The organism is Pedobacter sandarakinus (assembly GCF_026240095.1).
Taxonomy (GTDB): Bacteria; Bacteroidota; Bacteroidia; order Sphingobacteriales; family Sphingobacteriaceae; genus Pedobacter; species Pedobacter sandarakinus.
The window spans coordinates 230,687-288,357 of the sequence record NZ_JAPIVG010000005.1; the positions used below are offsets into that span (position 1 = coordinate 230,687).

The following is a 57,671-nucleotide window of genomic DNA, read 5'->3' on the forward strand; positions in this document are numbered from 1 at the left end:
AAGCTTTTAAACAGACCCTCAATTAAGGCAGGTTGGTTTTCGATCCAATGGAAAGTGGCATTGCTAAAAATGGCATCGAATATTTCATTGTATTGGAGCTCTGTAGCATCTTCTACTTTAAAATTAATCCCTGGGTAATTGGCCTTTGCAGTTGCAATCATATCAACAGAAGCATCGGTTCCGGAAACGTTAGCACCACTTTCTGCAATCTGCGCAGCTAGTTGACCAGTTCCACAACCCACGTCTAAAATATCTTCACCAGGTTTGGGAGCAAGCCATTGCAAAACATCCGCACCATAATCAGATACAAATTGATGTTGTCTATCATATAATTTACTATCCCAAACTATTTCTGGCATATTACCTCCTGACCCTCTGAAGAGGGAATAAAAACGTGAATATTGCAGTTATTTTTTTCATTTATTGTTTCTCTTAAACACTAATCCTTCTGTCTTCCAGCTTTAATAATAATGTTCAACTATCGGAAAAGGTTCATAAAAGTGATGTAATAACTTTTTCCAATCTTGGTATTCTTCAGACCCTCTGAAACCTTCTGTGTGTGCTTCTAAAGTTTCCCAGTTTACAAGTAGAATATATTTATCAATCTCTTCGATAGATTTTTTCAACTGATGTGAAATGTAACCATCCATCGAAGAGATAAGTTTTTGCGCATCGCTAAAAGCCTTTTCAAAATCAGCCGATAAACCTGTCTTAATATTCAATATGGCAACTTCTAAAATCATTTCTATGTGCTATCTCAATAAGCTTGGTGCCCCGCAATAACAAGCGGTTAAGTTTTTTGTAAAACTTTCTACCTTCCGCCTTTTAACCTTCTACCTTTTCAAGCATTTCCCTAACATCCGTTATCACGCCAGTTACTGCAGCAGCGGCGGCAGTTAACGGACTTGCCAAAAGTGTTCTGGCATTTTGTCCCTGTCTGCCTTCAAAGTTTCTATTCGATGTAGATACACAATATTTACCTGCCGGGATTTTATCCTCATTCATTCCCAAACAAGCGCTACATCCTGGTTCACGTAATTGGAAACCAGCAGCTGCAAAAATTTGATCTAAACCCTCGTTTTTTGCCTGCTGCTCTACTTGTTTCGACCCTGGAACAATCCAAACCGTAACATTATCCGCCTTGCGCTTACCTTTTACAAAGGCGGCTACTTCGCGTAAGTCTTCGATACGAGAATTGGTACAGCTGCCAATAAACACGTAATCTATCGGTCTGCCAATTAATGAAGCATCGTCATCAAAACCCATGTAATCCAAAGCTTTCTGATAAGAAAGTTTTTCTTTTTCCGGTTGTGCCTGCGTTGCTGGAATATTTTCCTGAATGCCCATTCCCATACCAGGGTTGGTACCATAGGTAATCATTGGCGCAATGTCTCCAGCATCGAATGTTAGCACGCTATCAAATCTCGCATCAGCATCGCTGTATAAGGTTTTCCAATAAGACAAAGCTTTATCCCATTCTTCGCCTTTTGGTGCAAATTCCCTGCCTTCAATGTAATCGAAAGTGGTTTGGTCTGGCGCAATTAAGCCGCCTCTAGCACCCATTTCTATACTCATGTTGCAAATGGTCATCCGGGCTTCCATGCTTAAACTCTCTATTGCTGAACCTGCATACTCAATAAAATATCCCGTGCCCCCGGCAGCCGAGATCTGAGAGATGATATAAAGGATAATGTCTTTTGCACCAACGCCTTTGCTCAATGTCCCATTCACTTCAATTTTCATGGTTTTGGGTTTCGATTGCAATAAACATTGCGTGGCGAAAACCTGCTCTACCTGCGAGGTGCCAATACCAAAGGCAATAGCGCCAAAAGCACCGTGCGTAGAGGTATGACTATCTCCACAAACCATCGTTTTTCCTGGTAGGGTAATGCCCAATTCCGGACCAATTACATGTACAATCCCTTGGAAAGGATGGCCTAAGCCATAAAGCTCAATTCCGAATTCAGCACAGTTCTTCGTAAGCATATCAACCTGGTAGCGAGAAAGCTCCTCCTTAATTGGCTGTAATTGGTTTAATGTTGGTACGTTATGGTCGGCAGTCGCTACCGTTTGCTGCGGACGTAAAACAGGTAAACCTCTCTTACGTAAACCATCAAAAGCCTGCGGGGAAGTTACCTCGTGTATTAAGTGTGTATCGATGTATAGAATATCAGGAAATCCTTTTTCGCTTTTTACAACGTGTGCATCCCAAATTTTTTCTACTAATGTTAAACCCATCTTATTATTTTTAGCCCACTCCAACCTTCCCGCAAAGGGGAGGGAGTAGTGAGTGTGTTATTATTGTGCAGAAAATTAATTCTGCGGTTTTGTCTTTTGCTTCAATTCAAAAATCTCCTCTCTTTTGAGGAGTTTCGGTGGGGCTTTAAGCAGTTTTTATTGCCTTCATAGCGGTCATCGCTTTGCGTAGCGTTGCACCAATTTGTTCAACCTCATGCGTACGGATGGCCTCATTTACCTCAATTAGTTTCCTATTATCTACGGCACCATCTTTGCCTTCATTAAAGTTTTTACCCACTAAATCGGTATCAACTTTTTTCATAAAATCAGCTAACAAAGGTTTGCAAGCCTGGTCAAATAAATAGCAGCCGTATTCTGCAGTATCAGAAATTACACGGTTCATTTCGAATAATTTCTTACGGGCAATGGTATTGGCAATAAGCGGCGTTTCGTGTAAACTTTCGTAGTAAGCACTTTCTGGTTTAATGCCCGCTTGCACCATGGTTTCGAAAGCCAGTTCAACCCCCGCACGTACAAATGCTACCATCAAAGTATAATTGTCGAAATATTCCTGTTCGCCAATTTTTACGTCGCCGGCAGGTGTTTTTTCAAAAGCAGTTTCGCCAGTTTCGGCCCTCCATTTTAGTAAGTTTTTATCACCATTTGCCCAGTCTTCCATCATGGTGCTGCTAAACTCGCCACTCATAATATCATCCTGGTGTTTTTGGAATAGCGGACGCATAATATCCTTCAATTCTTCAGAAATTTCGAAAGCTTTAATTTTGGCTACGTTGCTTAAACGATCCATCATCGCTGTAATACCACCTTGCTTTAAAGCCTCGGTAATTACTTCAACACCGTACTGCACCAATTTCGAAGCATATCCCGCATCAATGCCTTTTTCTACCATTTTATCAAACGATAGGATAGAACCTGTTTGCAACAAACCACAAAGAATAGTCTGCTCGCCCATTAAATCAGATTTTACTTCTGCAACGAAAGATGATTTTAATACACCCGCTCTATGCCCGCCAGTACCCACGCAGTACGCTTTTGCCTGTGCCAAACCTTTACCTTGAGGATCGTTTTCTGGGTGTACTGCAATTAAAGTTGGTACGCCGAAACCACGCACATATTCTGCTCTAACCTCGCTACCTGGGCATTTAGGTGCCACCATAATTACAGTTAAATCTTTGCGAATTTGCATACCTTCTTCTACGATGTTAAAGCCATGCGAATACAATAAAGTAGCTCCGTCTTTCATTAAAGGCATAATGGCGTTAACCACGGCAGTGTGTTGTTTATCTGGCGTAAGGTTAATTACCACATCAGCACCAGGTATTAATTCTTCGTAAGTGCCAACATTAAAGTTATTCTCTGTGGCATTTTTCCAACTATCTCTTTTGCCTTCAATAGCTTCCTTGCGCAAAGTGTAGCTAACATCTAAACCACTATCCCTTAAGTTTAAACCTTGGTTTAGGCCTTGTGCGCCGCAACCTACAATTACTAGTTTTTTGCCTTTTAGGGAACTAACGCCATCTAAAAATTCAGCGCTGTCCATGAAATCGCAAACACCTAATTGGTTCAATTTTTCTCTTAGAGGTAGTGTATTAAAATAATTTGACATCGTTTTATCGGTTAATTTCTATTTATTTTTTGGTTTATGTTTATTGTATTCCTCGCTATTTTATCAATTTTCTTACCCTTGAAAAGCAATTTATCTGCTCATCGGTTATTTCAGTCCCGCTTTTCGCTGCAATCTTTTTGTCTGCTTCAGTTACCCTTTTTGAGGTTGCTGGGGTGGCAAAAATGTATTCATTAATTGCATTTCAGCCGCTAAAAGTATTTTCGCTACAATCGGGTTTATCTACCTTGGCCTGCCTTCCAAACCGCCGTAGAACTACGTTACTGTTGCAAAGCCTTTCTTAACGCTAGGGCATATCCAAAATGAAGGTTATCGTGCCCAATTGTTGTAATTAAAACTTTTTCGATACTGGTTAACTCCTCACCATAAGTAGCGGTCGAGTATGGCGTAATCGAACTGAATTTTCCATTTGAATAATCTTCTTCAATTTTTCTAACACTATCCAAAGCAATATATTTCAGTTCAGCAACTTCCTCTATCGAAACGGTGTAAGTTGGCCTGGTATCCTTCTTATAACTATCCACAAATTTTACGGAGTTTGCATCTGCTAACAATCCCGTTCTTACATAACAAAGCGTTTGCGTACTCACCACTACATGACCGAAATTCCAAATCACGTTATTGTTAAATCCAGCTGGAATTTCATTCAGTTGTTCAATTGATAGGCTATCAATTAATTGAATAAAAGCCTTCCTAGCGTTTATAATAAATTCAAATACTTCGTTCATTCGTTCGTCTTTCGTATAAGTTTAGGGTAAGAAGTTTAGCTAAAGGTTTGCTACGTTATTTTAAATACAGTTTCAAAAACTTCAGCCTTTAGCTATCGGCAAATCATCTTAATTCTACATCGTAAAAATTTTCTCGCCCTTATCTAAAAACTCGTTTTCTACCAGTTCTTCTCCTGGCTCAATGGCCTCAAATTCTTTCAGCTTTTCGTGGAAGCCGGCGCTATCTTTAATAATGGCTACTCTTGCCGATCGCACAAATTCAATCAGCTCATAAGGTTCTAAAGCTTTCACTAATGCATCGGTTTCTTCTCTATGTCCCGTTACCGCAAAAACAGTATAATCTTTACGGATTACCACAGCACTGGCGCCATATTGCCTTAGCAAGCGTTCTACGGTAACTCGTTCAGTAATTTCATCCGTAGAAACTTTATACAAAGCCAGTTCTTGCCAAATAATTTCATCGTTGGTGTTGAAATAAACTTTTAAAACCTCAATTTGCTTTTCAATCTGTCGGGCCAATTTTCTAACTACCTCGTAGCTTTCCGTAATAACAATGTTAAAGCGATGAATGCCATCAATCTCAGATGCAGAACTGTTTAAACTCTCGATATTGATTTTTCTTTTCGAAAAAATAATTGCAATTCTATTTAATAAACCAATCCTGTTTTCAGCATACACCGTAATGGTATATTCTTGCTTACCATCGAAATCAGCTTTGCTAACTTTGTGTTCTATTGTATTTTCAGTACTCATTTTTTAAAACTTTAACTTTAAACCGTCGGCCCTCAATCGTCAATCCTTAAACTTACTTCAACCTAATTTCGCTTACGCTCATGCCTTGCGGCACCATCGGGAACACGTTATTTTCTCTACCTACCATTACTTCTAGCAGGTATGAGCCCTCATGGTTGATCATTGTTTCCAATGCTTTTCTCAAACTGGCACGTTCTTCCACCTTATCTGCTTCGATGTAGTAAGCCTTAGCAAGCGCTACAAAATCCGGACTGGTGATGTTAACAGAAGAATAGCGTTTGTCGTTGAATAGCTCTTGCCACTGCCTAACCATACCTAGAAAACGGTTGTTCAGGATTAGGATTTTTACTGCAGCGCCAAACTGCATAATAGTGCCCAATTCCTGCGGCGTCATCTGGAAACCACCATCTCCAATAATGGCGATAACTGTTTTATCTGGAGCGCCGTATTTGGCACCTATTGCTGCAGGCAAACCAAATCCCATAGTGCCTAAACCGCCAGATGTTATGTTGCTGCGGGTATTGTTAAATTGAGCATAACGGCACGCCACCATTTGGTGCTGACCAACATCGGTCACAATTACCGCATCTCCGCCACAAATCTCATTAATGTTGCGTAATACCTCGCCCATAGTCATTTCATCGCCGGCAGGGTAAAGTTCTGGCGTAATAACTTGGTCTATCTCTTGTTGGTTGTAAGTTTTAAATTTAGCTAACCAATCCTCATGTTTATTTTCAAGGATTAAGTTGGTAAGTAGGGGTAATGTCTCCTTACAATCGCCCCAAATGCCTACTTCTGCTTTTACGTTTTTATCAATTTCTGCAGGATCTATATCTAAATGGATCACCTTAGCCTGTTTAGCATATTTGTCTAAACGGCCTGTAACGCGATCATCGAAACGCATACCAATAGCGATTAATACATCACATTCGTTTGTTAAAACGTTAGGCCCGTAATTGCCATGCATCCCCAACATGCCTACATTTAAAGGATGGTCGGTAGGGATTGCACCATCGCCCATGATTGTCCATGCCGCAGGAATACCACTTTTTTCGATAAAAGCTTTGAACTCTTGCTCTGCCGTACCTAAAATTACCCCTTGTCCGAATAATACAAATGGTTTTTTAGCTTGATTAATTAATGCTGCAGCTTGCTCTATATATTCTATCCTAACTTTAGGTTTTGGACGGTAAGAGCGGATATGATTGCATCTTACATATTCTGGAAACTCTTCAATCTGTATTTGTGCATTTTTAGTAATGTCAATTAAAACCGGCCCCGGGCGGCCGCTTTTAGCAATGTAAAATGCTTTAGCCAACACCTCCGGAATCTCTTTGGCATCAGTAACCTGATAATTCCATTTCGTAACTGGCGTAGTGATGTTAATCACATCGGTTTCTTGGAAAGCATCGGTTCCTAAAAGATGTGCAAAAACCTGCCCTGTGATACAAACTAGGGGCGTGCTATCGATTTGCGCATCAGCTAAGCCCGTAACTAAATTGGTGGCACCTGGTCCGCTGGTGGCGAAACAAACACCTACTTTGCCGCTCGCTCTTGCAAAACCTTGTGCGGCATGGATCCCGCCTTGTTCATGGCGTACTAAGATATGTTCAAGTTTGTCAGTATAATCATAAAGAGCATCGTAAATTGGCATAATAGCCCCACCTGGATATCCGAAAATGGTGGTTACACCTTCTTCAATTAGTCCGTTTAAAAGAACTTGCGAACCTGTTCCTTTAAAGGTTTTAGATGAGGTTTCTGCTTTAGCCTCCATCGCTTGTAATGTGTCTTGCACAGTTTCCATAATTATGTTTTTGTGGTTCTGTTATTCTTTTATTTTAAATCCAATTCGCTCTCTATCTTTCCATTTCAATTGAGCAATTTTTTCATCAAGCATGTTATCCATTGCATCGTAAAGCTCATTTAGTTGTACATCGTGCTCACCAAGTCTTTCTTTAATTTCGAGTAACTGTTCGTTTAAGTTATTTTGTTTCAATAAGATTTTTCTTACATCTACAAAAGCTCTCATAATGGCAATATTCATGTTGATTGCCCTTTCACTTCTCAAAACTCCACTTAACATGGCTACACCTTGCTCAGTAAATGCGTAAGGCAAAGCAGAATTTGGTCTTTTGGAAGAATATGTCATCACAATTTGTGATGACATGTCTACATTGTTGATTTCAATCCTTAAATTTTCAAATTCTTGTTTAGTAAGCTGAAACATAAAATCTTCAGGGAAACGCTTATTATTTCGTTTTACTGCTTGATTTAAAACTCTAGTTTCAACTTCATAAAGCAATGCTAAATCGAAATCTAACATTACTCTTTCACCCCGAATTTCATAAATTCTACTTTGAATACTTTTGATAACTTGCATAGTAATTCATTTTAATATTTAGTCAATAGTCGGGATGACTAATTTTTTCCAGTCCTTTATTTTTCCGTGCAGGAATTAAAGGTTAATATTCATCAGTTACACAACCACTTGCTGCGTCTGATACCGTTTTAGCATATTTATATAAAACGCCTTTGTTTACTTTCAATGCTGGTTGAGCATAGTTTTTTCTTCGCTCTGCAATAATTTCATCGCTCACTTTTAAGTTGATGGTGTTATTTATAGCATCAATCTCGATCAAGTCATCATCTTGCACTAAACCAATTAAACCGCCTTTATAAGCTTCTGGGGTAATGTGTCCAACCACGAAACCGTGTGTTCCGCCAGAGAAACGTCCGTCGGTAATTAAGGCGATTGATTTGCCTAAGCCAGCACCAATAATTAGAGAAGTAGGTTTTAACATTTCTGGCATACCTGGCGCACCAACCGGACCTTCATTTTTAATTACCACCACATCGCCGGGCTTAATTCTTCCAGAAGAAATTCCAGCAACTAAATCCTTTTCACCATCAAATACACGAGCAGGACCTTCGAATTTCTCACCTTCCTTACCCGAGATTTTTGCAACCGAACCTTTTTCAGCTAAGTTTCCATAAAGGATTTGTAAGTGACCAGTTGCTTTTATCGGCTCGCTCAATTTTTGAACGATTTTCTGGTCATAATCCATAATTGATTTTACATCAGCTAAGTTTTCTGCCATTGTTTTTCCCGTTACAGTTAAGCAGTCGCCGTGTAATAATCCTTCATTTAACATATACTTTAATACCGCTGGTATACCGCCGAACTGATGTAAATCCTGCATCAGGTATTTGCCACTTGGTTTAAAATCGGCCAATACTGGTGTGATATCACTCATTTTCTGGAAGTCATCTTGTGTAATTTCTACACCGATGGCTTTGCCCATTGCAATAAAGTGTAACACTGCATTTGTACTTCCGCCTAATATAATAATTGAACGAATGGCATTTTCAAATGCTTTTCTCGTCATAATATCAGATGGTTTAATATCTTTCTCTAATAAAACTTTGATGTATTGACCAGCATCTAAACACTCTTGTTTTTTCTCCGCACTGATTGCAGGATTTGAGGAGGAGTAAGGTAAACTCATGCCCAGGGCTTCAATTGCAGATGCCATGGTGTTAGCGGTATACATGCCTCCACAGGCACCGGCACCCGGACAAGTATGTTTAATGATCCCCTGATAATCTTCATCTGATAAGTTGCCACAGATTTTTTGACCTAATGCTTCGAAAGCAGAAACGATGTTCAGTTCTTCGCCTTTATAATGACCAGGAGCAATTGTTCCACCATAAACCATAATTGATGGGCGGTTTAAACGGGCCATAGCCATAATGGCACCTGGCATATTTTTATCACAACCAGGGATAGAAATAATACCGTCATAATATTGACCACCACAAATGGTTTCGATGCTATCGGCAATCACATCTCTACTTACAAGTGAATAACGCATACCATCGGTACCGTTGCTCATTCCATCGCTAACCCCAATCGTATTAAAAACCAGTCCCACTAAATCATTTTTCCAAACGCCTGCTTTAACGTCTTTTGCAAGGTCGTTAAGGTGCATGTTGCAGGTGTTACCGTCGTAGCCCATACTGGCAATGCCCACCTGTGCTTTTGCCATATCAGCATCTGTTAAGCCAATTCCATAAAGCATGGCTTGGGCTGCAGGTTGTGTTGGGTCTTGTGTAAATGTTTTACTGTATTTATTAATTTCGTTCATTGGTTGGTTCATCAAATCAATAGTTTATTGGTCTTGCTACATGATACTTTCTACTTGATACTATCTTCTCAAATCCCAAGTCTACCATCTCACATCTAACTTCTAAGATCTTTTAAATAATCACTTCGTAATTCACTTTTTCTAACACCAAATTTTTATAGGCTCTTTGGATGGTGTAGCCAATAGATTCTCGCCATAAGCTGCGGAAAACAATGTCGTCTATTGAAGCAATTCCAGCAACCTCAGTGGCTGTGCCACATAAAAAAGCACTATCGGCTGATCTTAAATCCGCTACAGTTATTTTTTTCTCGATACATTCGATATCTAAAACGGTGCATAACTCCTTAACTGTTGCTCTGGTAATGCCAGGTAAAATATTTCCTAATGAAGGCGTGTAGAGCTTGCCATCTTTTTCAACAAAAATGTTTGCACCCGAGGCTTCTGCTACAAAACCGTGCATATCTAAAAGCAATGCTTCATCATAACCTTTAATGTTGGCTGCGGTTGTAGCTAATATTGAATTCACATAGTTTCCGCTCAATTTCGCCTCCATCGGAGTGGATTTTGGGTTCGGTCTTTCGTAATCTGAGATGGTTAATTTTAATAACTTATTTCCCGAATAGGCGTCCCAGTCCCATGCACAAATTAAAATTGACACACCAGTTGGTCCGTTCAATTTCATGTTCGGGTGACAAAAAACAAGTGGACGGATGTATGCGTCTTTCAACTTATTTAAGGTAAGCAACTTATAGGTTTCGCTAATTAATTCATTTTTATCCCAAGGAAATGGAATATTAGCCAGTTGGCAAGAACGTTCTAACCTATCGAAGTGCGCAGCAGCCTTAAAAATGCGATTTCCATTGTGCGTTTTGTATGCCCTGATGCCTTCGAAAGCTGCATATCCATAATGTAAAGATTGCCCATAAAGGTCGGTGCTGCTATCTACGGCTTTTTCAAACCGCCCGTCAAGGTAAATAATCGTATTAGAATTATAGTATTTCATAATACCGGGTTTTTTATTTAAAAAAAGCGTCCTGTTTTTACCAGGACGCTTTAAGTATATTTAGTTTTTGTATGCTATTTATTCTGCGTCCGCTTGTTGCCCCATAAAATATTTAGGAGTAGCAGGTTGACAATAATGACAGGTAATAATATAGTTCTACCTGCTGCAATTGCAGTAGCCTGGTTAGAAATATAGTTAATTTGATAATTCATCTTTCCCTGATTATTTATAAATACCAATTTAGTTTTTGGTTCAGTAATATGCAAGAGAAAATTAATAAAATTAAAATCAGAATTTAATTCGTTATAAAAAATTTAAAACAGAATATAATTCTTAATCCACGCTAGATTAGTGATTTAATGTCGGTGACTGTAGACTGAATATCGAAACGGTATATGGTATGTTTATTATGCAAGCATTACATTTTAGAATAGTTTCTGCCTAAAATCAAGCTCAGCTCTGGAAAACTCAATTTTAAGAACTATTTTATTTAATTTTTATGATAGTCGCGGCATATGCAATTGGTGGTTTTGGAATTGAAAGAATTAAGGAGTATACTAAAGCTATTTATACAAGGTTTATTTAATGGCGGTGCAAATTTGTGGAATAGCAGTAGTTGCCTGAATGTTTAAACCCAATTGCAGCGGTATCCTTTTTACCACCCTGGGCTTCAGTTTGGGGATAATGGTAAAAAGATTAAGCGGAAAGTGGGATTAGCCTAAATTGGAACACAGGTTTTGCTTTTCGAAAAGGAGAATAATGATATTATATGATAACCTGGCGATGTTGTTTTAATGCCCAATTAAGATCAGCCTTCTGGTGATAACGCATGCCGTTTTTCGCTTTACCGAACCGTTTCTACGGGGAGCTTTTTTAAAAAAAAGCCTTTCCGAAATCATCGAAAAGGCTTTTGGGAATATATTGACCGAGTTACTATGGCCTTCAGTAACCGTTTTAAGCAATACCTTCGGCAAGTACGACAATTTTGTTGTGAATAACCTCTACAACGCCGCCTTTTATAAAGAAACGTTGCTCGTCTGTTTTGTTAGCTTTAATAATTACCTCTCCATCTTCTAAAGTTGAGATGATTGGCGCATGGTCTTTTAAAATCTGAAACGAGCCTAAAGTGCCAGGAACCGTAACCGCAGTTATTTCACCTTCGAAAACTTTTTTATCTGGAGTTAATATTTCTAAGTTCATTTTGAATAGATTTGAGATTTGAGACATGAGATTTGAGACAAAGTCCCTCTCACATCTCATATCTAGTGTCTCACGTCTCTCTTAGTTCGCTTCTGCCAATAATTTTTTACCTTTTTCAATAGCATCTTCAATGCTACCAACTAAGTTAAATGCAGCTTCTGGATATTCGTCAACTTCGCCATCCATGATCATGTTAAAACCTTTGATGGTGTCTTTAATATCAACCAACACGCCTTTTAAGCCTGTAAATTGCTCAGCAACGTGGAAAGGTTGAGATAAGAAACGTTGAACACGACGAGCTCTAGATACTACCAATTTATCTTCCTCAGATAATTCGTCCATACCTAAAATTGCGATGATATCTTGTAATTCTTTATAACGTTGAAGAGTTTCTTTTACGCGTTGAGCAGTGTTGTAATGCTCATCACCCAAAACAGCAGGAGAAAGGATACGTGAAGTAGAATCTAATGGATCTACCGCAGGGTAGATACCTAACTCGGCAATTTTACGAGAAAGTACGGTTGTAGCATCTAAGTGGGCAAAAGTTGTTGCCGGTGCAGGGTCAGTTAAATCATCTGCAGGTACGTATACCGCTTGTACAGAAGTAATTGAACCGCGTTTGGTTGAAGTAATACGCTCTTGCATTAAACCCATTTCAGTTGCCAATGTTGGTTGGTAACCTACAGCAGATGGCATACGACCTAACAGTGCCGATACCTCAGAACCTGCCTGAGTGAAACGGAAGATGTTATCTACGAAGAAAAGGATATCTTTTCCAGCACCTTCGCCATCACCATCACGGAAATATTCTGCAACTGTTAAACCTGATAAGGCCACACGAGCACGTGCACCAGGAGGCTCGTTCATTTGACCGAAAACCAATGTTGCTTTAGACTCTTTTAATTTTTCAGTATCAACAGCTTTTAAATCCCATCCACCTTTTTCCATTGAGTGGAGGAAATCATCACCATAGTTGATTACGCCTGATTCGATAAACTCACGAAGTAAATCGTTACCTTCACGAGTACGCTCACCCACGCCAGCAAATACAGATAAACCTGCATAAGCCTTTGCGATGTTGTTTACCAACTCCATGATAAGTACTGTTTTACCTACACCAGCACCACCGAACAAACCGATTTTACCACCTTTTGCATAAGGCTCTAACAAATCGATTACTTTAATACCTGTAAAAAGTACTTCAGTTTCAGTAGATAAATCTTCGAACTTAGGAGGAGTAGCGTGAATAGGACGACCATCAGTTTTATCAACTGTGTTGATACCATCAATCGCTTCACCAACTACATTAAATAAACGACCTTTAATTTGGTCGCCAACTGGCATTTTAATTGCAGCACCTGTGTCAACTACGTCCATTCCACGAACTAAACCGTCTGTAGAGTCCATCGAGATTGCACGAACGCGATCTTCACCTAAGTGTTGTTGAACCTCTAAAACAATTTTTTGTCCATTTTCTTTCGTTATCTCTAACGCATCAAAAATTTTAGGTAGATGGGCATCATTAGCAAAGCTAACGTCAACCACAGGGCCGATAATTTGTGCTATTTTTCCTAAGTTAGGCATATCTGTTGTGAGTAAATTTATTACAGTCAATGAATTAAAGCCGTTTGTAGGGGCTCCAATTCGGTTGGCAAAGTTAAGTTATTATTAGTAAATTTTAAATATATATTATAAATTTTTTAACGATGTTTAAAAACAATTAGTTCCAACAAAAAAACGCCTTAAAAATTTAAATTTCAAGGCGTTTTTAGATTTAATGATGATTAAAAAAGTATGGGCTACAATAATTACTGTTACATTATTTGAATAATATTCTGCCGGATAAAAAGATGTTATCTGTTTTTTGTGTTGGCGTTCCTAACAAGGGAGCCAAGTTTAAGAAACGCATACTTTTATCCCAGTTTATATTTATATACTCAATATCAAATCCTATGGCTAACTTATCGGTTAAGCTAAATGTTGCGCCAATGAATGGGTGAATCTTTAATAAAAAATTGGATTTGGAAGTAAATGTACCTAATTGCTTGCTGTATACCTGACTATTATTGACGCTATTTTCATAATAATTAACTTTTGAAAATAATTTACCAAAGTTTACGGAACTGCCAAATCTTAAAAAATCAGTTTCACTTAAATCAATTTTATAAAATGCGCTTAATTGGAGAAAAAATGCTTGATTTTTTCCGATGACTTCATTGTAATTGTTATTTGTTAAATTGTATCTTTCATAAATTGGATTGGAAGCAAAAGTCTGTAAGCCTGTTTCTAAACCTAAGTTATTTGGAAATAACTTTCCATAACCAAAACTGAATATTGCGCCATCGGTTTTATAGTTCTCATCAGTATTCTTATCTGTAATAAATTTGATATAATCTGCTACAGCAACTTTAACCGAGCCGTAGAAATAATGTTCTTGGCTAAATCTTCTCACCCATGGAGTTAATGAAATACCTACTAGAATTATGAAGATTTTTTTTCCCATATCAAATATAAAAACGGGACGCAATCCCCCCGTTGTCAATAAATTTTCGCGGTAATGTTAATTAGAACTATTCGTGAGGAGAATACCTCAAATTTTGTTGTATAGCTTTAGTTTGCTAAATCACATTAAACAAAACAGAATGGAGAAAGCCAACATCGAATTTTACTTTTACAATTCTTGCAGTGAGTTTCTAATGTCTTATACCATATTACCCAATTGAATAATTTCAACGGATTGATAAGGATGATTCTGACAAATATATTATAATTTCGTAATTGACAACCAAAAGAAGTATGAATTTCCTTACGGTTTTAACAACAGGCAGTAATGGCCTTTTAGGACAAAAATTAACGGAGAAAATTTTAGCAGAACAAAGGGTTAGTTTAGTAGCCACATCAAAAGGTGCCAATCGCTACCCCATTTCAACGGGTTATATTTATGCAGAAATGGATATCCTTAATCCCGCTCAGGTAAGATCGATAATTGAAAAATTTAAGCCTAATGCCATTGTTCATACTGCAGCCATGACCAATGTAGATACCAGCGAAGCTAATAAAGAATTGTGCCATCAATTAAATGTATGGGCTACTCAAAATTTGGTATCGCTTTGCGAAGAATTTAATATTCACTTGATACATTTGAGTACCGATTTTATTTTTGACGGAGCCAGTGGACCATATCAAGAAGAGGATACACCAAATCCTTTGAGTCATTATGGTAAAACAAAACTATTAGCTGAATTGGCGGTCAAAGAATCGAAAGCCAACTGGGCAATTTTACGTACCATTTTAGTTTATGGTATTACAAATGATATGAGCAGAAGTAACATTGTATTGTGGGCTAAAAGTGCACTCGAAAAAGGCTTACCTATCAATGTAGTAAACGACCAGTATCGAATGCCAACTTTGGCAGAGGATTTAGCCGAAGCCTGCTTACTAGCAGTGGAGCATAATGCCAAGGGTGTTTATCATGTTTCGGGTAATGATTATATGAGTGTTTCGGATTTGGTGAGAAAGGTGGCTAACTATTGGAATCTCGATCAATCTATCATAAAAGAAGTTAGTTCGTCTGCACTGAACGAGCTAGCGAAACGCCCGCTTAGAACTGGTTTTATTTTAGACAAATCAATGACTGATTTAAACTTTCATCCACATAGCTTTGAGGAAGGATTGGCGATAGTTGATGAGCAGATGAAGTTATTGAGGAGAATAAATTAATTTGGTAAGTCTTCGTTCCCACCTAACTAAATTAAAGTTTGAAGATTCGATAATTTATAGATCAAGCTGGTTCACAACTAAAAACTAATTAAGTTTATTTATACAGTTTCAATAATTAAATACTAATATACCATGAGTTTACAAGTAGGCGATAAGGCCCCAGATTTTAAACTATACAGTTCAGAGTTAACTGAAATTTCTTTATCTGCTTTTCAGGGCAAAAAGGTGGTTATCCATTTTTTTCCGATGGCTTTTACTGGAACATGTACCGAGCAATTATGTGCAATGCGTGATAATTTTAGTTACTACGAAGGTGTAAATGCTCAGATCTTAGGAATTTCTGTCGATTCCCCATTTACCTTAGCAAAGTTTAAGGAAGTACAGGGTTATCAGTTTCCCCTCCTGTCTGACTTCAATAAAGAAGTTTCTGCTGCATATGGTGCTTTTTATGATGAATTTGTTTTCGGACTAAAAGGTGTTTCAAAAAGAGCTGCCTTTGTAATAGATGAAGAAGGAGAAATCATTTATGCGGAGGTTTTGGAGAATGCAGGCGATTTACCTGATTTCAAAGCGATTAACGATAAGCTGGCTGAATAGGAATGAGTTCCAACCTAAAAAATTAATACTTTTTGCAAATTTAATTGGATTTTAAAAACTCAATTTATACCTTTGCAGTCCGTTAACGAACGGAAATGCATTTGTAGCTCAATTGGATAGAGCATCTCACTACGGATGAGAAGGTTTGGGGTTCGAATCCCTACAAGTGCACGTTAAGAAGAGGAGCTGGTAAAACAACTCCTCTTTTTTGTTTAAAAGCTTTTTAAAAGACGTGGAGTAATTTATCCACGCTATTATTAAACCTTTCCTTCGAAAATTAAATCAGTTTTATCGCAAAATTTGATTTAAATTCTGAAAATTTTCCAGGATCTCACTATTTCTTATCCAAGCATGCGATTAGCCAACTCATATCAAATTATTTAGCAATTTTAACAGCTTGTAAATTAATAATTATATATTTGCAGCCTTGAAAGGCAATAGTCGGAGAAACTTGCTATAGTAAAAAAGCCTATGCATAAGGCTTAATTTTTTAAAGATAACCTAAACCACGTTAATGCTTAATTTAGTTCTCTTTGGCCCTCCAGGGGCGGGTAAAGGCACCCAATCTGCAAAGCTGATTGACAAATATCAGTTAGTACATGTTTCAACAGGCGATCTTTTTAGAGCTCACGTAAAAGGCGAAACAGAATTAGGAAAAAAAGTTAGTCAATTATTAGCGGATGGAGAATTGGTTCCGGATGCCATAACAATTGCGATGCTGGAGGAAGAAGTAGATAAAAATCCTGATGCAAAAGGTTTTGTTTTTGATGGGTTTCCGCGTACGGTTCCGCAGGCAAAAGAGCTTGATTTATTTTTAGAGCGTAAAGGCAATAAAATTGCTGGTGTTATTGCTTTGGATGTTGATCAGGAGGAACTAACTAAGCGCATAGCTGAGCGCCATAAAATAAGTGGAAGGCCAGATGATGACGCTGAAAAATTGAAAAAACGCATCTCAGAATACTTCGAAAAAACTATTCACGTATTACCTTATTATGAGGAGCAAGGAAAGTTGCAAAAGGTAAATGGAATTGGAGAAATAGAAACAGTTTATCAGGACCTTTGTTCGGTTATTGATAAATTCTAATACTTAATATTTAAATTTTAACATCCGCAGAAAAGCATTTGTTGTTTTTTGCGGATGTTGTTTTTTAACGATTTTTGTAATCTAAAATCGTCAATCTAAAATTGTAAATCAATATGTCGCAGGGTTCAAATTTCGTAGATTATGTAAAAATTTGTTGCCGTTCTGGTAAGGGCGGGGCAGGTTCAGCACATTTACATCGTGATATTTTAACATCAATGGGCGGCCCTGATGGTGGCGATGGCGGCAGAGGTGGCCACATCATCGTTAAAGGGAGCGTACATATCTGGACATTGTTACACCTGAAATACCGTAAACACATTATTGCGCAAGATGGCGGTGCCGGCGGAAGTTCGCATAAGTTTGGTAAACAGGGACAGGATGAAATTTTGGAAGTTCCGTTAGGTACCATTGCCAAAGATGCTGAAACCGGCGAGGTATTATTTGAGATTACCAAAGATGGTGAAACGAAGATTTTAACCGCTGGCGGTCGTGGTGGTTTAGGCAATGCGCACTTCAAAAATGCTGTGCAGCAAACACCCCGTTTTGCCCAACCCGGTGAACCTGGTAAAGAGGTTTGGAATATCTTAGAACTTAAGGTTTTGGCTGATGTTGGCTTAGTGGGTTTCCCTAACGCCGGTAAATCTACGCTGCTTTCTGTAGTTTCTGCAGCTAAGCCTGAAATTGCTGATTACCCCTTCACCACTATCGTTCCAAATTTAGGTATTGTAAGTTATAGGGGTGGAAAATCTTTCGTGATGGCTGATATTCCAGGAATTATAGAAGGTGCATCGAAGGGAAAAGGTTTGGGCTATCGTTTCCTACGCCATATAGAACGTAACTCTGTTTTATTATTTATGGTTCCAGCCGATACCAGTAGAACCATTCGAGAGGAATATGAAATCTTGAAACGGGAGCTAGAATCTTACAATCCTGAACTGATGCAGAAACCACATGTTTTGGCAATTACTAAATCGGATATGTTGGATGAGGAATTAACGAATGAAATGAAACAGGATTTGCCCAACATTCCTTCAATATTCATCTCATCGGTAGCACAGAAAAATATTGTGGAATTAAAAGATTTGCTTTGGAAAGCGATAGCGGAATAATATTCATTATTAATTTCTAATACGGTCGACCAGATAACCTACCCACTCTTTAAGCAGTAGCTCCCAGGCGCTCAGTGCAGCAGCATTTGGTAAGATAAAATCTGCCAACTCGTAATCTGTTTTTCCAGAAAAATTTGTTGGGTAGTAGTCGATGCTCGATTTCGCAAATCGATCAAAGATGAGTCTTGCTCTTGGAACATGCCAGGCGCTTGTAATTACCAGCACCTTGGCATCTGGTTTCCATCGTTTTATTATTGCAAGGCTGTTTTTTGCATTTTCGAGCGTATTTCTACTCATGTTCTCAACCATGATAGCAGAATCTGCAAGACCAATTTCGTGGAGGAAATCTACGGTGAGGTCAGCTTCTTTTATGGTGGTGTCCAAGAGGTTTGCACTTCCGCTACTCAGCAAGATCTTGTCAATCTTTCCCTCCTTATAGAGGCTTATGGCTTGAAAAAGTCGGTCGCTAGCCCAACTAAAAGCAATTTTTTTTGTTTTTTTATTGTAAGCTGAATATCCGCCAAGTACTATACCTACATCATATTTGGCATTGGGTGGGTAGGAGGCTTCATACCAATTGGTTATAACGCCCACAATAAAGCTATTAGAAAAGAAAAAGAAAAGAAAACAGGCAACAATTGCAAATTTTTTTCGATGCTTTTTTAATCCCGCTGCAAGCAAAATGATTATAGCAATCCAAACAATTGGTTTAAGGAAAAAAATTAGAATTTTCGATAGTATGAAGCTCATGCCTACAAGTTTAAACACAAAACTAACAAATAGATTAGCTTTTGTGTGTGTTGTGGCAAACTTCTAAAAGGGTGTTATATCAAGCTAAAAATACAGTTGGAAGTCATCACAACTTCCAACTGTATTTTTTATCCCTGCCCTTCTTTTTCCTGATCATTATCTCGTTCGTGATCATTCTCATGCGCATGATCGAGAATTTCTTTTATATCAGACTTGGGTTTTTTGGCAACCGTACGCTTAAAATGTGGCACTTCATGTTCCACTATATCTTCTTCAATTGCTTCTACGCCGAAAACTTTTTCCTTTAGGATGTTATATTTATCTTGAAAACCATAACGCAAGTTTTTTGCTCCTCCAGCTATTCTACCTCTGGTTGCACGGCCGCTATCTGGCGCAAATAAAACACTCACTACGGCACCTGCTGCCAATCCTGCTACTAATGCCAACGCAACCTGCACAGTCTTATCAGACTTTTGGGTAAAACATTTTTCAATTAACTTTTTGTATTTCATCTGTATCTAATTTTATGGTGAACATGGTTTGCGCATTATTGTGAGGCAATAGGTTGATGTTAATTTACTTATAATCATCACCATGTGTTATCAATTGGAACAATTCCTATTGCATAAATGTTTCGATAAATCTAAATCAAATCGATATAGGAACATATTTACTAAGTTTAATCACAATAAAAAATAAAAGATATGGTAAAGGCAACAATAGATAAAGCGCACTATGCATGTTCAGTTTCAAACGGATCTCACGATATTATCGTAGATGAACCTATCGAACTCGGTGGTACCAACAAAGGCTTTGCACCAAAGGGATTATTAATGGCTTCGTTGGCGTCCTGCGTAGCAATTACCCTACGCATGTACGTTGATAGAAAAGAGTGGTCGGTAGAGAAAATTGAAGTAGTTGTAAATACGGATACAGAAAACGGAGAAATGGTTTTTTTTGAAGAGATAACCTGTACCGGGCAACTTACAGAAGAGCAGAAAGCGAGGTTGCAAGATATTGCTGCCAAGTGCCCGGTAAGTAAAATTTTAACCGCAGGACACGAAGTAAGGTCTAAAGTGCTTTAACAAACGGTGCAAAACTCGTTCATCCAAAGCTAAAAAGCTTTAATATCTTTGCATTACTTCAGTTTTACTGCTGAAAGGAGAATTTTATATGGCTACTGAAATTAAATGCCCCAACTGTGCGCACGTTTTTCCGATGGAAGAAGCGATGGCCGAAGATTATAAGAAAGAGCTTAGAGAGAAAATGGTTGCTTTTACCAAGCAAAAGGATGAGGATTTTCAACGCCGATTGGCTGTAGTGGAAAATGAAAAGCTACAACAACAAAAATTATTCGATGCTAAGCTAACTGAAGAAAAGAATAAACTGAAAAGCGATTTGGAAGGAAATCTGCGCAAGAGTATCGCCGCTGATTTTGAAACGAAATTGCAAATGCTTGAGGGTAATGCCAAGGATAACGAGGAAAAGCTTAAACTGGCCCGCGAGAAAGAATTGGAGTTTTTACGTCGCGAACAGTCCTTAAAAATAAAGGAAGAGGAAATGGAACTTGCCTTCCAACGAAAAATGCAAGAGCAGCGCAATGAACTGGTAGAGCAGATCAGGAAGCAGGAGGCCGAAAAAAATTCTATCAAAGATACCGAGCATCAACTCAGGTTAAAAGAATTAGAAAAACAACTCGACGACCAAAAGAAGTTAGCCGAAGAGATGAAGCGTAAGGCTGAGCAAGGTAGTATGCAACTGCAGGGTGAAGTTCAGGAACTTATCTTGGAAGAACTCCTGCGAAGCAACTTCCCCTTCGATTTAATTGAAGAAGTGGGTAAGGGTGTACGTGGCGCAGATTGTGTGCAGGTGGTGAGAAATAATTTTGGCCAGGAGTGTGGCAAAATCATTTACGAAAGCAAGCGTACCAAAGACTTCGGTGGCGATTGGATAGAGAAACTTAAAAAAGATATGCGGAGTATGGGCGTAGATGTGGCTGTCATTGTAAGTCAATGTTATCCAAAAGGCATGGATTGCTTCGGACAAAAGGATGGCGTTTGGATTTGTTCTTTCGAGGAAGTGAATGCCGTGGCCTATGTGCTTCGAGATGGTATTTTACGATTGGCTACCGCAATGAAATCGCAGGAGAACCGCGGCGATAAAATGCACATGCTTTATGACTACCTTACCGGAACAGAATTCTCGGAGCAATGGAAAGCCATTCGCGAAGGTTTTATGAGCATGAAACTATCTATCCAAAGGGAGAGAGATGCCATGGAACGCTTATGGAAGGCCAGAGAGAAACAGTTGGAAAAAGTGCTGCTTAATGCTACGCACATCCGTGGATCAATTGAAGGAATCGCAGGAAGCGATAGTATTCAGTTGAGTTTAACTGATGATGACGAGGAAACCCTATTTCTCGAATAGGCAACTCTTAACGCCTCATTTGGATGCCTTTAGCTAAATTGAAAAGAAAGAAAATTTAACAAACAAATATATAAAGTGAATAACAACAAAAATTTCAAAGCAATTAACCTCTTAAGATTTATTGCATTTATTAGTGTTTTGGCTTTTTCCGGGAACGTTTCCGGACAGGCGCTTCAATCCCCAGATGCAAACCTAATTGCCAATTTTTCTTTGGCAGATGGCGGCATACCAACCTATAGCTTGCAGTACAAAGGCAAACCTGTTATAAAAACCAGTAAGCTTGGCCTTGAGCTTAAAGAAGGTAAATCTTTAATAAATGGTTTTAAAATTACCGACACTAAAACCAGCACATTTAACGAAAGTTGGAAACCAGTTTGGGGCGAGGTTAAGGAAATTGTAAACCATTACAATGAATTGGCTGTAACGCTAACACAACAGGAAACCAATAGACACATCATTATCAGGATGCGGTTATTTAATGACGGTTTAGGGTTTAGATACGAGTTTCCGGAGCAGAAAAACTTAGACTACTTTGTTATTAAGGAAGAGAAAACCCAATTCGCGTTAGCAGGCGATCATAAAGCATTTTGGTTGCCTGGCGATTACGATACACAAGAATACAGCACCGTAACTTCCAACTTATCAGAAGTACGTTCAAAAATGAAAGATGCAGTTACCCCAAATGCATCACAAACCACCTTTTCGCCTACAGGCTTACAAACGCCGTTGATGATGAAAAGTAAAGATGGATTATACATTAACATTCATGAAGCGGCTTTGATAAATTATTCTCTAATGTCTTTAAACCTAGATGATAAGAATATGGTGTTAGAATCGTGGTTAACGCCAGATGCAGTAGGAGATAAGGGATACCTTCAGGCGCCTTGTGTATCACCATGGCGAACCATCATTGTAACTGATAAGGCAGGTGACATTTTAACCTCGAAATTAACTTACAACTTAAACGAGCCAACCAAGTTTACAGACGTTTCGTGGATAAAACCAACTAAATATGTTGGCGTATGGTGGGAAATGATTACAGGGAAAAGTACCTGGGCTTACAACGATTTAACCAGTGTACAGCTCGGTGTAACCGATTACGCCAAAACAAAGCCGAATGGAAAACATGGTGCCAACACCGCACATGTAAAGGAGTACATCGATTTTGCAGCCAAAAATGGTTTAGATGCTGTTTTGGTTGAGGGATGGAACGAAGGATGGGAAGATTGGTTTGGTAAAACAAAAGATTATGTTTTTGATTTTGTTACCCCATACCCAGATTTTGATGTCAAAGAATTACATCGCTATGCGGAAAGTAAAGGGATAAAAATTATTATGCACCATGAAACTTCATCATCAGTGCGTAACTACGAAAGGCATTTAGATACTGCATACAAGTTTATGAAAGCCAATGGTTACGATGCTGTAAAAAGCGGCTACGTAGGTAATATCATCCCACGGGGCGAACACCATTATGGGCAATGGTTAAACAACCATTATTTATATGCTATTGAAAAAGCTGCTGAATATAAAATTATGGTAAATGCACATGAAGCCGTTCGCCCTACGGGCTTGGCACGTACTTATCCAAATCTAATCGGTAACGAATCTGCTCGAGGTACAGAATACGAGGCTTTTGGCGGAAACAATGCCGACCATACCACCATTCTACCATTTACCCGTTTAATTGGTGGACCAATGGATTACACGCCAGGGATTTTCGAAACTAAAGTTAGTGCCTACAACCCAGAAAATAATTCGTTTGTGCACAGCACACTTGCACGGCAACTGGCATTATACGTAACCATGTATAGCCCACTACAAATGGCCGCCGATTTACCAGAAACATACAATAAATATATGGATGCGTTCCAATTTATTAAAGATGTTGCGGTAGATTGGGATGATACCAAAGTTTTAGAAGCCGAACCTGGGGATTATATTACCTTCGCTCGAAAAGCCAAAGGGAAGAACAATTGGTTTATTGGGCGCACAAATGACGAGGTTGCACGAACTTCTAAAATCGATTTTAGCTTTCTAGATCCGGGTAAGAAATACACCGCAACCATTTATGCCGATGCTAAGGATGCACATTATGAGACTAATCCTAAGGCTTACACTATCCGTAAAATGGAGGTAACGAGCAAAACGAAGCTTAGTCAATACTGTGCGCCGGGTGGTGGTTATGCCATTAGTGTGATGGCTAAATAACTTTCAATCGACCAGCTTAATTCAAGGAATTTTAAATTTTTAGTCGTAGCAGGTTTAAACTCTTGCTACGACTTTTTTATTGAAAAATTTTCCATCTCTTTTTTTGTATTTGCGCTTTGCTTATTTTGCAGATTGAAAATAGCGCAACCAAATTATATAACTCATGGCAAAAACAAGCAACCACATCGAACTTCAGTTTTTAAGCGAGCCATCTGATGTAAATTACGGTGGCAAGGTGCATGGTGGTATGATGATGAAATGGATAGACCAGGCGGCATTTGCCTGTGCTTTGCAGTGGAGTGAATCTTACTGTGTTACTGTTTATGTAGGTGGTATCCGATTTTTTCACCCTGTACACATCGGTCATTTGGTTAAAATGGAGGCGAGGATTATTTACACGGGCAAAACGAGCATGCATATTGCGGTTGATGCTTATTCAAAACCCATAGGCAAGGCAGACTTTGTTAAAAATACACATTGCATCATTGTTTTTGTAGCCGTTGATGATGATGGACAACCGATAGCAATTCCAACCTTTAAACCCACAACCGAAAAAGAAATTGCGATGCATGGCTATGCCATTAAGTTAATGGAATTGCGTAAAAGTATCGACAAAGAAATGGAGCCTTACATTGTGTAATGTTTAGGCAATGGGAAGCGCAAAGCTAAACCTGCTACCTTCACCAACGGCACTCTCCACCCATATTTTGCCATTTTCGGCTTCAATAAAATCTTTGGAAATGGCCAGGCCCAGGCCTGAACCAGATTTGTTCTGTCCGTCTGTTGGTACCTGAAAGTATCTATCGAACAACCGCTTCTGATATTTTTCTTCGATGCCCTTTCCGAAATCTTTAACAGTAAAATGAATCATCTGATTGTGCTCGAAAGCATCGATCAGTACGGTAGATTTCTCGGCACTGTATCTCAATGCATTCGATAAAAAATTAACCAATACCCAGGCTGTTTTCTGGATGTCGGCATTTACGCTAGGCAGGTTGGTGTCGCAATTTACCTTTAAAGTTATCGCTTTCTGTTCGGCCTGGAATTTCACCGCTTCAAGAGCGTAGTTTATGATTTGAGTCGGCGGGGTTAAGGCAAATGTCAATTTTAAATTTCCTGTTTCTACTTGCGATAGGTCTAAAAGCTCACTTGTGATCTTTAGCAGCCTATCGCTATCATCTTTAATGTGGTTTACAAGCTGGTGCTGTTCGGTGTTGAGACTGCCGATCCGCATATCGTTAAGCAATTTTAAACTCATTTTAATTGATGAAAGTGGCGTTTTCAATTCATGTGAAACCGTTGCGATGAAGTTGGTCTTGGCCTCATCGAGTTCTTTAAATTGCGTGATATTTTTAAGGATGTAAACACTCCCGGCAGATTTTGTTGAGGTAACCACAGCAAGCCCATCCTGATCATCGTAGTTCGGAATAATGATCTCCCGATTTTCAAGCAAAAAGTATGATTCTTTATCATCGGCATAAATTTTCAAGGTGTTATCATCTGTTTCGGGTTTGATGATTCTTTTCAACAGCTCATTTTTGTTGATTAGTGCTGATGCATTTTGTCCAATCACTTTATCGCTATCTAAATTCATCAGCTTTGCTGCTAACTGATTTAGGAAAAGTATTTCATCCTTTTCATTTAGGCCTATTATGGCATCCTGCATTTGGGCGATGATGGCTTCAATGCGCAATTTTTCGGATTTGACTTTAGACAGGTTGCTGTTTTCCCATTCATTTAGTTTAACAACCATGCCGTTAAAGGACTCAGCTAATGCCGTGAACTCATCATTGTTATCGAAATGCAGGCGTTGTTTATAGTTCTTGCTGCTGATTCCTTTTATGGCTTCACTAAACTCTGCCAGAGGGTTGGCCACAAAGCCAGGAAAGTTGACAATAAAGGTGAACAGGATAATGAAACTTATGGTTGCTGCAATCATGATGTACAGATTAGCATCGCCAGCGGTATTACCAGCTTGCGCATTTTTGACATATATGGCTTGCATATTTAAGTTCTCGATGCTTCTAAGTGCAGCTCTTAGCTCCAAAACGCTGGCCTGTTCAGCATTAGCAGTTTGGGAATGCTGCAATAAATAAAAGCTATTTTTTAACTTTTCGAAAGCCATTTGCTCACCTTGCTCGGTGATGTTACTACCCTCTAAATCGATTGTTTTCTTAAATAATTCTGCTTTCTGGTTGGAGATTGGAAATCGGTTCTCATCGAGAATATTCCGCATGGTAGCGACGTATTTCAATGATTTATAGTTATCCTTTAATATCACTTTAGACTTGTTTGATAGCTCGTTTAGAAAGAATAGGGCTATCAACCCGAAGGATAAAACAAGTATAAACAGAAACCCGAATCCGAGGCGGAGTTTGGTTTTAATTTTCATGGATGTAAATGTTAATATATACGATCACTTTTGTTAATCTATGATTACAGATTGTATCTAACGGCTAGGAGAGAATGACCAAATCAATTTCTTTGGCAGCTAAATTACGCAACAGTTGATTAAAAATTGCCGTCCTTAAGATTACCTGGAAAATATTTAAATGCGGTTTGCCTATGCAGATGGTGGTAATCTCTTTTGCTACAGCCGTATCAATGATGGTTTGTGTAATTTGGTTACTCTTCACTTTAACTACCTCTGCCCCCAGTTCAGTTGCCAATTTAAAATGGTTAATCAAGTGTCGCTGTTTATCTAGCTTAATTCTATCCGAGCTTTCTGCATCACTCTGCACGTAGAGTACGATCCAAGGCGAATGATAATATGAAGCAAGCCTGGCCGTTTTACGAATTACCACGCCAGCGGTTTCGGCGTTTGCCGATATACAAGCCAAAAAACGTTCGGGCCTCAGCTTGATGGATTTCGGAATCTCTGTCTGAATTTTCCGTTCGACCTGGTGAACCACTTCTTTTAATGCCAGTTCTCTAAGCTGTAAAATTTTATCAGCCTGGAAGAAATTTTGCAGTGCCCTTTCTATTTTGCTGTTGTCGTAAATCTTTCCTTCTTTAAGCCTTGTTATCAGTTCATCGGCTGTTAAATCGATATTTACAATTTCATCAGCAATTTCCAAGATCTTATCAGGAATACGTTCGGTTATGCTAATGCCGGTAATGTGCTCAATTTCCTCATTTATACTTTCTAAATGTTGGATGTTTACTGCAGAAATCACATTAATCCCCGCCTCAAGCAAATCGAATACATCTTGCCAGCGCTTGCCATTTTTACTCCCTTCGGCATTTGTATGGGCAAGTTCATCAACCACCACAATTTCTGGATGACGGTTTAAAATACCTTGCAGATCCATCTCTTCAATTTCTTTGCCTCGATAGAAAATTTTCTTTCGAGGAATTAGACTTAATCCTGCCACCAGCGCTTCAGTTTCTATCCGCTTATGGGTTTCAATATAGCCTATACAAACATCAATTCCATTACGCGCCAACGCATGAGATTCTTGTAGCATGCGGTAGCTTTTTCCAACGCCCGCACTCATTCCAATATAGATTTTAAGTTTACCCCTTCTTGATTTTTGAATGAGTCGCAGAAAATGTTTTACAGAATCTTCTTCCATGGCTTTAAATGATGAACACTATTGTCATAAACAGGTGCAAAATAGTTGCTAACGCAATTAAAACGATACTGCAATACTTGCCGTCAATGCAGTATTCGCATTTACCATCGTTTGATTTCGTTCGAATATTTGATCCTTGCTATCGTAAGTTTTTCCTTCCAACCTAATTAAGGCATTAGGAATTGGAGCATAATCAATGTTTAAAGAATATCCCTTTGTTTTAAATCCGTTGGGTGTAGCCGTGGCAATAAAGATACCATTGCGATCATTGTAATATTCAAATCTTCCGGCCAGCGCCCATTTTTCTGCAAACTTATATTGCGCTATTAATACAGGAGAGAAAATTTCGTTTGTACCTTTGCTACCTTTTGTTTTCTGCTGCGTTCCATAATCAAATCCCAGGGTTAATCCGAGTTTATTATTAAGCTGTATAATGCCATAAATATTATGGTATACCCGGTTTACACCAACCGAATCTACGCCTTCAACGCCAACATAGTTGCTGTAGTTTATGGTAAATGAATCACTAGGTTTCCAGGTTATTTGCAGCCCACCCGCAGGCTTGTTGTTACCCGTTTGCCGGCTAATTCTTTGCCATCCATTAAGGTAAAGTAAAGTCGCTGCAAGTTTTCCATCGGCAGTTGCATAACTAATTTTCGCTCCAGACTCGTAGTATGGTGTGTTTTCTGAAGAAATGTTTCTTGTGAGTACCCAGCAATCTTTGGCAATGGCACTTTCAAAACCAATATGTGAGGAAAAAATTCCGGCATCGACCCAAAGGTTCTCTGTTTGAGACAATTTAATACCCGCATTGGCTTCAAATATGTTTTTAAGCACACCTGGTTCTGCTGCTAAATTTGCATTGGGATAGGTTCCGGCCATTAATGCCAGGTTTGCCCTAATGTTAGCACTTTCATAGGTCGCTTTAACAAAGCCTAAATTTAGGTTTACTTCATTGGCCCTATTGTGTGAATAAATGAACGAAGGACGGTTATGTTCTGCAGGTTTGTTAAAATCGTAGTTATAATAGGTTTCCAAATAGCCTGAAAATTTAACTTTTGCGTCTGTTTGCGCAAAGGCAGTGCATGTTGTTGTTATTAAACTAAATAAGATGATGATTTTTTTCATTTCAATTTTTTATCAAGATGAGTTTGTTTTAAAGTGATGATTATAAATTATCCAAAGCTGAATTCAGCTTTAAAACATTTACCACCGGCGGGCCAAATAAGCCCATAAAAGATCTTTCTGTGTTCATAGAAACTAGTTCTCTCACTTTCTGCAAAGTAATTTTTCGGGCTGTGGCCACCCTGGCAACTTGAATTGCGGCACCTTGCTCAGAAATATCAGGATCTAAGCCACTGCCGGAAGCGGTAACTAAGTCTGCAGGGATTTCCGAAATTTTTAGTCCTGGATTGTATTTCATCAGGGTGTCTATCCTGGCTTGTACCTCTTTTAGGTAGTCTGGGTTTGATGGGCCTTTGTTTGATCCGGCAGAACCGGCTGCATTATAGCTGGCAGCTGATGGTCTTCCCCAAAAATATTTCGCTTGGGTAAACGACTGGCCAAGCAGGCTATAACCAACTGTTTTTCCATTTTTGATAATTTTTTCTCCATCACCTTTTCCTTTTGAGAATCTTCCGGCGATAGCAATGCTAATGGGATAGATTAGGCATAGCAACACGATCAAAACTAAGGTTAATCGCAGAGATGGTATGATGTACTTTTTCATGATTTTTTTGCTTGTGGGAAGTATGATGTTTCTCACGATTCCCGGTAATACTTATACTAATAATCCAATACAGAGGTCGATTAATTTAATGCCAATGAACGGAGCAACCACGCCACCTATACCATAGATAAATAGGTTTCTTCGCAGTAAAGCGGTGGCACCTATGGGTTTGTAAGCGACGCCTTTCAGGGCCAAGGGAATTAATATTGGAATGATGATGGCATTAAAAATTACGGCAGACATGATGGCGCTTTCCGGAGAATGCAGGCCCATAATATTTAAATGTTGCAGCGCCGGAATAGAGGCAATAAATAATGCAGGTACAATGGCGAAATACTTGGCTACATCGTTTGCGATTGAGAATGTGGTTAAGGTTCCCCTGGTAATTAATAGCTGTTTCCCAATTTCTACAATTTCAATCAATTTGGTGGGGTCATTATCTAAATCGACCATATTGCCAGCTTCTTTGGCGGCTTGCGTGCCACTGTTCATGGCCACACCCACATCTGCCTGTGCAAGTGCAGGTGCATCATTGGTACCATCGCCCATCATGGCAACCAGTTTACCCAATGCTTGTTCGTCTTTTATGTAGTTCATTTTATCCTCAGGCTTTGCTTCAGCGATAAAATCATCTACACCGGCTTTTTCTGCAATGTATTTGGCAGTTAACGGGTTATCTCCGGTAACCATTACGGTTTTAACACCCATTTTACGCAGTCTTTCAAATCGTTCGCTGATGCCAGGTTTGATGATATCCTGAAGCTCAATTACGCCCAGAGCTTGTTCATTTTCGGCTACCACCAACGGCGTGCCTCCATTGGTTGCAATTTCTTTCACCCGTGTTTGCAAATCTGTGGGGAAAACATGTCCGGCACGTTCCACCATGTTTCTTATTGAATCAAAAGCGCCTTTTCTAATCCTTCGTCCGTCGGTAGTATCCATTCCGCTGGCACGGGTTTCTGCTGTGAATTTGATAAACTGGGCGTTTGCTGGTATGGTTTGAACCTCAATGCCTTGTGCTTTGGCAAGCTCGAGTATTGATTTCCCTTCAGGGGTTTCATCAGCCAGCGAGCTCAATACACAAGCATCAATGAAAACACTACTGTTCACATTTTCTGTCGGATAGAAATTGGTGGCTTTACGGTTGCCAATGGTAATGGTGCCGGTTTTATCCAACAACAAAACATCAATGTCTCCTGCGGTTTCTACTGCCTTACCAGATTTTGTGATTACGTTGGCCCGCAGGGCCCTGTCCATACCGGCAATGCCAATAGCCGAAAGTAGCCCTCCGATGGTTGTCGGTATTAAACATACGAACAGAGAAATCAATGCAGCAATGGTTATAGGCGTGTTGGCATAGTCTGCAAATGGCTTAAGTGTTACACATACAATGATGAACACGAGTGTAAAACTGGCCAATAGAATGGTTAGCGCAATTTCATTAGGTGTTTTCTGGCGAGATGCACCTTCAACCAGAGCAATCATTTTATCGAGGAAGCTTTCGCCAGGGGCGGTACTAACTTTAACTTTGATTTCGTCAGACAATACTTTCGTTCCGCCGGTAACCGAAGATTTATCGCCGCCAGACTCACGGATAACGGGTGCCGACTCGCCAGTAATGGCAGATTCGTCGATAGTAGCAATACCTTCGATAATTTCGCCATCAGTTGGAATGGTGTCGCCGGCTTCACAAATGAAAATATCGTCTTTTTGCAATTGATTTGAAGAGCGGATTTCTACCTTCCCATTCGAAAGCATTACTTTCGCCGGGGTTTCTTCACGGGTTTTTCTCAAGCTGTCGGCCTGGGCTTTACCTCGTGCTTCTGCAATGGCCTCGGCAAAATTGGCGAATAGCACTGTTAAAAAAAGGATTACGAAAATAAAGAAATTGTAAAGTGGAGCGCCTTCATCGCCATGTGTAATGGAATACACCGTTACATAGGCCATTACAAGCGTACCTATTTCTACAGTAAACATTACCGGGTTGCGAACCATTACTCTCGGATCGAGTTTTATAAACGACTGCTTTAATGCAGTTTGCACTAAGGCAGGTTCAAACAATTTATTATTGGGTTTCATTTTATTTACTTTAAATTAATTTTTTGTAAAGGCTGTTTATTTTGGGAATACAAAACCGCAAAGCGCTTAATTATTTAATTCTCATGATACATTTCCAATAGCTATCGGCCAACCAACGTAAAATATTCTGCCAACGGACCTAAGGCAAGGGCAGGAAAATACGAGAGCGCATTCAATACCATAATCACAGCGAAAGTCATCAAGGCAAAGGTTTTAGTATCTGTTTTTAATGTTCCGGCAGATTCGGGAATAAATTTTTTGGCACCTAGTAAACCTGCAATGGCAACCGGACCAATAATTGGTAAAAACCTTCCCAGGAAAATAATCACTCCGGTAAGTATGTTCCAGAAGGTATTATTATCGCCCAGGCCTTCAAAACCCGATCCGTTGTTGGCATTTGATGAGGTAATTTCATACAGCATTTCAGAAAAGCCATGGAAGCCAGGGTTATTAAGCCAGTTTTTAGGTTGCACTGCCCATGCTGCATCGCCAGAATTGGTAAATACAAAGCTTGCAATTGCGGTGCCCGCTAGAATTAAAAAGGGACTTAAAAGGGTAATAATGGCGGCGATTTTGATTTCCCTTGCCTCAACTTTATGACCCAAAAATTCTGGCGTTCTGCCAACCATTAATCCAGAGATAAATACTGCAATAACGAGATAGATGAAATAATTAAGCAAACCAACGCCACAACCTCCATAAAATGCATTTATCATCATAGCCAATAATTGCCATAAACCTGTTAAGGGCATACTACTATCATGCATGCTGTTTACCGAGCCGGTAGAGATAATGGTGGTAACGGTACTCCAATAGGCAGAAGCCGCAGGTCCGAAGCGAACCTCCTTGCCTTCCATTGCCCCGGTAGTTTGCGAAATGCCGATTTTCGCCAATGCAGGGTTGCCGCTTAATTCTGATGTTAGCGACGGAATTAGTAGCATGAACATACCGATAGTCATGATGCCGAAAATTGTCCACCCTAGTTTTTTTCTGCGGATGAAATAGCCGAATGCAATAACCATTGCCATTGGAATAATTACCTGTGCCACCAGTTCTACCATGTTGGTGAAATAGCTTGGGTTTTCAAATGGATGGGCAGAATTTACACCAAAATAGCCGCCGCCGTTTGTGCCCAGATGTTTTATAGCGATCATTTGGGCAGCAGGTCCACGCGATACGTTTACGGTATCTCCCTGCATCGTAACAAACTGGTCTTTACCCTGGTAGCTTGAGGGGGTGCCGTTGAAACTTAGTATTAAAGCCACAACAAGCGCAAGAGGAAGCAATAAACGGGTAATTGCCCGAACAAAAAATTCGAAGAAATTTCCCAAGGCAGCAGTAGTTTTATCTCTAAAAGCTTTAAACAAAACTACTGCAGCCGCAATACCTGTTGCCGCACTTACAAATTGCAGAAACATAAGTACAAATTGCTGCGAAAGGTAGCTTACCCCGGTTTCGCCCGAGTAATGCTGGAGATTACAATTCGCCACAAAACTAATGATGGTGTTAAACGCTAAATCAGGTGTCATCCCGGGGTTTCCATCAGGGTTAAGTGGTAATTTATCTTGAAACAACAACACAAAAAAGCCATATACTAACCAGATTAAATTGATGGTTAGCAAAGCTTTTAGATGCTGTTTCCAAGTCATTTGTTCTTTGATGTTAATACCCGAGAGTTTATATATGCCCTTTTCTAGTGGTATTAAGAAGTCTGTCCATACCTTTTCGCCGGCAAAAACCTTAGATAAGTATTTACCCAGTGGTATGGCAATGATTAAGGTAAGTAGGAACGTGGCAACAATGCCAAAGAGTTCAGTGTTCATTGTTAAAATTTTTCGGGTTTAAGCAGCACGTAAATCATGTAGATAAATACGGCTAGGGAAATAATGAATAGTGCTAACATGGCTTTAGATTTTTTCGAAAAAGTCGATTGATTTGTAACTTGCCCAACAGAGCAATAGGATACTTAAAAACAAAATAACTGTCATAACTTTAATAGATTTATAAAGCCTATTGCCAACAGTAATGCCATTACACTGAGTGTATTATTAACCTACTGACTGTTAGCTGATTAATTGTTTATTTTCTTGTTTTGGTGATTTTTGAAGAATGGAAACCTTTCCATTTTGGAAGGGTTTTTATCAGTTTGGAAGGGAATAGATTCTTCCTGCGGGGATAAATAAACAGTCATGACGAACATGGCAATGCACTTTTTTGTTTGGAAAAAAGGCTTTTGTAGCTAAACCCGGTTGCAGCGGATACAGGCCCCAAGCCTAAGGCCTGAAGCCGTATGAGCGTAAAACGGGGCTTGCGAAAACATGAAAAACAGGTTTTGCTTTTCTAATTATAAATACCGGCAGCGATTAATCGGTAATTTGATAGCTTTCTATTTTGCGGTAAAGCGTGGTGAGGCCGATACCCAAGAGCCGGGCGGTTTCAGTTTTATTGCCTTTTGTATGTGCAAGTACTTTTTTGATATGCACTTTTTCTACCTCATCGAGATTGTAGGGATCCTCTATAGGCGTATGACCCAAAAATTCTGTTGGTAGGGCAGACATGCTCATGTGGTTTCCATCGGCAAGGATAACCAGCCTTTCGATTACATTTTTAAGTTCTCTGATGTTTCCTTTCCAGTAGTGGGTTTGGAAAGCCTTGAGAATTTCCTCATCGATTACCATCTCTGGATGATTGACTTTAACCGAAAATTCCTTTAAATAATGGTTGGCTAGCAAGGGAATGTCATTTTTTCTTTCGCGTAGGGGAGGAAGCATAATCGTGAAAACGGCTAGCCTGTAATATAAATCTGAGCGGAATTTGCCCGAGTCGGCATCGGCTTTTAGATCTTTATTTGTGGCCGCCAAGATGCGAACATTAACTTGGTTGGTACGTGTATCGCCAACTTTTATAAAGCTTTGGCTTTCTAACACACGCAGCAACTTGGCTTGCAGATCGAGGTTCATCTCGCCAATCTCATCTAAGAAAAGTGTGCCTCCATTGGCCTCTTCCAACAGGCCTTTTTTGTCTTTATTGGCGCCGGTGAAGGCGCCGGCTTTGTAGCCAAAAAGTTCACTCTCTAGCAAATCGGGACTGAAACCGCTACAGTTTAAGGCCACAAAGGGCTTCGTTGCCCGGTTACTCTCGTAATGGATAGATTGTGCAAAAACCTCTTTGCCCGTGCCTGTTTCGCCGAGCAGAAGTACGGTTGTGTCTGTAACGCTTACTTTTTTTGCTAATGCTATGGCATCATTGAGGGTTCTTGAATTTCCTATAATGGTATCGAAACGATGTTTTCGGGCAATTTTATCTTCCAAATCAAACACTCGTTTTTGCAGGTTTGCCTTATCTATTGCTTTGTAAAGCAGGGGAATAATTTTATCGTTGTCATCGCCCTTTACCAGATAATCGAATGCACCATTTTTAATGGCCAAAACCCCATCAGAAACGGTGCCATAAGCGGTAAGGTTAATTACCTCTACGAAAGGTTTTAAAGCTTTAATGTCTTTAACCAATGCCACGCCATTTACATCGGGCAACTTTACATCGCTTATTACAATGCTTACATCGTGGTTTTTTAAAAGCTTGAGGCCCTCTTTGCCATTTTCAGCTTGCAAAGTTTTAAAACCTTCTAGCTCGATTATGCGAGCGAGTAAACTACTGATTTTTTTTTCGTCATCGATGATGAGGATGATCCCATTCATAACCCTAAATTATGCCACAATATTAATTATTTGTTTGTACCTTTTTCGTTTCTACTGCACTAAATAAAACCTTTTTAAGCATATTTGGGTCGACAAAGCAAATTTTATGTTTAAAAAGATAGCTGTATTAGTTACGATCGGTTTTTTCTCTATTGCGGCTGTGGCGCAACAAGTTCGTCCTTCAAAATCATCAGAAATTTACCGTGAATTAAAAACATTGAAACAGATACCGAAGGTTTTATACCTTGCTGCGCACCCAGATGATGAAAATACGGGTTTGCTATCGTGGCTAATTAACGATCAGCATGTAGAAACTGCCTACTTATCATTAACCAGGGGAGACGGAGGACAGAACTTACTTGGTAACGAGCAAGGTGCTGCCTTGGGTTTGATTAGAACACACGAATTATTAGAGGCGAGAAAATTAGATGGCGCCCAACAGTTTTTTACCCGGGCCATTGATTTTGGATTCTCTAAAAACACAACGGACACCTTTAAACAATGGGATGCTGACAGCATTACGGCAGATGTGGTTTGGGTAATTAGAAAATTTCGCCCTGATGTGATTATTTGTCGTTTTCCACCAACAGCCGCCGCCGGACATGGGCAGCATGCCGCTTCTGCCGTGGTTGCAGAAAAGGCATTTAAGCTCGCCGGAGATAAAAGCGCCTTCCCCAATCAACTTAAGTATGTGGATGTTTGGCAACCTAAGCGCCTGGTGTGGAACACTTTTAGGTTCGGAGGAACCAATACAACATCAGAAAGCCAGTTTAAGGTAAACGTTGGGCAATACGATGCGCAATTGGGCATGGGTTATGGGGAATTGGCAGGATTGAGTAGAAGTTTACACAAAAGCCAGGGTGCAGGCACGCAATCTGTTGCTGGTATGCGAACGGAGTATTTTACACCTGTATTGGGCGAACCTGCTAAGCGAAGCCTTTTTGATGGTTTAAACCTTAGCTGGAGCGATAAAGGCGTGGGCGATTTAGATGAATTAGTTGATATTGTGTTGTTGTCTTTCGATTATAACCAACCTGCTAAAAGCTTACATGGTTTATTAATGCTAAGAAAGAAAATTGGAGAAATAAACGATGCAAATTTAAGAAAGGAAAAGCTTGCAGCCATAGATCGGATTATTTTAAGTGCAGCAGGATTTATGGGTGAGATTGTTACCAACCAGGCTGAGGCTGTTGCAGGCAATGGGTACAATTTCAGATTGAATTTAATTGCCAGGGCAGACACTCCCGTAATTTTAGAAAGCGTAAATTGGATAAACCAAACTGATAATTTATTGCAACAGTTACCAAACGATTCTTTATTTACCCTTGAACGAAAAATTATACTGCCTGCAAATAGCGCTGTTAGCGAACCTTATTGGTTGGCTAAGCCGCCAAAAAATGCCGCAACTTTTAGTGTAGCAAATGATACCCTAATTGGTATGCCTGAAGTGCCACCGGCACTAAATGTTGTTGTTGGGTTGAAGATAGCTGGCGAGAAATTTACAGTCAACCTACCTCTATCTTACAAAAAATTAGATCCGGTAAAAGGCGATGTTGTAGAAGCATTGCGGATTGTACCCCCTTTAGATGTAGCTTTTGCAGACCCTGTGTATTTTGCAAAAGAAAAGGAGAGTTTAGTTATTGCTGTACGTTTTAGGGCAAACAAAAATATTAACGATGGAAAAGTCGCATTCAAAATTGGCGATCAGGTTATTGGTAGTTTTGGAAACATAAATTTATCTGCGAATACCATCACTACGAAATCGTTTACCATTCCGGCTGATGATTTAAAGAAAATTAAGCAAAGTCAGAACAAACTTGAGGCAGTGGTAACCGCAGAAGGCGGAAGGTATAGCACCGGGCAGAAGTTAATCCAATACCCGCACTTACCCACCTTACAATATTTTGAACCCGCTACGGCTTGGTTACTTAAAGACGATGTGAAAGTACTGGCCACCAAGATTGGCTATATCGAAGGTGCTGGTGATGTAATTCCTGCTTTTTTAAGGCAGGCAGGTTTGCAGGTTGATGTATTAACTGAGGCAGATATTTTAAATGCCAGCAAACTGGCCACTTATGATGCAATTGTAACAGGTGTACGGGTAATCAATACAGAGAAAAGAATCAAAAACTGGCAAGTTGCCTTACGGAATTATGTAGAAAATGGTGGTACAATGGTGATGCAGTACAACACCACACAAGATATGGCCTTACAGGATTTTGGCATTTATCCGCTTTCAATTTCGGGCAAGCGGGTAACCGAAGAAAATGCAGAAGCAAGGTTGATCGATCCGAAACACAAGCTTTTAAATTATCCTAACAAAATAACTGCAGCAGATTTTAAAGGATGGGTGCAGGAGCGAGGTGCCTATTTTCCAGATAAATGGGATGAGCATTATGAGCCGCTCTTTGAGATGAACGACACCGGTGAAGAACCATTGAAGGGTGCTACACTCTATGCCAAATTCGGTAAAGGGAACTTTATTTATTCTCCACTTGCTTTCTTCAGGCAATTTCCTGCGGGAAATGTTGGTGCAGCCAGGTTATTTTTCAATTTTATATCGGCAGGAAAATAATATGAAAAATCAGCTAAAAAATTGGAATACCTGGTACCTCCTGTTGACTGCGGCATTGGTGTTTCAAATTTTTCTGTACTACCTCTTTACTAAAATTTGGGCATGAGCAGTATAGATTGGATTGTGCTTATTGCCACACTTTTGGTTATCGTGGTCTATGGGGTTTTCATAGGCAGAGGCCAGAAAAGTAATGCCTCATACCTAAAGGCCGATAATAAAATGCCATGGTACATTGTGCTTCTTGGTATCATGGCTACTCAAGCAAGTGCAATTACCTTTTTATCTGCACCGGGGCAGGCCTATACCGATGGTATGCGCTTCGTTCAATACTACTTTGGTTTGCCGTTGGCGATGATTGTCATCTGCATTACGTTCATTCCGATCTTCCAGAAGCTGAATGTTTACACTGCCTATGAGTACCTGGAAAATCGTTTTGATAAGAAAACGAGGGTACTTACATCCTTACTGTTTCTATTTTCCAGGGGATTATCTACTGGTATTAGCATCTACGCTCCGAGCATCATTTTATCGAGCGTACTTAACTGGAACATTTACCTTACCAATGTTTTAACGGGTGGTATTTTATTAATTTATACTTATGTTGGCGGCGCTAAAGCCATTGCCCACACCCAAAAACTTCAGTTCTTAATTATCTTGGGAACAATGGGTTTCGCCGCATTTCTACTCATTCAGAATATGCCAAACGGCGTTGGCTTTAAAGATGCATTATACCTGGCAGGCAAATCGGGTAAACTAAATGTGATTACAACAGATTTCGACTGGAAAGATAAATACAACATTTGGAGTGGTTTGATTGGTGGTTTCTTCCTGGCGCTTTCTTACTTCGGTACCGATCAAAGTCAGGTTGGGCGTTACATAACTGCTAAAGATAATACCAATGCCAAAATGGGATTATTGTTAAATGGTTTGGTTAAAATACCCATGCAATTTGCTATTTTATTAATTGGCGCATTGTTATTTGCTTTCTTCTCGCTGAAGCCTGCACCCATTTATTTTAACGAGCGTTCTTATCAATCGCTTAAAGATACCAGGCCACAGGAAGCGGCCGTGTTTGAGAAGGAGCACCAGTTATTAGAAAAGCAGTTTAATCTCCAGGCTAAGACGATCCTCAAAGAGAAAGCGGCAAATGCGCCTACATTAACAGCTTCAATTGATAAGTTTAAGGCTACACAACAACAGGTAAAGGTTTTACATGGCAAGGTTGAAGATGCCATCAATCAATCGAACCTTAATGCCGAAAAAACTGATACCAATTATATCTTTCTATACTTCGTTAAAAATACACTCCCGGTGGGGATGGTCGGGCTGCTATTTGCAGTTATATTTTTAGCCAGCTGGGGTTCTATTTCTGCTGCACTAAATTCGCTGGCGGCTTGCTCACTTAAAGACGTACATCTCATTTTTAGCAAAGACCAGCCTGACGATCGCCAGGAATTAAGATTTAGCAGGTTGCATACCTTGGCCTGGGGAATTTTTTCTATTGCCGTGGCTATGTTTGCCACACAAATGGGATCTTTAATTGAAGCGGTAAACGTGCTGGGTTCGCTATTTTATGGCCCAATTCTCGGTATTTTCTTAGTGGCTTTCTATTTTAAAAAGATAGATGGCCCTTTGGTATTTATTTCGGCAATATTATCAGAAATTATGGTAATCGCCGTTTATGAATTTGATGTCGTTTCATTCTTATGGCTAAATGTGGTTGGTGCAGCGGCAGTAATTATCTTTTCGACTTTAGGATTATTATTTTATCGTCCTAAAGTTTTAAATTCGTAAAAAAAACAACAAAACAGATAATAATATTACTATGAGAACAATGATTAAATCCATCGCTTTGCTTTTTACGGCAATTACGATTTCGGTAAGTGCGATGGCACAAGATGCACAGCCTAAACCAAGTCCGGCGGCTACTGCGACTGGTAAGGTTAAAAATGCTACTATTACCATCACCTACAGCAGTCCTGCGGTTAAAGGGCGTAAAATCTGGGGTGGTTTAGAAGCTTGGGATAAAGTTTGGCGTGCAGGCGCAAACGAAGCCACCACTTTCGAAACCGATAAAGATATTATGGTAGAAGGCAAAGCATTGCCAGCAGGGAAGTATAGTTTTTTCTTAATCCCGAAAGAAAGCGGCACCTGGACAGCCATTTTTAACAAAGAGCCAAAACAATGGGGTGCTTACAAATATGAGGAATCGAAAGACGCATTACGCGTTGATGTAAAAACAAAAGCATTGAAAGCTACTCAAGAACGTTTGGTTTACAAAATTACTAAATCTGGCTTTTCATTAGAATGGGATAAAATCGCTGTTCCGGTAATGATTAAATAAGTACCAAGACATTTTTTGAAGGCCATTTCGGATATTTCGGAATGGCTTTTTTGTTGCACAAGCATTCGTAAATTAACCAATACATAAGTTTTACTTCAGCTTAAAATATTATTTTCGGCAGATAAATACTCTAAGATGAAGCTTGCCATTAAAACCTTATCCATACTGCTGTTGATGAAACTGAATATTTTAGCCCAACAGCCGTCTCGTATTTTTTCCATCACCCAACACAAGCCTGTAGAATTGGTAAATGTTTTTTTAGGCTCATCTGGCGATCATGGTCAAATGTCCCCGGCAGCATCTTATCCCTTTTCTATGCTAAGTATTGGTCCGCAAACGTATCCGAAGACACATATGGGCTATGAATACCTGGCCAAAAAATTTGAGGGTTTTACCCATAACCGGTTCGAAGGAGTGGGATGCCAGGGTTCTGGGGGAAACATTTTCGTTAAACCTTTCCTGGGCAACGATCCCAAAAAATCAATATTGATAAAATCTTCAGAAAAAGCATCTCCGGGATATTACGAAGTTGGTTTCGAAAATCGGATTAAAGCCAGCTTTGCAGTGCTAGGAAATTTGGGCAAACATGTATATCAGTTTCCAAAGGGAGATAAAGGGATCTATCTTGATTTGGGATATGCTTTTAACGGTGCTTTTGTAAAAGAAGAACATACGCTTAACAAAAACGCACTCTCTGGATGGATCGAATCGAAAACGACATGCGGCGCAGGAAAATACCGCATTTACTATTACCTGAAATTGGAGGGCAATGCAACATGGGTACAGCAATCTAAGCATGAGTTTGTAGCGAAAATAGACGAAAGTGCCACTTCTGCTGAACTTAACGTGGCACTTTCTTCAGTAGACACAGAAGCGGCCAAAGCAGATATAAGCACCAAGACCCTGGCCGCCCTTAAGGTACAAAGTGCCACAGATTGGAATAATCAGCTGGCGAAAATAGCGGTTAGTGGCGATATGGAAAGTGCAAAATTATTTTATTCGTTATTATATCGTACGATGCAGTCGCCCTATGTTATATCAGAAAGCAATGGGCAATACCGGAATACAAAAGGCGAATTAAAAACCGACCGACAAATCCGATACAATGGTTGGGCCATTTGGGATAATTATAGAACTCAGCTTCCTTTACTTTCGCTAATTGCACAAGATCGTTACGCTGGCATGGTTACATCTATTGCCGACTTGTATAACTCAGGAAAAAAAGATTATGCTGGTCAATACGAACCATCTAACACCGTAAGGTCTGAGCATGCGATTGTTGTTTTATTGGATGCCTACCGAAAGGGCTATCCCGTAAATTTTAACCAGATTATCGATTCCTTAGAAAAAGAAGTTGCTGGCCTGGACTACAAATCGCCAGATAAAGCCTTAGAAAGCAGTTACGATAATTGGGCGCTCTCAGAAATCTATACAATCTTAAATAATACTGAAAAGGCACAGGTTTACAAACGTAAGGCGCTGGAATACAAAACCTATTGGAACAAAGATTTTAAAGATTTAAGTAAGAACGATGTAGACAGGATGCAGGCTAGAGGATTATACCAAGGAACCATTTGGCAATATCGCTGGTTTGTGCCGTACGATTTTAAAGGTTTGATTGAACTAGATGGAGGGGAGGAAGCTTATATCGCCAAATTAGATGAGTTTTTCGAGCGAGATTTATATAATCATGCCAACGAACCCGATCTTCAGGTTCCGTTAATGTATAACGTAACCGATCAGGGTTTTAAATCCCAATATTGGATGCGCCAGATTGCCGCAGATACTGTTATTCAAAATTATTTTAACGATAACAGCCGGGGAATAGGAAGCTACATAGGGAAAATTTACCGCAACCAACCGCAGGCATACCTGCGCACTATGGACGATGATGCAGGCGCCATGAGTGCCTGGTATGTGTTTGCCGCAAGTGGGTTTTCTCCAGCATGCGTAGGTTGGCCAGTTTACTATTTAAATGTTCCTCTTTTTACTAGCTTAAACTTTCAGCTTCCTAACGGGAAGAATTTTAAGATAGAGGTAGAAAATTTCAGTCCGAAAAACAAATATATCAAACAGGTATTCCTGAACGGGAAGCTTTGGAACAAAAATTTCATCACCCAGGATGACATCAATAAAGGAGGCATCTTAAAAATTGTATCTGCAGCAGTTCCGGTTAAAAAGTCGCTTACCGAAAATTGGATATCGACCATTGAGTAATAGCTTTTACGAGCGCTTGATGTACTGTAACAATTGCGACGAATTTTTTAGTTTGAAGCAAACAAAATATTGCCTGCAATGTTATTGAAGCTATAAAAGATACATTATGGCACCTTTAAAGATAAGCGAAGAACAACATGCTAATTTAAGCAACAAGAACAACACCACCACAATTTATGATCAGCCGTTAGCACTTCATCCAGAAGCCTACAAAGTAAAAGGTCCATCGCCAGAAAAGATGAGTACCGTTTCCTCGTCTCTGCGTAGCTATGCACATGGTCTGTACGGATTGCTATAGGTAAAGCGTACGCTCAAAAAAGGTTTAATAATTACAAGATATGGGGATTTGTTTAACAGGTTCCCTTTTTTATTGCATCCAATTTAGTTAATGAATTCAAGCGCTTTGATTTGTTTTATCGTGTGATGCTACCAAATAATTTACGTGGTGTCAAAAAAAACTAAATTAAGTGCAATTTTGCGTAGACGGCCATCAACATACCCAATCAGTTGGTATTTTAGCTTAAAATTCGGCCACTCTCCAGTGGCGTAATACATTTATTCATTTTAAACAGATTTATGAAAGCCATAGGATTTAAAACATCGCTACCTATTGAGGAAACAAATAGTTTCATTCAGTTTGAAAAAGAAATACCACAACCTACACAAAGACAGTTATTGGTAAAGATTGAAGCCGTTAGCGTAAACCCTGTTGATTACAAGATAAGGCAAAATAGCCTGAAAGAGCAGGTGTCTGATGAGCCAAAAATCATTGGGTGGGATGCCGTAGGCGTTGTTGAAGCAGTTGGAGATAATGTATCATTATTTAATGTTGGCGATCGGGTTTTTTATGCGGGCGACCTCAACAAAGCGGGATCAAACCAGGAATTTCAATTGGTTGATGAAAGGATCGTTGGTTGTGCTCCCAGACAGTTATCTACTGAAGAGATCGCTGCATTACCGCTTACTGCACTTACCGCTTACGAAATCTTATTCGATCGGATGCGCCTGAGCAAAACCAAGGATGAAGGAAAATCGATCTTGATTATTGGTGGTGCAGGTGGTGTGGGCTCTATCGCCATTCAAATTGCTAAACAGGTGTTGGGCTTACAAGTAATCGCTACGGCATCCAGAGAAAACTCTGTGGACTGGTGTAAAAAAATGGGTGCCGATGTAGTCGTTAATCATAAAAATCTGGTAGCAGATATGAAGGCCGCGGGATATGATCAGGTAAATTACATCCTCGATTTTGTAGATGTTAACCAATATTGGGATGCGTTTGTAGTGCTGATTAAACCACAAGGACAAATTGGCTCCATCAGCGATCCGACAGGGCCTGTAAACCTTCGTCAACTAAAAGGGAAAAGTGTTAGTTTCCATTGGGAGTTGATGTTTACAAGATCAATGTTCGAAACCGACGATATGGAACAACAGCATACCATCTTAAATACGATCGCCAATTGGGTAGATGAGGGCATTATCTCCAGTACGCTTACCACTACATTGCATGGCCTGTCAGTAGAAAGTTTGAAGGAAGCGCACCGTCAGCTTGAATCAGGTACCACAATTGGCAAACTGGTAATTAAGTTTTAGCGTTCCAAGCTATCTACCAAACCAAACCTTTAATAAGCAATATTGTATTATTCTTATTGAATGATAATTATTTGTAAATCTTAGTCGAATGAGACAGAGTGCTGGATTGTTACTTTACCGGAAAGTTGGCTCCGAGTTATCTTTTTTCCTCGTGCATCCGGGAGGGCCATTTTATGTAAAAAAGCATTTGGGTGTGTGGTCAATTCCTAAGGGAGAATTCGAAGGAGATGAGTTACCTTTGGATGCAGCTATCAGGGAATTTGAGGAAGAAGTGGGTACAAAAGTCGAAGGAGAATTCATCGAGCTTGAACCCATTATCCAAAAAGGCGGTAAAAAAGTATTGTGTTGGGCAGTTGAAGGAAATCTTGATCCAAATACATTGGTAAGCAATACTTTCGATATGGAATGGCCGCCTAAGTCTGGTAAAACAGCAAGTTTTGTAGAGATTGACAAGGGAGATTGGTTTACCTACGGTGAAGCCATTAAAGTTATTAAAGACAGGCAAATACCATTGCTCGATCAGTTGGTAACCATTTTGAAACCTTAAGCTTCCACCGTAACGATCAATTTATTTCCAGGAGGTATTAATTTACATTGACAAAATTTAATTTATTTTCGTCAATTTAACCATCAAGATTAATTTAACATGAATAATATACGGATAGGATTTATCGGTCTTGGGAATATGGGTAAGCCCATGGCCGAACAATTATTACAAGCAGAATACCCGCTAACAGTCTTCAACAGAGATCAGGAGAAACAGTCTCCATTGGTGAAACTTGGTGCAAAGGCTGCCGAGAATCCAGCTGAAGCCGCTGCGGAATCTGATTTTATCATCATCATGGTGTCTGATGATCGTGCCATAAAGGCAATTTTTGAAGGGGAAAATGGATTATCCCATATTAATCTAAAAGATAAAATCATCATTAACATGAGTACGGTTTCGCCTGGCATTTCGAAGGAAATAGCTGCACTTTGTCAGGCTCAAGGCGGCGAATATCTTGATGCACCCGTTTCAGGAAGTGTAAAGCAAGCAGAAACAGGTCAGTTGGTAATTATGGTGGGTGGTAAACATGCTGCTTTTGAAAAGACAAAACCTATACTTAATGTAATGGGCAAACTCGCTAATTTAGTAGGAGATACAGGGGCTGGCAACAACGCCAAATTGGCTATTAATTCGCTCTTGGCCTTATATGCACAAGGACTGGCCGAAACCGTTCTTTTTGCTCAAGAAAAAGGAATTGAACCTGCAGCTCTTTTAGAATTAATCGGCAATGCCGCCATAGGAAATACCTTTACAAAAATAAAAGGTGATGCAATCCTCGCAGACAACTACAAAGCTGCCTTTGCTTTAAAACACATCGTTAAAGATTTGAAACTAGCACAAGCAGAAGGAATCTCTACACCTTTAGTATCTGCAGCACTTAAAACTTTCGAAAGCGCCGAAAAGCAATATGGGGAAGAAGATATAATCGCCATTCTAAAGGCGTTAGACATAAAGTAATGTATTTCTCAGTATATAATTGATCGGTCAATCATCGCAAGGTGGTTGATCGATTATTGTTTAATCGTTATCGTTCTGCCCGTTACCAAATAGAATTCGTAAATGTTATAGAGGCCATCATCTGTAATTTCGATTTTTTCTACCAAACCGGTTTTACTAAAGGTATCCGTCACCATGTCGCCAATTTTCACTTCACGCAGCACGTCTTTAGGTGTATCGTTATTTAATCTAATCATTGTTCGAAATTAATTATTCGCGCTTACACTAACGCATCTTTGTTTACAATTACTTCAATTAAGCGGTGCATTATGCCAATAGTTAGTTCATAGGGTTTATGTTGATTAATGATCTCATCATCAATATGAAAATCTTTCCCTTTCCAGCTTATTTTTATCTCTTTGGCTAACACCGGCTTTATTGGAAAAGCAGGTTTTTTCCCCTTTGCAATTTCCTCTATGTACTTTTCCATCACCTTGCGTTTACTTTCTTCTATGATAACCACATCGAAAAATCCATCGCCGGGATCGGCTTTTTCACTTAATTTTAAATTTGGGCCAAGCCTGGAAATATTCATCACCTCTACAAGGAGGCATTTCTTTTCAACGAGTTTTCCATCAAGCAGCAATTTGCAACTAACAGCCGGATAGTTTCGGGTAATTTCCAGAAGTGTTTTCAGTGCCAACTCAAACTCCTCTTCAGCGGTTTCAATGTGGTCTGTGTCTAGTTTTGTGAGGGTAGTTATGAGTTTTGGAAATAATCCAAATCCCAACGCCTCAATGAAATAAGCTGCTTTTTTAAGTCCTAAAGCTTGTCCAACATCGAAATTTCGAAGTTTGTAATCATCCCAGGTTGATACATTTTTACTTACATCTTCATTAATTCCTAACGAAGTAGCAATATTGTTGGCTGTACCAAAAGGTAGCAAAGCAATTGGTCTTTTAAACTTCAACTGCTTGGTAAGCAAATTCATAATGGTTTTTCTAATGGTTCCGTCGCCGCCTGCAATAGCGATAAACTGTGTTTCAGGGGCAATATCTTTAAGCGATTTTTTTTCTGATGATGCATACGAACATGTGTAGCCGTGCTTTTTCATGATCTTTATGATCTCTTTCTTACCGTAATTGCCTTCTCCGGCGCTCGGATTATGGATCAACCTCACCAGTTTATCTGCTTTTTTCATATTGCTATGAACAATACCATAGGAATTAGGTTTTGACTATATACCTATTTAAAAACATTTAATTATGAATATTCTTATTACAAATGATGATGGCATCTACAGCCCGGGAATTGCAGCCTTAGCCAAAATTGCAGTTCAGTTTGGCACAGTTAGAATCGTTGCGCCCGATGTTGAACAATCATCGATGGGCCATGCAATTACCCATTCCAGGCCGTTGTCTATCAAATCATCACCTATAACTTTCGAGAACATTCAGGCACATCGTGTTAATGGCACACCTGCAGATTGTGTTGCACTAGGTCTGCACATGTATCCAGATACGCAAGTGGTGCTTTCAGGAATCAACATGGGGCCAAATCTTGGCAACTCGATGTGGCATTCTGGCACGCTTGCAGCAGCTAAACAGGCTGTCTTATTGGGTGTGAAGGGAATCGCTTTGAGCACGCCCGTGGGCAAAACAGAGCCTGATTTCGATGGTCTAGCACCGTTTGTGGCACAAGTGTTTAATTTATTATTGAAAGATGATGAACTGGGTTTGTATAACGTAAACTTTCCACCAGCGCCGAAAGACATCAGATGGACCCGTCAATCTGTTAGATTATACGATGGTCATGTGGTTCCAGGCGTCGATCCGATGGAACGCAAACATTATTGGATTACCGTAACCCCACTTGAAGCTGCAGAGGAAAATACGGATCGTTGGGCGGTGGAAAATGATTTCGTTTCGATAACACCCCTTCGTTTAGATTTAACAGATGAGCAGGAATTGGAAGGAAAAATACACCACCATTAACTATTGGTCGTGTTTGGTCCAAACCAGTTTTTTGGTTTCATAACCTAATGCTACTGCTTTTTTTAAGTAGGCTTGTTTTATCGTTTCTGGAATGGTGGTGGTGCGAGATAGAATCCACATATAATCGAGATTGTTTCCTACTACCAAAGCATATTGGTAGTTTGGATCGATTTCAATTACGTTATATCCGGCGTAAAATGGGCCGAAGAAAGAAACCTTAAGTCGGCCTTCTGTGGGTTCATTCACAAATTTAGCTTTGCCCACACTTTGTTTCCATTCTTTCTTAACATAGTCGTACCCACGGTTATCAACTTTGATGCTACCGTCATCATTTAGCGTGTATGTCGCCGTAACATTATTCAGATTTTTTTCAAATCTGAAATCGAAGCGGGCAATCTCATACCATTTACCCAAATATTTGTCTTTTTGGAAAGGGTTAACCGCGATGGCACCTTTTGGGATGGAAACACTGCAGCTGGCGTAACACAAAACAATAGCGCCTAATGTGGCTAATAAAACCGAATTCCGAAGCTTATTATTCATTTTCAACTTGTCTGTGTTTTAAACAAGAAGGTTGTTAAAATGTTTCTTCAAAATTGCTTTTGCATCTATCACAATGGCCTAAATTTGATTGCTGGTAATAGACATTCTCAATAGTTTATGGTATATTTAAATGATGTTACACAATGCTAACTTACTAGATCTCCAATCATGTTAATTTTCCTTATTCCCGCTTATTTTGTGTTGTTTTTCGGTTGGCTGCTTTATGCAGGAATCATAAAGAAGAATTTAAAACAGCACATGCAAGTAGTCTACATTGGCAGTGTGTTTAGCGTAATATGGGTCATTCTATTATTGGCGACCAGTCACATTTAGGTTAACCTTCATTACGGAGTATTTTTAATGGTGGTTGATTCAAAATACTGCGTGTGCTTAAAACCCCGGTTACAATTACGATCACTAAAACCGAACCCAATAGTAAAAGGGTCGGCAGGAGTGGCGGGATAAACACCGCATCGAAAGCAAACTTAGCCAATACCCAACTTCCGGCAAAAGCCAAAATCATCCCCGCACCTGCGGCAAACACCGCAAGGAAGAAATATTCTATCGCATTGATGGCAACGATTTGCTTTTTGCTGGCGCCCATTGTTCGCAACAAGATGCTTTCTTTAACACGTTGGTTCCTGCTGGTTAGCACGGCCGATACCAATACAATCCACCCGGTAACCATACTAAAACCCGCCATAAACTGGATTACAAAACCGATCTTGTCCAGTAGTTCATCTAATAGTTTCAATACCAGATCCAAATCCACTACAGAAACATTTGGGAAATTCTTAACCACCTCACCTTGAAACGCTGCCGACTCGGCATTTGTAGGCACTCGGGTCATTAATACATGGAACTGCGGTGCTTGTTCTAATATTCCACTTGGAAAAACCACCCGAAAGTTGGTCTGCATTTTACTCCAGTTTACTTCCCTAAGGCTACCCACTACGGTTGGAATCATCATGCCCTGTACGTTAAATAGAATTTTATCGTTCAAGCCAACATTTATTTGTGCTGCGTAGCGCTGATCTAGCGAAATATAAACTGTTTCGTCGGGCTTAACTTTGCCAATCCATTTTCCTTCTACAATTTTCTCGGCAACGGTCAGCGTATCTTGATAAGTAGCACGAATCTCGTTTCTGTATGCCCTGCGGTTATTGGTATCAATGCCGGATGTTTTACCGTTGATTTCTTCAATGCGCATGGTAACCACGGGTACCTGATTAATCAACGGAAGTTTAAACGATTGCGTAAGGCTATCTAGCCCTTCCTTCTGCGAATTCTGGATATCGAACATCACCAGGTTTGGCTGGTTGCTACCTGATGATAATGTAACCCTGCTCATTAAAATACCCTGTACAAAAAATAATGTGCAAATGAAGGCTGTTGATAAACCTATTGATACTGTTAGCATTAAGGTTTGATTGTTAGGGCGATACAAATTGGCAAAGCCTTGTCGCCATAGGTAGTTTGCGGTGCTTGGTAAAAGCTTTCGCACCACGAACATTAAGATTTTTGAAAGCCCAATCAACAGTAAAAACGCAATGCCAATGCTTAGCGTAAAGGATAACGTTTGTACCCATGTTTTCATTTGCAAGTGCGTAAAAGCTACAATGAAAGCCACCATTGCCAGGTAAACCAACATATTTAAAGCATCAAAACGCTTTGCCTTTGCCTTTTCAAAGGATACCCTTATGGCATTAAGTGGCGATATTTTTCTTACCGATAATAAAGATGGCAACGCAAAAAGGACTGAAATAACCAAGCCTAGTAATATTCCCTGGGTAACGGCAGGCCATGAAATTTGCATTGTAATTTCTACCGGGAGAAAATCTTTAAGTACGATTGGCAAAAGAAATTGTATCCCGGTTCCAATGGCTGAACCTATAATTGCTGCAATTAACCCAATGAAAAAGACCTGTATGAGGTAGATTAAAAAAGCGTGTCTCGATTTTAAACCAAGGCAACGAAGCGTAGCGATGGCGCTTAACTTCTCTTGAATATACACGTGAATGGCGCTGCCAACACCTACGCACCCCAAAAGCAAAGCAATAAAACCCGAAAGAGCAAGAAATCTGTTTACATCTTTAAATGATCTTCCGGTTTGCTCCTTCCGAGATTCTACCGTGTCAGCGTCGAATCCTTCGGTCTCTAACTTATTTTCATTTTTCTTAACCCACTGGTCGATGCCGCTTGGATCATCATATTTATAATAGAATTTGTTATTGATTCTGCTGCCGGTTTTAATCAGATTAGTCTTATCTAATAAAGCCATTGGAATATACACAGTTGGTGCAACCGTAGCTGCAATACCGGTCTGTCCGGGTGCTTTAATTAAGCTGCCCGCAATCTTGAAACTTATATCACCCACTTTTAGCGAATCGCCAACCTTTGCGCCAAACTGGAGCATCAGGGTTTGGTCTACCAACGCATCCTGATTAGCCTGAAAGGTTTTGGCCGCGGCAGCAGGCATGGTTTCTATTATCCCATAATAGGGGTAGTTACCTTTCAATGCTTTCATTTGCACCAACCTGCTTCCTCCGCCTTTCTTAAAATAGATCATCGAGGCAAAGGTTTTCTCCTGAGAGCGGTCGTCTCCAAGGGTATCGAGCATTTTCTGCATCGATTTAGAAACCCCTTTTCTGCTATCTAATACCAGATCGGCTCCTGTAAGTTCTTTGGCTTGTGCATCGATATCGTTTTGCAAATTGTCTTTAAATGCATAAACTGCGACTAAAGCAGCAATACCTAAAACGATAGAAGATATGAATAACAACAAGCGAGAACGATTTTTGCGGCTGTCTCGCCAGGCCATTTTAAAAAGCCACGATAATTTTATCTTGGGCTGTGGGAGCTTATTGGGCATAACTTGGCTTTTCATCTGATATAATGGTACCGCCTTTAATCTTAATCGTTCGGCTGGTTTTTGCCGCAAGCTCTAAATCGTGGGTTACAATTACCAATGTAGTTCCTGCATCTTTATTCAAATCAAATAAAAGTTTAATCACTTTCTCACTGGTTTCCGCATCTAAATTTCCTGTAGGCTCATCGGCAAAAAGAATAGCCGGTTGATTGGAAAAAGCCCTTGCTAAAGATACCCGCTGCTGCTCGCCTCCAGAAAGTTGAACCGGGTAATGGTGCGCCCGTTCTGCTAGCCCAACTTTTTCTAACAGTTCCATAGCCTTTGTTTTAATCTGCTTTGCGCCTCTTAACTCCATAGGTACCATCACATTTTCTAAAGCGGTAAGGGTGGGTAACAATTGGAAATTTTGAAAGATAAAGCCTACATATTGATTTCTAACAGCGGCTCTTTCATCTTCATTTAATTTTTCAAGAGCAATATTGCTCAACTCCACAGATCCATTGCTTGCACTATCCAAACCTGCACATAACCCAAGTAATGTTGTTTTCCCACTGCCTGATGGGCCTGTAATGGCAACGGTAGCACCTTTTTCGATGGAGAAATTAATATCGCTTAAAACACTTAATGATCTTCCGGCGTTCTCGTATACTTTGCTTACATTCCGAATGTTTAAAATACTTTCCAATAGCTTATTCTTTTAGGATTTGTATATAGATATTTGCCAAACATAACCAAGCTTAGGCTGTTAAGATAATGGTTTTAAATTAGAGCAATAAATAAATAATATGTTACGAAAACGCTTGATTGGCTTAATTGTTTTAGGGATAACTGTTATGGCCTGCAGCAATAAAAAAAGCGAAAACTCAAACGATGAAAATTCAGACTCGGTAAAGCAGGGTCGAAATGTTTCAGCGTCAAAACAAAAGAACATCCTTTTTTTTGGAACCAGCCTTACTGCTGGTTATGGTTTAGATCCTACGGAAGCTTACCCGGCGCTCATTCAAAATAAAATCGATTCATTGAAGATGCCATACAAGGTTATCAATGGTGGTTTAAGTGGCGAAACATCTGCAGCAGGTAAAAGTAGAATTTCCTGGTTGCTGAAACAGCCCATTGATATTTTTGTGCTAGAACTAGGCGCAAATGATGGTTTACGTGGGTTACCAATTGCGCAAACGCAGAAAAATCTCCAAAGCATTATTGATAGTGTGAAAACAAAATATCCACGCGTAAAAATGGTGATGGCAGGCATGCAGGTGCCTCCAAATATGGGCGCCAAATACGCAAATGATTTTAAAAATATCTTTCCAACATTGGCTAAAAAAAATGATATGTTGCTTATTCCATTTTTGCTCGATCGGGTAGGGGGCGTGCCTAAGCTCAATCAGGATGATGGGATTCATCCAACAGCTGAAGGCGATAAAATCCTTGCCGAAAACGTATGGGTAGTATTGAAAGATTTGCTTTAAGGCGTAGTTCATCCCGCCAGGAAATATGAAATAACCTGGCAAATAAGCCTTTTGTATATGGTCTGTTACAATTATTCTTTTTTTGAATAAATTGTTAAATTTAGGCAACAAAACCATAAGCGCATGGAAAACCTAAAGACCGATACTAAAATTACTATGTTTCTCAATAGGATAAAAGCTGAATGGCCTGGAGTTGTAGAACGTTTCGAATTTAAAACAACAACTGTTATTTACGTTCACTTAAAAGAAGGCATATCTAGTGGCGATTTTTTGAGTAAGCTGGCCAAGAAAGTAGAGCGCTTTGTCGATTTTAGCAATCCAATAATTCTTTACCATGTCGAAAGCGATGGCATGAAATTAAGATCGCACCCGATTAATTGGTACTCATCAATTGAACATAAAACATCTTTAGGTTAGTATTTCCAAATTGCTGTTTCATTTGTGATTACGTTATGTAAATCAAAGGATGAAATGGCTATTAAATAGGTGCACAAAACACATGCTCTCTGTGTTATTTTTAATTAGTTTAAATAATTTAAGTTTTTCTATCGTTATTTAGAATGATTCTTGCTAACTTAGCAGCATCCTTCCGGGATAATATTGTGTTCCTGAAGAGTTGATTAAGCAGTATGATAAGAAAATTTCTATTTACGATATTGGCCATGTCTGCATTGGGCGTACAGGCACAGAAAAATGTATTCTTCGATCCGGCTTTTTGGAAAGGCAATCCAGATCTTTCGACTATAAAATCGGAGGTAGAAAAAGGGAATAGTCCATCTCAATTAAACCCGATGTCTTTTGATGCAGCAGTTTATGCCATCAACAACGGTGCCTCAGCAGCGTCAATTTTGTATCTCTTGGCGCAGAAAGGCAATGATGTAAATAAAATTACGCATGATAGCAGAACCTATTTATTCTGGGCGGCCTCAAAAGGGAATATCCCAGTGGTGGAATATTTGCTTAAGAATGGAGCAAAAGTAAATCTTCAGGATAGTCATGGTGCCACGCCACTAACTTTCGCAGCGGGTGCAGGCCAGGCCGATACCAAAGTTTACGATTTGCTTTTGGCAAACGGCGCAGACCTAAAGAAAGAACTCAATCATGATGGTGCTAATGCGCTTTTAATCGGCATTGCGAATGATAAAGATTTTAAGCTTACGGATTATTTTGTCGCCAAGGGATTAAGTTTGAACAGTGTAGATGCTGCCGGAAATACGGCTTTTAATTATGCTGCAAAAACAGGTAACATTGAAACAATGAACAGGCTTATTGCAAAAGGCGTAAAGTATAATGATAATGCTTTTATCATGGCAGCGCAGGGCGGTAGGGGTAGCAGCAATACCGTAGCAACTTATCAATATTTGGAAGGATTAAAGTTGAAACCAACAGCTTTGGGCAGTAACGGCGAAAATGCATTGTTTTATATCGTACGGAAGCCAAATCAGGATGAAGTTATCAACTACTTCCTATCTAAAGGTGTTGATGTAAATCAAGCAGACAAAGATGGAAATACCCCTTTTATTGCTGCGGCTGGATCATCCAAATCTGTACCTACGCTAACACTACTAGCAAAAAGCCTAAAAAATATCGATCAACAAAATGCCAAAGGCGCTTCTGCCTTATCCATGGCGGTTAGGAATAATAGTGCAGAAATTGTAGCGTTTTTGGTTAATAAAGGCGCAAAGCTAGATGTGGTAGATTTAGAAGGCAACAATTTAGCTTACTACCTTTTTCAATCTTACAGTCCACGTACGATAGAAGATTTTGATGCAAAACTCAAAATGCTTACTGATAATGGTTTAAATGTTTCAGAAGTGCAACCTAATGGCAACACATTGTATCATTTGGCTGTTGCTAAGAATGATATCGCATTAGCTAAACTGCTAGCAACTTATAAGATCGATGTGAATTTGAAAAATAAGGAAGGCTACACGCCGCTACACAAGGCCGCGATGACAGCTAAAGACACTGATTTGATGAAATACCTCTTGACTATTGGTGCGAAAAAAGATGTAGGCACAGACTTTAAGGAAACACCATACGATCTCGCATCTGAAAATGAATTCTTATCCCAAAATAAAATATCAATAGATTTTTTAAAATAGAAAAATGATAAACTACCGTAGATTTTGTCTCGCTTTCACACTTTTCCTTTCGACAAACCTAGTGGCGCAAGCACAGCAAACCACTAAATATAAGTGCATGGTACAAATGACAAATTATGTGGGCGAAGGTGCTTACATTGCCGTATCCATGGTAGATGCGAAGGGGGCTTATGTGAAAACGCTTTACGTTATGGGTTCCGACAAAAAATGGTATCCTGATTTAAAGGAATGGAATAAGGCCTTCAAGAAAAAACCAACTAGTTTAAATGGCATTTCTGGTGCTTCTGTTACGGGTGGCGATAGGAGTGTTACCGTTTTCGAAATCGATAATGCAAAGATTAATAAGGGCTATAAACTACGTTTTGAAACTGCCGTTGAGGATAACAAGTATTACGCTAAAGATGCAGAAGTTCCCCTTACTACTGAAGGTTTGGCGGCAAGAACGGATGGCTCAGGTTACATCAGGTATGTGCGTTTTAGTGCAAACTAAATATAAAAGTTAAATGACCATTTCTATTTGGCGATATAGCCATTTAGCACTTGCTATTTCATCCTTTCTTTTTTTAACCCTGGCATCGGTAACTGGGGTAGTTTTATCTTTTAAGCCGGTAGTAGAGAAAAGCCAGTCATATCGTGCAAAAGACTTTGATCAGCTTACTTTAGCGAAACTATTGCCTGCGCTTAAAAAAGGTTTTAAAACCGTCGATGCTGTCAACATCGATCATAATCAGTTTGTAATTGTTAATGGAACAACGCATGCCGACCAATCTGGCCGGTTTTATATAGACCCAAATACTGGCGTGCTGCTTGGAAAACCAGCCAAAGAAAGCGCAATATTTACGTGGTCAACCAACTTGCACCGTTCGCTCTTTCTTCATGAAACAGGGCGTTTCTTTATTGGGCTAAGCTCTTTTTTGTTATTCCTGATTGCGACCTCTGGTACTGTGCTCATTATTCAGCGGCAGCGGGGTATAAAGCGATTCTTTACTAAAATAGTTAAAGATGGATTTGCCCAGTATTACCACGTAATTTTGGGGCGGTTATTGCTTGTTCCCATTATCATAATCTCTTTAACTGGAACTTACCTTTCGCTAGAAAGATTCGGCATTATTAAATCAGAAATAACTTCCGCTAAAGTAGATTTCGATGCTTTAAAAACTACACCCAGACAAGCTGTAACAGATTTCGATTTGTTTAAGCAAATTCACTTGAGTGAAGTGCAAGAAATAGAATTTCCATTTTCTGAGGATGTTGAAGATTATTTCACCATAAAATTAGCCTCGAAAGAAATTACGGTAAATCAAATTACGGGAGCGTTATTGACCGAAAACCGATATTCCACGGCTATACTGTTAGCGAATTTGAGTACAGATCTTCATACTGGCAGAACAAATGCCATTTGGGCAATCGTATTGGGTATTGCATCGGCAAACATCATGTTTTTCATCTATTCGGGTTTTGTAATCATGTGGAAGCGAAGAAGTGGTCGTGTAAAAAACAAGTTTCCAGCAGGGCAAGCCGAATACATTATTTTAGTGGGTTCTGAAAATGGTTCTACATTTAAATTTGCAAACGCTATTAAAGCCGAGTTGATTAAAAATGGTAAAAAGCCTTTTGTAACAGAGTTAAATAACTACCAAGCATTTTCCAAAGCGAAACAAATACTGGTATTAACCGCTACCTACGGCTTAGGAGATGCCCCCACAAACGCTGTAAAGTTTAGTAAATTACTTGCTCAGTTTCCTCAACCCCATACTGTAGAATTCGGAGTTCTGGCTTTTGGATCACACGCTTACCCAGATTTTTGCAAATTTGGTTACCAAGTGAACAATTTACTGTCGCAACAGACCTGGGCAAAGCCAGTTTTAGAAATTCACACGGTAAACGATCGATCTTTATCAGATTTTAATAGATGGGCAACACTTTGGGCGCATCAAGCAGACATCACGTTAGATGATTTTTCTGATTTATTTCAGCATCATCATCCTAAAAAACAAGAATTTGAGGTATTAGGTAAAGTTCAAGTCGGGTACGAAGAGCCGTCGTTTCTGCTGCGCCTAAGTCCTTTGAAGAAGAAGAAATTTACTTCTGGAGATTTGCTTACAATTTACCCAGCCAACGATCACCGTGAGCGTCAATATTCCATCGGCAAGATTGGAAGTGAAATCCAGCTAAGTGTTAAACTTCATACTAATGGTTTAGGTTCTGGCTTTCTGTATGCTTTAACACCTGGACAGAAACTGTCTGCAACCATCATTTCCAATCCTCATTTCCATTTTCCTAAAGAGGCTAAGACTGTAATATTTGTGTCTAACGGAACCGGCATTGCGCCATTTTTGGGAATGGTAAGTGCTTACCATCAAAATAGAAATCTGCACTTGTACTGTGGTTTTAAAGATAGCGCAACCTTTGCCTTGTACGAGGGTGTGCTTGGTAAGGTGGACGAGAAATTGAAGAAACTTAACGTAGCATATTCACGCCAGGGGGAGAAAACTTACGTTAAGGATTTGCTGGCAAAAGATAGCCAGTTTATTGTAGACATGTTAAAAAAAGAAGGCGTAATGATGCTCTGTGGCTCATTAAGTATGCAAAAAGATGTATTAACCTGGTTAGATCTTGCGCTTAAAGAGGCGGGAGCTTGTTCTGCAAGCGATTATCAGGCAAAGGGCCAGATATTGATGGATTGTTATTAATCAACGTTGATGAATAGGCCTACCAGACTTTTTTCTTGGCTGCTTTCTTCCACCTTTTGATTTCACTGTCACTCAGATTTGCAGCGAAGTAATTTTGCTCATCATTAAATAAGATACAGCTATAGCTTGGAAACTGTTTCATTAACGCTAAGCCATGCGCTTTACCCAATACCATAATCGAAGTACTTAAGCCGTTGGCTAACATCGCATCTGGGCCGAATACAGTTACGCTGGTTAAGCCAGTTGATGGGTAGCCGGTTTTAGGGTTAATGATATGGGCATAACGTTTGCCATTAAAAATCACAAACTTTTCGTAGCTCCCTGAAGTAACCATGGCATTGTTCTTCAGTGGCACAATACCAAAGAGGCTATCTTTATTGAAAGGGTTGGTAATTCCAATTGCCCAGTGTTTCTGTTTTGGTGGTTTGCCCCAGGCACTCATATCACCCGATGCATTAACGATACCTGCCTTAATGCCTTTTTTAAGCATCATTTCCCGGCACCTGTCGGCTGCATAACCTTCTCCAAGTGCCCCGAATCCAATCTTCATTCCTTCAAGCTTTAGAAAAATAGTGGAGTTGGCCCGATCGAGTTCAATATTTTTGTAACCTACTTTTTCTACAGATTTTGCAATTGCCGCGGCTGTCGGCATTTTCTCCATCGATCCATCAAACTTCCAGATTTTATCCATGGCAGCAAAACTGATATCAAAGGCGCCGTTGGTAAGTTGAGAAAGGTGTATGGCACTTTCCGTGAGCTTAAAAACTTCAGCATCTACTTTTATCGGTTTTATGCCGGCATTTCTGTTCACTTCAGACACCTGTGAGGTACTTTTCCAATCTGAAATTAAATCCTCAATTCTTTTTATCTCCTTAATTACAGTGTCAATATTATCTTGGGCACTTTGAGCATCCTTGGCTACTATGGTGATTTCGAATTTACCGCCCATTAACAAGGTGGTGCGCTTCTTCAGTACTTGCCCGGAAACAGAGAAGAGTGATACCATTAGTAGCAATAAGGAAAGTTTTGATTTTAACATTTGTATTATTTGTAGCGGCAAATTTAGAAATTGTCTACATTAATAGTGACTTAGATTTC

51 protein-coding genes and 1 tRNA gene (1 of these 52 cut by a window edge) are annotated in these 57,671 nt (G+C 39.6%); 23 read left to right on the plus strand and 29 right to left on the minus strand.

Features of this window, described 5'->3' with window-relative positions; genetic code table 11:
• From OQ268_RS14860 to OQ268_RS14920, 13 genes are all read right to left on the minus strand, one after another.
• Window positions 1-359, minus strand: the start of a protein-coding gene (locus tag OQ268_RS14860; RefSeq protein WP_265857185.1) for a class I SAM-dependent methyltransferase. It extends 403 nt beyond the left edge of the window; the window shows 359 of its 762 coding nt (coding positions 1-359); the start codon lies at window positions 357-359; its stop codon lies off the left edge, out of view.
• A gap of 102 nt (window positions 360-461) precedes the next feature.
• Window positions 462-743: an antibiotic biosynthesis monooxygenase family protein gene (locus OQ268_RS14865; RefSeq protein ID WP_265857187.1), complete on the minus strand. Its 282-nt coding sequence runs from the start codon at window positions 741-743 to the stop codon at window positions 462-464.
• 82 nt (window positions 744-825) lie between these two features.
• The gene (gene leuC, locus OQ268_RS14870; RefSeq protein ID WP_265857189.1) at window positions 826-2,238 is read right to left on the minus strand and encodes a 3-isopropylmalate dehydratase large subunit; all 1,413 of its coding nucleotides are present in this window, start codon (window positions 2,236-2,238) and stop codon (window positions 826-828) included.
• A gap of 145 nt (window positions 2,239-2,383) precedes the next feature.
• Window positions 2,384-3,865, minus strand: coding sequence for a ketol-acid reductoisomerase (gene ilvC / locus OQ268_RS14875; RefSeq protein WP_265857191.1), 1,482 nt, complete (start codon window positions 3,863-3,865; stop codon window positions 2,384-2,386).
• Between the two features lie 278 nt (window positions 3,866-4,143).
• Window positions 4,144-4,611: a DinB family protein gene (locus OQ268_RS14880; protein WP_265857193.1), complete on the minus strand. Its 468-nt coding sequence runs from the start codon at window positions 4,609-4,611 to the stop codon at window positions 4,144-4,146.
• A 114-nt stretch (window positions 4,612-4,725) separates the two neighbouring features.
• On the minus strand, window positions 4,726-5,364 hold the full coding sequence (gene ilvN / locus OQ268_RS14885) for an acetolactate synthase small subunit (protein WP_265857196.1): 639 nt from the start codon (window positions 5,362-5,364) through the stop codon (window positions 4,726-4,728).
• Window positions 5,365-5,416: 52 nt separating this feature from the next.
• Window positions 5,417-7,138 carry a biosynthetic-type acetolactate synthase large subunit gene (gene ilvB / locus OQ268_RS14890; RefSeq protein ID WP_265857396.1) on the minus strand — a complete coding sequence of 574 codons (1,722 nt, stop codon included), beginning with the start codon at window positions 7,136-7,138 and terminating at the stop codon, window positions 5,417-5,419.
• 51 nt (window positions 7,139-7,189) lie between these two features.
• Window positions 7,190-7,744, minus strand: coding sequence for an ORF6N domain-containing protein (locus OQ268_RS14895; RefSeq protein ID WP_265857198.1), 555 nt, complete (start codon window positions 7,742-7,744; stop codon window positions 7,190-7,192).
• Window positions 7,745-7,826: 82 nt separating this feature from the next.
• Window positions 7,827-9,509, minus strand: a complete 1,683-nt coding sequence (gene ilvD, locus OQ268_RS14900) for a dihydroxy-acid dehydratase (protein WP_265857200.1) — start codon at window positions 9,507-9,509, stop codon at window positions 7,827-7,829.
• 112 nt (window positions 9,510-9,621) lie between these two features.
• Complete coding sequence (gene ilvE, locus OQ268_RS14905) at window positions 9,622-10,512, minus strand: branched-chain-amino-acid transaminase (RefSeq protein WP_265857202.1); 891 nt, start codon at window positions 10,510-10,512, stop codon at window positions 9,622-9,624.
• A gap of 954 nt (window positions 10,513-11,466) precedes the next feature.
• Entirely contained in the window at window positions 11,467-11,712 is a 246-nt protein-coding gene (atpC, locus tag OQ268_RS14910; RefSeq protein WP_265857203.1) for an ATP synthase F1 subunit epsilon, read from the minus strand.
• An 81-nt stretch (window positions 11,713-11,793) separates the two neighbouring features.
• On the minus strand, window positions 11,794-13,296 hold the full coding sequence (atpD, locus tag OQ268_RS14915) for a F0F1 ATP synthase subunit beta (protein WP_265857205.1): 1,503 nt from the start codon (window positions 13,294-13,296) through the stop codon (window positions 11,794-11,796).
• Between the two features lie 235 nt (window positions 13,297-13,531).
• Window positions 13,532-14,215, minus strand: coding sequence for an outer membrane beta-barrel protein (locus tag OQ268_RS14920; protein ID WP_265857206.1), 684 nt, complete (start codon window positions 14,213-14,215; stop codon window positions 13,532-13,534).
• 293 nt (window positions 14,216-14,508) lie between these two features.
• Between OQ268_RS14920 and OQ268_RS14925 the strand changes: the two genes are divergently transcribed.
• The 5 genes from OQ268_RS14925 to obgE all read left to right on the plus strand — a co-directional run bounded on the left by OQ268_RS14925 (window position 14,509) and on the right by obgE (window position 18,222).
• A complete protein-coding gene (locus OQ268_RS14925) occupies window positions 14,509-15,432 on the plus strand; it encodes an SDR family oxidoreductase (protein ID WP_265857208.1) in 924 nt (307 codons plus the stop codon).
• Between the two features lie 132 nt (window positions 15,433-15,564).
• Entirely contained in the window at window positions 15,565-16,029 is a 465-nt protein-coding gene (locus OQ268_RS14930) for a redoxin domain-containing protein (protein WP_265857210.1), read from the plus strand.
• Window positions 16,030-16,126: 97 nt separating this feature from the next.
• Window positions 16,127-16,200: transfer RNA gene (locus OQ268_RS14935), tRNA-Arg, on the plus strand.
• Window positions 16,201-16,543: 343 nt separating this feature from the next.
• Window positions 16,544-17,113: an adenylate kinase gene (locus OQ268_RS14940; protein WP_265857212.1), complete on the plus strand. Its 570-nt coding sequence runs from the start codon at window positions 16,544-16,546 to the stop codon at window positions 17,111-17,113.
• Window positions 17,114-17,226: 113 nt separating this feature from the next.
• Window positions 17,227-18,222, plus strand: coding sequence for a GTPase ObgE (gene obgE, locus OQ268_RS14945; protein WP_265857213.1), 996 nt, complete (start codon window positions 17,227-17,229; stop codon window positions 18,220-18,222).
• Between the two features lie 9 nt (window positions 18,223-18,231).
• On the opposite strand, the gene OQ268_RS14950 is transcribed toward obgE, so the two are convergent.
• Both OQ268_RS14950 and OQ268_RS14955 read right to left on the minus strand, forming a co-directional pair.
• A complete protein-coding gene (locus OQ268_RS14950; RefSeq protein WP_265857215.1) occupies window positions 18,232-18,972 on the minus strand; it encodes a YdcF family protein in 741 nt (246 codons plus the stop codon).
• Between the two features lie 128 nt (window positions 18,973-19,100).
• On the minus strand, window positions 19,101-19,484 hold the full coding sequence (locus OQ268_RS14955; RefSeq protein WP_265857217.1) for a YtxH domain-containing protein: 384 nt from the start codon (window positions 19,482-19,484) through the stop codon (window positions 19,101-19,103).
• A gap of 192 nt (window positions 19,485-19,676) precedes the next feature.
• Between OQ268_RS14955 and OQ268_RS14960 the strand changes: the two genes are divergently transcribed.
• The 4 genes from OQ268_RS14960 to OQ268_RS14975 all read left to right on the plus strand — a co-directional run bounded on the left by OQ268_RS14960 (window position 19,677) and on the right by OQ268_RS14975 (window position 24,250).
• Window positions 19,677-20,057: an OsmC family protein gene (locus tag OQ268_RS14960; protein ID WP_265857219.1), complete on the plus strand. Its 381-nt coding sequence runs from the start codon at window positions 19,677-19,679 to the stop codon at window positions 20,055-20,057.
• Window positions 20,058-20,145: 88 nt separating this feature from the next.
• Window positions 20,146-21,399, plus strand: a complete 1,254-nt coding sequence (locus tag OQ268_RS14965) for a DUF2130 domain-containing protein (RefSeq protein ID WP_265857221.1) — start codon at window positions 20,146-20,148, stop codon at window positions 21,397-21,399.
• A 75-nt stretch (window positions 21,400-21,474) separates the two neighbouring features.
• On the plus strand, window positions 21,475-23,610 hold the full coding sequence (locus tag OQ268_RS14970; RefSeq protein ID WP_265857224.1) for a glycoside hydrolase family 97 protein: 2,136 nt from the start codon (window positions 21,475-21,477) through the stop codon (window positions 23,608-23,610).
• A 163-nt stretch (window positions 23,611-23,773) separates the two neighbouring features.
• Window positions 23,774-24,250, plus strand: a complete 477-nt coding sequence (locus tag OQ268_RS14975) for an acyl-CoA thioesterase (RefSeq protein WP_265857226.1) — start codon at window positions 23,774-23,776, stop codon at window positions 24,248-24,250.
• A 3-nt stretch (window positions 24,251-24,253) separates the two neighbouring features.
• On the opposite strand, the gene OQ268_RS14980 is transcribed toward OQ268_RS14975, so the two are convergent.
• The 8 genes from OQ268_RS14980 to OQ268_RS15010 all read right to left on the minus strand — a co-directional run bounded on the left by OQ268_RS14980 (window position 24,254) and on the right by OQ268_RS15010 (window position 34,691).
• The gene (locus OQ268_RS14980; protein ID WP_265857228.1) at window positions 24,254-26,002 is read right to left on the minus strand and encodes an ATP-binding protein; all 1,749 of its coding nucleotides are present in this window, start codon (window positions 26,000-26,002) and stop codon (window positions 24,254-24,256) included.
• A gap of 64 nt (window positions 26,003-26,066) precedes the next feature.
• Entirely contained in the window at window positions 26,067-27,185 is a 1,119-nt protein-coding gene (locus tag OQ268_RS14985; protein ID WP_265857230.1) for a sensor protein KdpD, read from the minus strand.
• A 57-nt stretch (window positions 27,186-27,242) separates the two neighbouring features.
• Window positions 27,243-28,313, minus strand: a complete 1,071-nt coding sequence (locus OQ268_RS14990; protein WP_265857232.1) for a porin — start codon at window positions 28,311-28,313, stop codon at window positions 27,243-27,245.
• Between the two features lie 40 nt (window positions 28,314-28,353).
• Window positions 28,354-28,914, minus strand: coding sequence for a potassium-transporting ATPase subunit KdpC (kdpC, locus tag OQ268_RS14995; RefSeq protein ID WP_265857234.1), 561 nt, complete (start codon window positions 28,912-28,914; stop codon window positions 28,354-28,356).
• A 51-nt stretch (window positions 28,915-28,965) separates the two neighbouring features.
• Complete coding sequence (kdpB, locus tag OQ268_RS15000; protein ID WP_265857236.1) at window positions 28,966-30,993, minus strand: potassium-transporting ATPase subunit KdpB; 2,028 nt, start codon at window positions 30,991-30,993, stop codon at window positions 28,966-28,968.
• 101 nt (window positions 30,994-31,094) lie between these two features.
• Window positions 31,095-32,816, minus strand: coding sequence for a potassium-transporting ATPase subunit KdpA (gene kdpA, locus OQ268_RS15005; protein ID WP_265857238.1), 1,722 nt, complete (start codon window positions 32,814-32,816; stop codon window positions 31,095-31,097).
• 2 nt (window positions 32,817-32,818) lie between these two features.
• Complete coding sequence (gene kdpF / locus OQ268_RS17980) at window positions 32,819-32,896, minus strand: K(+)-transporting ATPase subunit F (protein ID WP_407674013.1); 78 nt, start codon at window positions 32,894-32,896, stop codon at window positions 32,819-32,821.
• Between the two features lie 460 nt (window positions 32,897-33,356).
• On the minus strand, window positions 33,357-34,691 hold the full coding sequence (locus tag OQ268_RS15010) for a sigma-54-dependent transcriptional regulator (RefSeq protein WP_265857240.1): 1,335 nt from the start codon (window positions 34,689-34,691) through the stop codon (window positions 33,357-33,359).
• A 106-nt stretch (window positions 34,692-34,797) separates the two neighbouring features.
• On the opposite strand from OQ268_RS15010, the gene OQ268_RS15015 reads away from it, so the two are divergent.
• The 8 genes from OQ268_RS15015 (at window position 34,798) to OQ268_RS15050 (ending at window position 44,921) form a co-directional block, all read left to right on the plus strand.
• Entirely contained in the window at window positions 34,798-37,266 is a 2,469-nt protein-coding gene (locus OQ268_RS15015) for a PIG-L family deacetylase (protein ID WP_265857242.1), read from the plus strand.
• Window positions 37,267-37,368: 102 nt separating this feature from the next.
• Complete coding sequence (locus tag OQ268_RS15020; protein ID WP_265857245.1) at window positions 37,369-39,060, plus strand: sodium:solute symporter; 1,692 nt, start codon at window positions 37,369-37,371, stop codon at window positions 39,058-39,060.
• A 31-nt stretch (window positions 39,061-39,091) separates the two neighbouring features.
• Window positions 39,092-39,610 (plus strand): DUF2911 domain-containing protein, encoded by a 519-nt coding sequence (locus OQ268_RS15025; protein WP_265857247.1) that lies wholly within the window; start codon window positions 39,092-39,094, stop codon window positions 39,608-39,610.
• Window positions 39,611-39,784: 174 nt separating this feature from the next.
• Complete coding sequence (locus OQ268_RS15030; protein ID WP_265857249.1) at window positions 39,785-41,827, plus strand: glycoside hydrolase domain-containing protein; 2,043 nt, start codon at window positions 39,785-39,787, stop codon at window positions 41,825-41,827.
• Window positions 41,828-41,933: 106 nt separating this feature from the next.
• Window positions 41,934-42,125: a hypothetical protein gene (locus OQ268_RS15035; RefSeq protein WP_265857251.1), complete on the plus strand. Its 192-nt coding sequence runs from the start codon at window positions 41,934-41,936 to the stop codon at window positions 42,123-42,125.
• Between the two features lie 278 nt (window positions 42,126-42,403).
• Window positions 42,404-43,417 carry a zinc-binding alcohol dehydrogenase family protein gene (locus OQ268_RS15040; RefSeq protein WP_265857252.1) on the plus strand — a complete coding sequence of 338 codons (1,014 nt, stop codon included), beginning with the start codon at window positions 42,404-42,406 and terminating at the stop codon, window positions 43,415-43,417.
• Window positions 43,418-43,505: 88 nt separating this feature from the next.
• A complete protein-coding gene (locus OQ268_RS15045) occupies window positions 43,506-43,964 on the plus strand; it encodes an NUDIX domain-containing protein (protein ID WP_265857253.1) in 459 nt (152 codons plus the stop codon).
• A gap of 99 nt (window positions 43,965-44,063) precedes the next feature.
• Window positions 44,064-44,921 carry an NAD(P)-dependent oxidoreductase gene (locus tag OQ268_RS15050; protein ID WP_265857255.1) on the plus strand — a complete coding sequence of 286 codons (858 nt, stop codon included), beginning with the start codon at window positions 44,064-44,066 and terminating at the stop codon, window positions 44,919-44,921.
• Between the two features lie 53 nt (window positions 44,922-44,974).
• Here the strand turns inward: OQ268_RS15050 and OQ268_RS15055 are convergent, their stop codons facing one another.
• Window positions 44,975-45,157 carry a hypothetical protein gene (locus tag OQ268_RS15055; RefSeq protein ID WP_265857257.1) on the minus strand — a complete coding sequence of 61 codons (183 nt, stop codon included), beginning with the start codon at window positions 45,155-45,157 and terminating at the stop codon, window positions 44,975-44,977.
• A gap of 23 nt (window positions 45,158-45,180) precedes the next feature.
• Window positions 45,181-46,101 carry a diacylglycerol/lipid kinase family protein gene (locus tag OQ268_RS15060; protein ID WP_265857259.1) on the minus strand — a complete coding sequence of 307 codons (921 nt, stop codon included), beginning with the start codon at window positions 46,099-46,101 and terminating at the stop codon, window positions 45,181-45,183.
• A gap of 64 nt (window positions 46,102-46,165) precedes the next feature.
• Here OQ268_RS15060 and surE point away from each other — a divergent pair, with 64 nt between their 5' ends.
• Window positions 46,166-46,894 (plus strand): 5'/3'-nucleotidase SurE, encoded by a 729-nt coding sequence (gene surE / locus OQ268_RS15065; protein WP_265857261.1) that lies wholly within the window; start codon window positions 46,166-46,168, stop codon window positions 46,892-46,894.
• Here the strand turns inward: surE and OQ268_RS15070 are convergent, their stop codons facing one another.
• The 3 genes from OQ268_RS15070 to OQ268_RS15080 form a co-directional block, all read right to left on the minus strand.
• On the minus strand, window positions 46,895-47,437 hold the full coding sequence (locus OQ268_RS15070; protein WP_265857262.1) for a lipocalin family protein: 543 nt from the start codon (window positions 47,435-47,437) through the stop codon (window positions 46,895-46,897). It abuts the gene before it with no gap.
• A 334-nt stretch (window positions 47,438-47,771) separates the two neighbouring features.
• On the minus strand, window positions 47,772-50,324 hold the full coding sequence (locus OQ268_RS15075; RefSeq protein ID WP_265857264.1) for an ABC transporter permease: 2,553 nt from the start codon (window positions 50,322-50,324) through the stop codon (window positions 47,772-47,774).
• Window positions 50,299-50,991 carry an ABC transporter ATP-binding protein gene (locus tag OQ268_RS15080; RefSeq protein ID WP_265857266.1) on the minus strand — a complete coding sequence of 231 codons (693 nt, stop codon included), beginning with the start codon at window positions 50,989-50,991 and terminating at the stop codon, window positions 50,299-50,301. The genes OQ268_RS15075 and OQ268_RS15080 overlap by 26 nt, the downstream gene beginning before the upstream one ends.
• Window positions 50,992-51,091: 100 nt before the next feature.
• On the opposite strand from OQ268_RS15080, the gene OQ268_RS15085 reads away from it, so the two are divergent.
• The 5 genes from OQ268_RS15085 (at window position 51,092) to OQ268_RS15105 (ending at window position 56,573) form a co-directional block, all read left to right on the plus strand.
• Window positions 51,092-51,775 (plus strand): arylesterase, encoded by a 684-nt coding sequence (locus tag OQ268_RS15085; RefSeq protein WP_265857267.1) that lies wholly within the window; start codon window positions 51,092-51,094, stop codon window positions 51,773-51,775.
• A gap of 123 nt (window positions 51,776-51,898) precedes the next feature.
• On the plus strand, window positions 51,899-52,192 hold the full coding sequence (locus OQ268_RS15090; protein ID WP_265857268.1) for a hypothetical protein: 294 nt from the start codon (window positions 51,899-51,901) through the stop codon (window positions 52,190-52,192).
• Window positions 52,193-52,404: 212 nt separating this feature from the next.
• Window positions 52,405-53,880, plus strand: coding sequence for an ankyrin repeat domain-containing protein (locus OQ268_RS15095; protein WP_265857269.1), 1,476 nt, complete (start codon window positions 52,405-52,407; stop codon window positions 53,878-53,880).
• A gap of 4 nt (window positions 53,881-53,884) precedes the next feature.
• Complete coding sequence (locus OQ268_RS15100; RefSeq protein ID WP_265857271.1) at window positions 53,885-54,370, plus strand: DUF2271 domain-containing protein; 486 nt, start codon at window positions 53,885-53,887, stop codon at window positions 54,368-54,370.
• A 13-nt stretch (window positions 54,371-54,383) separates the two neighbouring features.
• A complete protein-coding gene (locus tag OQ268_RS15105; protein ID WP_265857273.1) occupies window positions 54,384-56,573 on the plus strand; it encodes a PepSY domain-containing protein in 2,190 nt (729 codons plus the stop codon).
• Between the two features lie 19 nt (window positions 56,574-56,592).
• Here OQ268_RS15105 and OQ268_RS15110 read toward each other — a convergent pair whose 3' ends face one another.
• On the minus strand, window positions 56,593-57,612 hold the full coding sequence (locus tag OQ268_RS15110) for an FAD:protein FMN transferase (protein WP_265857275.1): 1,020 nt from the start codon (window positions 57,610-57,612) through the stop codon (window positions 56,593-56,595).
• Between the last annotated feature and the right edge of the window lie 59 nt (window positions 57,613-57,671).

Coding starts and splice junctions, on each gene's coding strand:
- surE (WP_265857261.1), top strand. CDS start 46,166: ATGAATATTCTTATTACAAATGATGATGGCATCTACAGCCCGGGAATT.
- OQ268_RS15105 (WP_265857273.1), top strand. CDS start 54,384: ATGACCATTTCTATTTGGCGATATAGCCATTTAGCACTTGCTATTTCA.
- atpC (WP_265857203.1), bottom strand. CDS start 11,712: ATGAACTTAGAAATATTAACTCCAGATAAAAAAGTTTTCGAAGGTGAA.
- kdpF (WP_407674013.1), bottom strand. CDS start 32,896: ATGTTAGCACTATTCATTATTTCCCTAGCCGTATTTATCTACATGATT.
- atpD (WP_265857205.1), bottom strand. CDS start 13,296: ATGCCTAACTTAGGAAAAATAGCACAAATTATCGGCCCTGTGGTTGAC.
- ilvB (WP_265857396.1), bottom strand. CDS start 7,138: ATGGAGGCTAAAGCAGAAACCTCATCTAAAACCTTTAAAGGAACAGGT.
- OQ268_RS14880 (WP_265857193.1), bottom strand. CDS start 4,611: ATGAACGAAGTATTTGAATTTATTATAAACGCTAGGAAGGCTTTTATT.
- ilvC (WP_265857191.1), bottom strand. CDS start 3,865: ATGTCAAATTATTTTAATACACTACCTCTAAGAGAAAAATTGAACCAA.
- ilvE (WP_265857202.1), bottom strand. CDS start 10,512: ATGAAATACTATAATTCTAATACGATTATTTACCTTGACGGGCGGTTT.
- OQ268_RS15095 (WP_265857269.1), top strand. CDS start 52,405: ATGATAAGAAAATTTCTATTTACGATATTGGCCATGTCTGCATTGGGC.
- OQ268_RS15010 (WP_265857240.1), bottom strand. CDS start 34,691: ATGAATGGGATCATCCTCATCATCGATGACGAAAAAAAAATCAGTAGT.
- OQ268_RS15030 (WP_265857249.1), top strand. CDS start 39,785: ATGAAACTGAATATTTTAGCCCAACAGCCGTCTCGTATTTTTTCCATC.
- kdpA (WP_265857238.1), bottom strand. CDS start 32,816: ATGAACACTGAACTCTTTGGCATTGTTGCCACGTTCCTACTTACCTTA.
- OQ268_RS14930 (WP_265857210.1), top strand. CDS start 15,565: ATGAGTTTACAAGTAGGCGATAAGGCCCCAGATTTTAAACTATACAGT.
- OQ268_RS15110 (WP_265857275.1), bottom strand. CDS start 57,612: ATGTTAAAATCAAAACTTTCCTTATTGCTACTAATGGTATCACTCTTC.
- OQ268_RS15050 (WP_265857255.1), top strand. CDS start 44,064: ATGAATAATATACGGATAGGATTTATCGGTCTTGGGAATATGGGTAAG.
- OQ268_RS14990 (WP_265857232.1), bottom strand. CDS start 28,313: ATGAAAAAAATCATCATCTTATTTAGTTTAATAACAACAACATGCACT.
- leuC (WP_265857189.1), bottom strand. CDS start 2,238: ATGGGTTTAACATTAGTAGAAAAAATTTGGGATGCACACGTTGTAAAA.
- OQ268_RS15035 (WP_265857251.1), top strand. CDS start 41,934: ATGGCACCTTTAAAGATAAGCGAAGAACAACATGCTAATTTAAGCAAC.
- OQ268_RS15015 (WP_265857242.1), top strand. CDS start 34,798: ATGTTTAAAAAGATAGCTGTATTAGTTACGATCGGTTTTTTCTCTATT.
- OQ268_RS14965 (WP_265857221.1), top strand. CDS start 20,146: ATGGCTACTGAAATTAAATGCCCCAACTGTGCGCACGTTTTTCCGATG.
- OQ268_RS14975 (WP_265857226.1), top strand. CDS start 23,774: ATGGCAAAAACAAGCAACCACATCGAACTTCAGTTTTTAAGCGAGCCA.
- OQ268_RS15090 (WP_265857268.1), top strand. CDS start 51,899: ATGGAAAACCTAAAGACCGATACTAAAATTACTATGTTTCTCAATAGG.
- OQ268_RS15055 (WP_265857257.1), bottom strand. CDS start 45,157: ATGATTAGATTAAATAACGATACACCTAAAGACGTGCTGCGTGAAGTG.
- kdpB (WP_265857236.1), bottom strand. CDS start 30,993: ATGAAACCCAATAATAAATTGTTTGAACCTGCCTTAGTGCAAACTGCA.
- OQ268_RS14925 (WP_265857208.1), top strand. CDS start 14,509: ATGAATTTCCTTACGGTTTTAACAACAGGCAGTAATGGCCTTTTAGGA.
- OQ268_RS14955 (WP_265857217.1), bottom strand. CDS start 19,484: ATGAAATACAAAAAGTTAATTGAAAAATGTTTTACCCAAAAGTCTGAT.
- OQ268_RS15040 (WP_265857252.1), top strand. CDS start 42,404: ATGAAAGCCATAGGATTTAAAACATCGCTACCTATTGAGGAAACAAAT.
- ilvD (WP_265857200.1), bottom strand. CDS start 9,509: ATGAACGAAATTAATAAATACAGTAAAACATTTACACAAGACCCAACA.
- ilvN (WP_265857196.1), bottom strand. CDS start 5,364: ATGAGTACTGAAAATACAATAGAACACAAAGTTAGCAAAGCTGATTTC.
- OQ268_RS14980 (WP_265857228.1), bottom strand. CDS start 26,002: ATGAAAATTAAAACCAAACTCCGCCTCGGATTCGGGTTTCTGTTTATA.
- OQ268_RS15060 (WP_265857259.1), bottom strand. CDS start 46,101: ATGAAAAAAGCAGATAAACTGGTGAGGTTGATCCATAATCCGAGCGCC.
- OQ268_RS15085 (WP_265857267.1), top strand. CDS start 51,092: ATGTTACGAAAACGCTTGATTGGCTTAATTGTTTTAGGGATAACTGTT.
- OQ268_RS14920 (WP_265857206.1), bottom strand. CDS start 14,215: ATGGGAAAAAAAATCTTCATAATTCTAGTAGGTATTTCATTAACTCCA.
- kdpC (WP_265857234.1), bottom strand. CDS start 28,914: ATGAAAAAGTACATCATACCATCTCTGCGATTAACCTTAGTTTTGATC.
- OQ268_RS14940 (WP_265857212.1), top strand. CDS start 16,544: ATGCTTAATTTAGTTCTCTTTGGCCCTCCAGGGGCGGGTAAAGGCACC.
- OQ268_RS14960 (WP_265857219.1), top strand. CDS start 19,677: ATGGTAAAGGCAACAATAGATAAAGCGCACTATGCATGTTCAGTTTCA.
- OQ268_RS14895 (WP_265857198.1), bottom strand. CDS start 7,744: ATGCAAGTTATCAAAAGTATTCAAAGTAGAATTTATGAAATTCGGGGT.
- OQ268_RS15100 (WP_265857271.1), top strand. CDS start 53,885: ATGATAAACTACCGTAGATTTTGTCTCGCTTTCACACTTTTCCTTTCG.
- OQ268_RS15020 (WP_265857245.1), top strand. CDS start 37,369: ATGAGCAGTATAGATTGGATTGTGCTTATTGCCACACTTTTGGTTATC.
- OQ268_RS15025 (WP_265857247.1), top strand. CDS start 39,092: ATGAGAACAATGATTAAATCCATCGCTTTGCTTTTTACGGCAATTACG.
- OQ268_RS14985 (WP_265857230.1), bottom strand. CDS start 27,185: ATGGAAGAAGATTCTGTAAAACATTTTCTGCGACTCATTCAAAAATCA.
- obgE (WP_265857213.1), top strand. CDS start 17,227: ATGTCGCAGGGTTCAAATTTCGTAGATTATGTAAAAATTTGTTGCCGT.
- OQ268_RS15070 (WP_265857262.1), bottom strand. CDS start 47,437: ATGAATAATAAGCTTCGGAATTCGGTTTTATTAGCCACATTAGGCGCT.
- OQ268_RS14950 (WP_265857215.1), bottom strand. CDS start 18,972: ATGAGCTTCATACTATCGAAAATTCTAATTTTTTTCCTTAAACCAATT.
- OQ268_RS15045 (WP_265857253.1), top strand. CDS start 43,506: ATGAGACAGAGTGCTGGATTGTTACTTTACCGGAAAGTTGGCTCCGAG.
- OQ268_RS15075 (WP_265857264.1), bottom strand. CDS start 50,324: ATGAAAAGCCAAGTTATGCCCAATAAGCTCCCACAGCCCAAGATAAAA.
- OQ268_RS14865 (WP_265857187.1), bottom strand. CDS start 743: ATGATTTTAGAAGTTGCCATATTGAATATTAAGACAGGTTTATCGGCT.